Here is a 57,671-nt window from a genome sequence, read left to right as displayed (position 1 = left end):
GAATGCCTTGGGAACAGGGCGTTACGGGACGCGTTCTTCATCCACAACACATGGCCTGGGGAATGGCAGAACGAATGGCTATACTGATGGCGGCCTGTACGGCACCAGCGGAACAGGTCTGGGTGGGAGTGCTTACAGTCCTGGACTTGGTGCAAAAGGAACTTACAACCCGGGCCATGGAATAACAGGTACCGGTAACGGTGCGCTTGGCACAGGACGCAATATGGCTGGCGTCGGCGGAACAGGTGCGGGTGTAGGCGTAAACACTAACCGTGGTTACGGGATGCGAAGCACAGGTACAGGGTCTTACAATGACCGTGGAATAACGGGACTTGGTACTACGAACACAACAACACCAGCCAGAAACACTAAGCTTGAAGAGGATAATGTGACTCAGGCGATCAAGGATAAGATCGCGGCCGAGATTAAAAAGACCTCGCCGAATATCGATGCCGTGTATGTATCCGCCAATCCGGATTTCGTGGAACGCTTTAACGTATATGCTGAAGAGGCGCGCGCCGGACACCCGCTAAAGGGCTTTGCCGACGAATTCCGTACAATGGTAGAGCGCATTTTCCCAACCCGCAGTCACTAACCCTTGGTTAGTATTTCTGGAGAACTCCCGGATTAATCGTCATTTTTAACATGATCGGCACAAAAAAAGCAGCAGCCCCGCCGAAGCGTGGGACTGCTGCTTTCTTCATTTAACTTTGCCGCTGTTGCTTGCGGCCGCGAATCCACACTTCTTGTAGTTGAAGCTTGTCGTCGAGCAACAGGATATCCGCTTGCTTGCCGGCTTCCAGCGAGCCGATTTTCTGTTCGAGGCCCAGCGATACCGCCGGAGTCAAGCTGGCTGCACGGGAGGCTTCTTCCAGACTGATTCCTGCTTGCTGAATCAGGAATTGAAAACCGCGAATCATCGTTAGCGTGCTGCCGGCAAGAGCGCCTGGATTATCACGGAGAGTGGCGATACCATCTTTAACGGTGACTGGTAAATCACCAATTTTATATTCCCCGTCACTGAGTCCGGTCGCTGACATGGCATCCGTGATCAGCAAGAGATTGCCGTCATTCTTCAACTGAGCCAGCAGGGCCACCATGGCGGGATGGACATGAATCCCGTCGGCAATAATCTCTCCGCGTATGCGTTTGTCGGATAATACGGCTCCCACCGTCCCCGGTTTACGATGATGAAGCGGCGTCATCGCATTGAATGTATGCACGGCCTGATTCAAGCCAGCGTCTGCCGCGGCAATGACTTCTTCATAAGTTGCATCGGTATGACCGAGAGCAGCTGTGATGTCATGCTTGCGGAGCCAACGGATCGCTTCCAGCGCACCTTCGCGTTCCGGTGCCAATGTGACCTGACGGATCATTCCAGGATAGGTATGTTCCCATTGCTCCAGCCAGTCAATATTAGCTGGGACAATATGCTCCGGATTCTGGGCACCCGGCCATTTGTGGCTAATGAACGGGCCTTCCAGATGCACTCCCGCTAGCTGTGCATAAGGCATTTCCTTGGAAAGGTAGACATGTACTTCTTCCAGAACACGGTCGATATCAGCTTTGGTGGCCGTCATCGTGGTAGCCAGCATAGTTGTTGTTCCCTGGGTACTGTGGAACTTTGTAATGGCGTCAATAGAATCATTATCACTGTACATAAAATCATATCCTGCTCCGCCATGAACGTGAACATCCACAAAGCCAGGGAGCAACAGGTCATTGTCATGGTGACTTGCTTCCCAGTTAGCATAGGCTGAAGGCAGTTCATGAGCTTCCCCGGCATAGAGAATTCGCTCTCCAGAGATCGCAAGCACGCCTTGCGGAATCAGACCGTTCGGAGTCAGCACTTTACCATACAATAATTCGCCGTTTGTTGCCGTTATTTCAGCCATTTTCCTGCACCTTCATCCAGCAGCACGACTACGTTCGGGTGACTTTGCAGCAAGGAGGCCGGGCATTGAGTGGTGATAGGGCCCTCAATGGCATTGCGGATAGCTTCGGCTTTCTCTTCGCCACGGACCAGAAGGACGATCTGCTTGGCTTTCAGGATGCCGCCGATTCCCATTGTGACCGCCTGACGGGGCACATCCTCCAGCTTATCGAAGAAACGGGCATTGGCCTCCCGTGTACCTTCCAGCAAGTCTACCACATGGGTACCGCTGCTCAGGCTGGCATCCGGTTCGTTGAAGCCGATGTGGCCATTGCTCCCGATGCCGAGAATCTGCAGGTCCACCGGGCCGTTCTCTTCCAGCATCCGGTCATAGGCGGCACATTCTGCGCTAGGATCAGATGCATTGCCATCAGGCACATGGGTCCGCGAGAGATCAATATCAATATGATTGAATAAATGCTCGTTCATGAAGCTGCGGTAGCTCTGCGGATGATCCGCAGGCAAGCCTACGTATTCGTCAAGATTATAAGAGGATGCCTTGGCAAAGCTGACCAGACCCTTTTTGTGCATGTCTACAAGCCGGGCGTAAACACCTACTGGCGAGCTACCGGTAGCCAGGCCGAGCACGGCTTTAGGGTTGCTTTGCAGCAGGGTTGCAATCAGATTGGCACCTGTTTGTACGAAATCCTCTTCACTATGAAATTTTAAAATATTCATTAGGATTGACCTCCTCGTTTATGACGATAATGTTGTACATTCACATAAGATTGCTCCAGCTTAGGAATATAGTCTGTAAATCGCGTACTGACCATTCCGGTGAATAAAATATCAATGATATGCAGTTGTGCAATGCGGGAAGCCATATCACCCCGCCGCATCCCCTTCTCCAGTGAGGAAGAGAAGAGCGGGATATCGGCCAGTGAGGCTAGTGTGCTGCTGCCGTAAGAAGTTAGGGCGATGGTGCTGGCTCCACCGGCACCGGCACAGTTCAAGGCGTCAATCGTTTCGGGGGTTTCCCCGGAGTAGGAGACCGCAAAAGCCACATCGCCCTCGCCGAGCGAGGAGGCAGAAGTAATCTGCATATGGGAGTCTGCGAAGGCTGTGCAGTTCACACCGATGCGAATGAGCTTCTGATAGAAGTCTTGTGCCACGATGGAGGAAGTAGCCATCCCATACAGATCAACACGGCGGGCGCGGCACAGCAGATCTACAGCAGCCTCCAGCCGCTCTATATTAAGCAGCGAAGTGGTATCCCGGATCGAAGCGAGATGATTGTTCTGCATCGCTTCAACGATGGTGGAGAGCGGATTGCCAGCGACAATGTCCTGATAGGAAGAGCCGCCTTCCTGTTGTCCCTGATCGCTGCCAGCAATTTCTGCAGCCAGGTTTACTTTAAAGTCCGGAAAGCCCTTGAAATGAAATACCTTACAGAAACGGGTAACTGTCGCCGGGCTGACGCCGCATTGTTCAGCCAGTTCTGTAATACCCATATGGACAATCTCGGCGGGAGAAGCAAGAATCCGCTCTGCGAGCTTGCGTTCCATTTGCGACAGCTTGGTCATCTCATGCTCCAGAGCATGAAGAATTGGGGACATGACCCACCTCCATTCGTAAATTTTGATTTAAAATTATTTTTACAATTAGTTAATATATTCAGAAAATTATTTTCATAAATAGGATAAAACAAAACGATGAGCGTTGCAAGGGCATCTTTATGAATAAAGTGTGGAAATGACAAAAACCCGCTCGCAACCATTGCGAGACGGGTTTCTGCGGATAATATTAGCTGTGTTCGGCTGGTTAAGCTGCGGTAGGAGACTAAGCTTTGGCAGTTTTGCGGCGCAGCATTTCCCACAGGATGAACAGCAGCACGATCAACTGGGGTAGAAGTGTCTCCCACGTCGGGTACAAGCCCAGCCATCCAATAGAAGGAAAGCCTTCCTGCACATGTGAGGGAATCTTTCCGGCCACTTGAAGGGAATGAATGCTTTCTCCAAGAAAGCGGAACACCAGATAATAGATAAGTACGGTAGCCGTTTTGAAAAAAGCTCCGATGGGCAGTTTCGCACTCAATGCGATTATGGAATAGCCCACAATGATCAGGATTAGCAGTGCGCTTCCGATCCCTATCAGCAGTGAGGAGGTCTTAATCGCAGGGGCCATCCCGACATAAAAGATCGTTGTCTCCGCGCCCTCTCGCAGAATAGCCAGCAGTGAGACAAAGAAGAGTGACCATAGATTGCCCTTGGCCAGCGCTCCATCTACTTGTCTGCCTACATAGTTATTCCAGGAGGCCGTATTCGACTTGCTGTGCAGCCATCGTCCAATGGTCAGCATCATGACCACAGCTACAAGTCCGGTCACGCCCTCGATCATTTCACGTGTGCTCCCGGCTGCCGCTTTGGAAATGGCATAGTAGAGCAGCACCGCCAAGATAGCACTTCCGGCAAGACCGGCCACGGCTCCGGACCAGATCCATTTTTGGGCGCCTTGTTGCTTGCCCCGCTTCACATAAGCGAGCAGAGCGGATAGTACGAGAATGGCTTCCAGTCCTTCACGAAGCAGAATCAGAGCAGCATCCCAGGCCGTGTAGTGTGTTTCTCCTGCAAGTGGGGTCAACTCAGCTGTCATCTGCTCCAGAGTGGCGAGTGCCCGTTCCAGCTTTGGCGGATTGGAGAGCAGATATCCGGTTACAGCTGCACTTTCATTTTCGATACTGGTGTAGACCTTAGGAGAAGCAATCTGTACCTGACCTTCGGCCATCGGCCAGACAGTAATGAACTGTTCCATGATCGCTGCGGCCTTGGCACTATCTCCATCGGTAGCTGCCGCCGAGGCCTGCTTAAGATAGGTAATCAATCCTTCAATGGAGGTATCTTCGCCGGTGATGTTCGGCGTCGCAACGGCTTTGCCCTGGCCGTAATCAGCAAGCAGCTGGTACAGCGCCTTGGCTTCGCTGCGGGCCGATTCTTCACGGCGGGGCTCTGCCTGCAGCGCGATCCGCAGCAGGCTCATCTTCGTCTCCAGCATGCCGTAGACGGCAGGATTATCCTTGCGGATGGCGCGCTCCACCGGCTTCCAGCCGCTTGTTAGAGCGCTGTAGGCCTTCTCCGCGGCGGCCCAGTCGGCGCTCTGCGCCGCATCCCGCGCAGTCTTCGCCGCGGGCAGCAGCTTCTCCGCCGCGCTTCGCCCGGCGGCAGCGGAATCACCGCCGCTATCGCTCGCGGCGGTCACATACGCGTCCACGGCTCTGGCGAGCGTGGACAGTGCGCTCTTGGCGGGCTCGCCGCCGCCCGCCTTAAGTGTGGACGCCGCTTCGGCCAGCGCGGCGTCTACAGCAGCAGCCGGACCGGCGAGTGCCGGGTCCGGCGTGCCTGCGTTCGCGGTGCGCCACAGCGCCGCGAACGTCTCCACATCGGCGGCAGCGTCGCTCCAGCGGCTCTGCCCGGCTTCGACGAGCGCGCTGCCGACGGGCGGCAGCAGCTCATCGTGCCGGGCGCTGCCTTCCGCCGCGAAGCCTGCTGCTGCCGGGAGGGTCAGCAGCAGGCAGATCAAGGCCAGCATGGCGGTTGCCTTAAGCGCCCGCCAGGGATGATGAACAAGAGAGAACATCGGGATAATCCCCTTTCAAGTAAGAAGGCATATGAATAGAAGGCAAGTATAGAGGGCATTTGATATAGGCTCAAATATCGCTGCAAATGCAGTTTACTTTTTTTAATGGAACTAGCCCTAATGTGCTCGTGTAGCCGGGCTTCGTAGCTTCCGAGCTTTTAAGTAATCCCCTTTTTAGTAACTCTCAGGTCACCCGAGCAGCGTGTCTCCAATAAATCCACCCTCGCGAACGCCAGGGAAGCAGGCGAAGACCGCGCTGCCGATATGAACCATATATTCATTCAGGCGGTCATTGCGCGACAAGCGCTGCTGAATCGTCACGAACTGTTTGACGAGATCCCGCTGGAAGCTAATGAATAACAGACCAGCATCAAGCTGGCCGGTCTTGGCGTTCAGTCCGCCGGAATAGGAGTAGGAACGGCGCAGCATTTTGACTGTGCCGTCGCCATGCGCCAGGGCGGAATGGGAATCCGCGGGTATCAGCGGTTTGCCGGACGCATCTGCTGCCTTTAGATCAAGTTTGTCGAACTCGTCCCGGGCGCCAATAGGAGCGCCGCTTTGGCGATGCCGCCCGAAGGTCGCCTCCTGGTCGCTCAGGGATGAACGATCCCATACTTCGATGCGGAACCGGACCCGGCGAACCGCCATATAGGTGCCGCCGTTCATCCAGGCAGGCCCGTCGCCGCTGCCCTGCCAGACGACCTTGTTCATCTCGGCTTCATCGGTAACATCGGGATTCCCGGTGCCGTCCTTGAAGCCGAGCAGATTGCGCGGTGTTCCGTTCTTGGGATCGGCCTCGCCCGTCCGCTGGAACCCTTCCTGGGTCCAGCGCAGCACGGCAGTCCCGCGGGCAATCCGCGCCAGATTGCGGATGGCGTGAAACGCCACCTGCAAGTCGTCTGCGCAGGCCTGCACGCAGAGATCTCCGCCGCACCAGGCGGGATCGAGATTGTCGCCGACAAATGGCGGGAGATCGGCGAGCGAGGAAGGTCGTTGCCCGGCCAACCCGAAACGCTCGTCGAAGAAGGACGGGCCCACGCCAAAGGTGAGTGTGCAGCGGGAAGGGGTTAAACCATCTGCCTCTCCGGTATCGGAAGGTGGCAAATTAGGGCTGTCATTGGTATTGCCGACCAAACGGCCTGTGGTTAGTGCAGCCGCAGCGGTGGTCCATTCCTGTAACAGCTTTTTCACATCGGATAGTTTGGTTGTCGTCAAGTCGAAAGCTGCGAAGTACAGGAAGTTTTGTGCAGGTGTAAGAATGCCAGCCTGGTGGTTGGCATAGAAAGGGATGGAGGAATCAGCCTGCACAGGAGCGACAGGTGCCTTGGCAGTTATTCCTCCCCTCGAAAGCAGACTCCCCATGGCCCCGCCGCCCAGCAGGAGGCCTAGCCCGGTGGCGCCAGTAAGCCGCAGCATATCGCGGCGGCTTACTTTTGTATCCAGCAGTTTCTGGCTGGGCTCTGAATTTGTTGTTGGAGTAGATTGCTTATCCTTATCGTGTTTGTTCATGATGATCACACTCCCAGAATAGTCCCCATGTTAGATAGTGGCTCTGCTAGCGCATCGAGGTTCTGGCTTAATTTGCGGACTTCATCTTCCTTCAGTTCTTGATAGGAGACATAGCCGTCACCGGATTTGAACGGTGCCAGCTCTGCTTGCAGTGCTGCAAATCTTTCACCGATCGTTTGCTCAAGCGCGGCATCTTTTTTGGCCAGCTCCGGTTTGAGCAGTTCATATATTTTCTGTGCGCCCTCTACGTTGGCGACAAAATCGTACAAGTCAGTGTGGGAATAGCGTTCTTCCTCACCGGTAACTTTGGAGGAGGAAACTTCATTCAGCAGTTCAACGGCTCCGGTAACGAGCAGATTGGCATCAATCTCTACCGTCTCCACTTTTGCCCGCAGCAGCTGTGCATCCTTCAGCAACTGGTCCGCGGTCTCCTCGAATCCTGCTGTGGTTTTATCTTCCCAAAGGGCCTTCTCCAGCTTGTGGAAGCCGCGCCATTCCGCAGGATCTACATCATTCTCACGGGCGTCAATATGAGGATCCAAATCACCGAGCGCTTCAGCAATAGGCTCAATCCGCTCATAATACATCCGGGTCGGAGCATACAGCTTCTTGGCCTCTTCAATCTGACCTGCCTTCACGGCGCCCGTGAACTTCTCCGTTTCTTTGACGAATAGATCACATTGCTCGATGACAAACGTGCGGTATTGTTCGATGGCTGATGTAAAGTCTGCAGCCTCAGCCGTTTTAGCGGCATCAGCAGTCGCTGCAGGAGCATTGGTTGCCGTGTTGCTACCCGCTCCATTTGTGGATTGGGCCGTGTTTCCATTGGTATTATTACTTGCGCAGCCGGTGAACAGAATAGAAGCCGCAAGCAGGCTTGCCGGTACAGCATAACTAAATTTCAAATGAGCCACTCCTTTATATATGTGTATGTGAATGATAATCGTTATCAATAATGCTGGAACAATCATAAGTCTGTGTACTTGGGCTGTCAATATAAAATGTGATATTTCTCATTGTTTAGCATTACAGCATAAATAAGGCGGACACCAACAGGTGCCCGCCTTTCATTTTGAACAGGGAAATCCCTCCATTTATCCCTTGATTGCGCCGATTAGTACTCCCTCACACAGAGGAGCGCTCTATCAGTTCATAGTCCAGCTTGCGATGGACGGGCTGGCTTCCGCCATCCCCATGGATCTGCTCATGGATCGTCTGAAAAGCAGCCGCGCCCATCTCGAACAGCTTGTTATCAATTGTGGTCAACCCCAGCAGCTTGCCGATGGGCTGGTTATCAAACCCGATTACGGCGAGGTCTTCAGGAATCCGGATGCCCTGTTTTCCGGCTTCAATCATCAGGGCGGCTGCGACATGATCCCCGGCGACGATGATAGCCTCTGGGCGTTCTTCCATCGCGCTCAGACGATGCAGTAACGCTGCACCATGCTCTTCGTTCAGGCAATCAAATATCATCCATTCTTCATGCAGCGGAAGTCCGCTCTCCCGGTGAAAGTCCCGGAACGCAGACTGACGGATGGAGGAGGAGGAGCCATGTTTTCTTCCGTCACAATAGCCAATGGAACGGTAGCCTTTATCGGCCAAGTATTGCAGACCATGGCGGAAGGCGGCGTAATGTTCGATATAGACAGAGGAGAAGCGGCTTTCCCCGCTGTTCTGGCAAGTGACGATAGGTCCATATGCTGTATATTCCTCGATAACCTCCGGCTTCAGGGAGGTGGATACAATAACCACACCATCGATTTCCTTGTTGCGCAGCATTTCCAACACCTTGAGTTCTTCTTCAGGAAGGTAGTTAGTTTGGCACAGGACCAGCCTGTATTGAGCCAGCAGTGCTTCCTGGGCTAGTCCCTCCATAATGATGGAGAAATAATAGATACGGATTAGCGGCATGATTACTGCGACTGATTTGGTACGTCCGGTGATCAGATGAACAGCGTTCATATTCCGGCGATAATTTAACTGTTCTATGGTATTCAGGACCGCATTCCGTTTGTCCTCGCTGACATAAGGATGATTGTTAAGCACACGCGAGACGGTGGTTACGGACACTCCGGAAATTCGGGCGATTTCTTTAATATTGGCCATCCGCAAGAAAGCCTCCTGAAGTGGATATTGTAGTGATGATCTTATTCTACCACATGATTTTTACTCCCCGAAAATAAAAGGCTTGCTCTGGTATCCATTTCATATTTTACACTGAGGATGCAACAGCATTACCGGACTAAATCGGCGTGACCGCAAGGGCGTGACGAACCGGTAAGGTTAATGTTGCTGTTTTTTTGTTTAGCATAAAGCACAACAAAAAACCTCCTCTCACCCGGTTGGGTGAAAGAAGGCTTAAACGCGTCACTTTCGACAGCACGGTAGCTATATTTTCAGCTCCCCAAGCTTAATCAGCTCGACAACCGCTTGCGAACGGCCTTTTACGTTTAATTTTTGCATGACGTTTGAGATGTGATTTCTGACGGTTTTTTCGCTGATAAACAACAGGCCAGCGATGTCGCGCGTAGTTTTATCCTGAACAAGAAGTTCAAAAACTTCGCGCTCGCGATGCGTTAAAAGAAATTTGCTATGATGTTCGTTCCCTTTCAATGGTGTCACCCCTCCTTGCTCGGGTTTGTTTGGTATAACAAGGTAAAGGGATACAGTCAAAACCATACTATGTATGGGAGATGTTAATGGTGACGTACCCGCTCTAAAATAGGCGGTAGCGGATACAGCAAACCATTTGGTACCAAGACATGCACGCATACAAAAACAAACGACGAAATAAAGAGCCGCCAAATCGGAAATGACTTCCGGTTCGAACGGCTCTGAAGATAAGGATTTAATGAAACTTTATAGTCTTGATCCGCGCTTCTTCTTCGTAAGTGAGCGGACTTGGCGATTGTGGATTGTGCATTTGGCGACTCGTTGTAAACTCGATGCTCTGGTAGTCTTCTCCCCCCGAAGGCATCCCCGGTTGCCAAAATTCAAACACCCATTTTTTAAGTTCCTTCAGACCTGTCAGCATATCCATCATCCTCCTTAGGCGATGAGCTCAACGGTACTTTGTATATTATGTTTACGCTTTCATTATAACATAGAATGATGCAATAAAGTGCGATGTCCACTGGATGGACACAATATTAAATGGAGAAATTATAATTAATATGGGTTTGTGTTCAACGAGAAGAAAAGTGTCTCCTACAAGGAGACACTTTTCTGTGTAAGTCAGAATGGATAGTCGGATAATATAACATTGTCTATTGCGCCCCTGTATTTTACGGTAAATCCCAATTAGAGGGCATAAGCTTCCGGCTGTCCTGCTGACCGTTTCAGGCGCTCGAGTTATATTTATAATTACAATGACGGGTTGTTCTGGGATCATGCTACTATTTAAGTATATTAACAAAAGGAGGTCTATCATGAAAAAGATTGGAATGCTGACGCCGTCATCGAACACGGCTGTTGAGCCTGTAACCGCAGCTATGGCGGCTTCCTTAAGCGAGGTTTCTGTCCATTTTACCCGTTTTAAGCTCACTAAGATCATAATTGGTGACAACAAGCGTGGGGAATCCGATACAGATACATTGTTGGAGGCCGCGTCTTTGCTGATGGATGCTGACGTAGATGTTATTGCTTACAATGCTACTTCCGGGGGATGGCTGGGCGAAGAATCGGATCAGGCATTATGTGACGCGATTACCAGACGGACCGCCAAACCTGCCACAACTTCAATACTAGCCCTACTTGAAGCTATGCGTCTTTATAAAATCAAAACCTACTGTTTAGTTACACCCTTGGTTGACGAGGTGACGAAGCAAGTGATCGAACAGTATAAAAATCAGGGATTTGAGTGTACAGGTTACCGCAATTTTAACATTAAGCTAAACAAAATGAGCAGCGCGATTACGGATAAACAAATTATAGAGGCGGTAAAAGAGTCGTTCATTCCTGGAACGGATGCGATTATCCTGTCAGGGACAAATATGCGTGCTGCCCACCTGGCAACCCCGCTGGAAGAAGAATATGGGGTTCCTGTGTTCGATACCGCGGCGGTAACTTTATGGAAGACTCTCCGATTAATTGGGGCCAACAATGCAGGCATTTCGGGATGGGGACGAATTTTAGAGTAACACAGGAATAACAAATTTCGGGTCCGTGAAGGGCGCCCCAGAATGGGGTGCGCCCCTCTCGGACCCGTTTTTTAATAACGCATATTTAGATGATGTTGGATATTTGTTGAATGAATTGAGAATAGGGGGAATCTGATGGAAAGATCATCCGGATCGTCCGGGACGGATAATTTTTGCCTAGGCGGTAGACGGAGAAGGGTACCGTTTCATGCTGCAGTAGAGTGGGCAGCTCTCCGGTTCCATAGAGACTATGGAAAAATTCCATTGTATCGTACAAGAACGAACTGGGACAGATGGTGTACCCCTGTCCGTCGGAAATCATTTTCAGAATGATGCCTGTCTCGTTAATATTGCAAATATCCTTAGGGATATTTCCCATCAGCTTAAGCATGGTTTCATTAATTAAGGACCGCAGCTGTTGATTGGAGAAGAAGAGGTAAAACGTCTTTTCCAGCAGGGTATTCATGCTCTCGGGATTGTGAAGACAGAGTGGTTTTTCGTTTTTGGGGCCAAGGAGCAGCATCTCATCTTGCATAATGGAGATAGATTCGATTCCAGGTAGCTCCTCGAAATAAGGGACGAACCCAAAATCAATATCTCCAAGAAGAATTAATTCGATAATGACTTCGTTGGAGTCCGATAACATATGATACTTCAGGTCCGGATCAAAGCTGCGCAAGTGGTTCATGATAGGCTTGAACATGGTCCATCCCAGCGGGGTAGCAACACCAATCTTAATGTTGCTGCTATTATCGTTGAATGAATCGCTGAAGTCATCTTGCTCCGGATGAAGCAATTTAATCAAATCGATTAAATTGGAATGATCTTGAAGTTTGGACATGGCCTTAATTTGCTGAATGGCTTTGGTGGCGTTATGAATAATTGATGCTCCTTGCTTGGTCAATTTTACCCCGCTCCGAGTACGCTCCAGTAAGACAAACCCTAATTCCTGCTCCAGTTTTTTTATTCTGATCGTTAACGCGGGTTGAGAGATATGAATTACCTTAGAGGCTTTCGATATACTCTTTTCTCGGGCGATTGTAAGCAAAGAATGCAGATCTGTTAAGTCCATAGGTTCACCCTCCCCATAAGTCCATGTCATTAATGTTGATGCGGTTTCCATTAAAATTCAATAGAGAAAGTTTAATGAGATGCTATTATTTATGTTATATATTCTAACATTTTATATAAAAATAATATCACTTTTAATTTTGATATGCTAATAATTTGCGAAATTTAAGTGTTTAGGGTGTTATTTAATTTTTTTATTATTCAGCACTTGATGGATATGCTAATGTTTTGTCAGGAAGTTTAACATTGTTAACGACATTAAACTTCAAAGCTGACATGAGGTTGTAGGGAGGAGATTTATAGAAATGAAGAGATTATATGCACTCACCGGGGTTGAGCAAGCGAAATTGATACGTGAACGCGAAGTATCGCCGGTTGAAATTGTAGAGCAGGTATTTGACAGAATTCATAGATTAAATCCGGTACTGAACGCCTTTTGCCAGTTGGAGGAAGATCATGCCATGGCGGCTGCGAAACAAGCAGAAGAACAAATTATGAACGGAGAAGAGGTTGGACCGCTTCATGGCGTTCCCTTCCATGCCAAAGACTTGGTGCTGACGAAAGGGATTCGCACTGCTTTTGGTTCGAAAGCTTTTGAGAATTATGTTCCGGATGAAGATGACATTAGCATAGAGCGTCTGAATAAGGCCGGGGGCATTATCATTGGGAAGACGAATGTACCAGAGTTTGGTTATCGGGGCATTAATAAGGTTTTTGGAAATATCCGCAATCCTTGGAATACGGAATTAACCCCGGGTGGTTCCAGCGGTGGTTCTGCTGTTGCAGTCGTAACGGGCATGGGTTCACTCACGGTCGGCAGTGACGGCGGCGGTTCTATCCGTAATCCTGCAAGTTTGACTGGTGTTTATGGATTCAAGCCGTCCTTTGGCCGAGTACCCTTATATCCAGGCTGCCGTGATCCGAAATTCCCGGGAGGAAGCAGTTGGGAAACGCTCGAAGTTATCGGACCCTTAACGCGTACGGTTGAAGATAGCGCACTGATGCTTAGCATCATGAGTGGACCGAGTCACATGGACAGACACAGTCTTCCGGGTAAGCTCGACTTTCTGAAGATCATACAGAATAAAGACATCAAGAACCTTCGAATCGCCTGGAGTGTGGATGCCGGTTATGCGACCGTTGATCCGGAGGTGCGCCGCATTACCTTAGAGGCGGTGAAAGTATTTGAAGAACTGGGCTGTCATGTTGAAGAGGTACATCCTGGCATTTCTAATCCATCTCAAATCTTCGCCGGATTGATCGCCAGGGATACCGACTTCGCCGGGTTACGAAAAATGGCGAAAGAGTATGGGGAGTACATGGACCCTAACTTCGTGAACACCATCAACCGGGTGTGGACTGATGAGCAGTTGACCTCAGCGGCGATGGATAGACAAGCCATTAACATTACAATGAGAAGATTTATGGAAAATTATGATTTGTTTATTGTTCCCGCGCTGTTTGCCCCTGCATTCAAGGTCGGCACTTACGGCCCGACAGAAATCGACGGTAAAAGTGTGCCGGACAATCACTGGTCTTCCTTTAATTGTCTGGCTAATATCACCGGCTTCCCGGCGGCTTCACTTCCTGCCGGCTGGACGGATACCGGACTTCCGGTCGGCTTGCAGTTGATCGGCGGGCATCTGGCAGATGATATCGTCCTCCGCGCTTCCAGCGCATTTGAAGAGGCTCGTCCATGGTTGCCTCATCTGAATGCACTGATTGAACGTTACGACAGATAAACAAAATATCGTTAGAAATAAAATGTCTGAATATGCAAAAGGAGGGTGCGTAGATGGCTCTCTATATCCTGCGCAGATTGTTTTATATGATCCCTGTTCTTATCGGGATAGTTTTCATCACGTTTTTTCTCACCAGAATACTGCCGGGGGACCCTGCTTTGATGATTGCGGGTACAGAAGCTCCCGAAGAGGTTTTGAAGAAGCTCCGCGGCGATATGGGTTTGAATGAGCCCTTGTATCAACAATTTTTTCATTATGTTATTCGACTGTTTCACGGGGACTTCGGTTTTGCCTGGCATACGGGCCACAGCGTCTTTTCCGACTTTTATACGCGCCTGCCGGCTACCATTGAACTGACGCTGGCCAGCTTCATCATTGCGCTGGCTGTTGCACTCCCGGTCGGAATTATTGCCGCAACTAAGAAAGAATCAATCGTCGATCATATCTCCCGGGTGTTCTCTCTTATCGGTTCTTGTGTTCCGTCCTTTTGGCTGGCTCTGATTCTGATTTATGTATTTTATTCCAAGTTAAACTGGTCTCCTGCACCCCTGGGGAGATTAGGAGACAGTGTCAGTCCACCGACTCATTTGACCGGTCTGTATGTTATCGACAGCCTGTTGACATGGAACATACCGGTATTGGAGCAAGCATTGGCTCATCTGCTGCTGCCTGCAATTGTGCTAAGTACCGGAATGATGGCCATTATCTCACGTATGGTCCGGTCGAGCATGCTGGAGGTGATCAGCCAAGATTTCATCCGCACAGCCAGAGCTAAAGGGATTTACGAACGCAGTGTTGTGATGAAGCATGCGCTTGTTAATGCGTTGCTTCCAACGCTTACCGTTATCGGAGTGCAGTTTGGTCTATTACTTGGCGGTGCTGTGGTGACAGAGACGATTTTCTCCTGGCCGGGCGTGGGCAGTTATATTACCGAATCCATACTTGCGACGGACTATGCACCAATACAGGCATTCACCTTAATGAGTGCCTTGATAATCAGCTTTACCAATTTGGCGGTAGACGTGATTTACGGATTGATTGATCCGCGTGTCCGCTATGATTGACGATCTTCGGGACAAGGAGATGAACTTATGGAGAAGATAGCAGCAACTGCCCTGGTTTCCCAGTCATCCAGTGAACAGGAACGCAAGTCAGTGGGCATCATCCGGTTGCTTACAAGCAATCGCCTGTCGATGATCGGACTGTTGCTCATTATCGTTTGGATTGCCCTGGCTCTGCTGGCGCCGCTACTATCCCCCTATTCTCCTATCGAACCGGATGTGGCCAATAAACTTACGCCTCCGAGTGTATCGCACTGGTTCGGGACGGACAATTTCGGACGAGATATATTTACTCGTATTGCATACGGGGCCAAGTATACCATCTGGTCCGGGGTGGCAGCTGTAGCGATATCCTTCTGCGTGGGCACCATTCTCGGTGCTATTGCAGGCTACTACGGCGGTGTTCTCGGCAGCATCATCATGCGCGTGATGGATATGTTCCTGGCTTTTCCCGCATTGGTGCTTGCTATGGCGATTGCCGCCTCGATTGGTCCGGGCTTAACCAGCGCAATGATCGCGGTAAGCGTCGTTGGTATTCCTGAATATGTCCGTCTGATGTACGGGCAAACCATGCTTCTGCGGGAGAAGGAGTTCGTTGAAGCGGGGCGGGCCATCGGTTTGAAAAATTCGGTTATTTTGTTTCGCCATATTCTTCCCAATGCGCTCGCTCCGCTTATCGTAAGAGCCACGCTGGGCATTGGTTTTGCTATTCTTATCTCTTCCAGCTTGAACTTCCTCGGACTAGGCGTGAAACCGCCTATTGCGGAGTGGGGGGCCATGATAGCTGAAGGCCGTCAGTACATTGTCTCAGGGGAATGGTGGATTGTTTCATTCCCGGGACTGGCCATTGCAACCTCCATTTTGGGATTCAATTTAATTGGAGACGGCTTGCGGGATGTGCTTGATCCCCGGCTTAGATCCAGTAGCGGCAACAAGAAGAACGATTAGAAATCTGACAATGGATAAGGAGAGAAGACCATGAAGAAGTGTTGGGTAGGATTTATGGCTCTTATATTGGTTTTGGCGCTAGCTGGTTGTGCCTCAAGTCCAAGCGGTGATGCCGCCGCTTCATCAGAGCCAGCCAGCGGAGGCAATAGCGGCGCAGCACCCACAGCGCTTACTGTTGCATGGCAGGCAGTGGCGAGTACACTTGACCCTGTTAACGCTACGTCGGACGTTCTGGCCGTCAACGCTTACGATCGGCTGGTAGGCTATGAAGTTAATCCTGGCGATGGCGATTCCGCCAAGGCATTCAAACTGAAGCCGATGCTAGCGAAGGAATGGACGATCTCCGAAGACGGCTTAACCTATACTTTTAAATTGCAGGATAATGCCAACTTCCAAAGTGGAAATCCCGTTACGGCTAATTCGGTTAAATTTTCACTGGAACGAATGAGAGATTCTGCAACGGGGAGTTTCACTTACAGCTTGACACAAATTGCTAGTATTACAGCCCAAGATGAGAAAACGGTTGTCCTCAAGCTGACCAAGGCGAACCCGAATCTGCTGAAAATGCTTGCGATGTACTGGTTCTCCATCCTTGACGATAAGCTTGTTAAAGAAAAAGGCGACGCCTATGTCAATGATCATGCGGTCGGTTCCGGTGCCTATAGCATTGAGAAATGGGATCCGTCGAGCGAAGTCATTTTCAAAGCTAACAAGAACTATTGGGCAGGAGCTCCTAAGATTGAACAAGTTACGATGAAGTATATCAAAGAAGCCTCCAATCGTCTCATGCTGCTGAAGAACGGTGACATCGACGTCTCGGTTGAACTGCCTCCAAAGGACTTGGCAGACCTTAAGTCTGCTACGAACCTGACGGTTCATTCCAACAGCAGCAATCGGATCTTGTTCTTGGCAATGAACATGAACAAAGAGCCTTTCAACAATCCGAAGGTACGTCAAGCGCTCGCTTATGCCACACCCTATGATCAGTTAATTAAGGACGTCATGTTTAATGAAGCGCGTTCGATGAGAAGCTCCGTTCCAAGCAACACCCCCGGCTACACAGACGACGGGTATGCGTATACTTACGATCTGGACAAGGCGAAGCAACTCTTGACTGAAGCGGGGTATCCGAACGGATTCAGCTTCGATCTGACAATTGGTTCAGGATATCCGGACTGGGACGACGATGCTGTTCTGCTGCAAGCTTCTCTAGCAAAAATAGGCGTTACTGTGAATATTAAAAATGTAGCCCGTCCGCAATTTCTGGAAATGCAAAAACAAAAGTCTATGGATGCTTACATTACCAAATGGACTTCGATGGTATACGACCCGAGCTGGCATTTAGGATTGCTGCTGGACAGCAAGGGAACAGGCAACTTCAATAACTACAGCAACCCTACTGTTGACGGGCTGTTGAAGCAAGCGAGCGATGAACGAGACAATGATAAACGCATGGAACTGTATCACCAGGCTCAGAAGATTATTACGGCCGATACCCCTTGGCTGTATCTGTATCAATACAACCGCATTGTTGGCGTCAGTAACAAGGTGGAAGGATACAAATTCTATCCGGACGAATTTATCCGTTTTGCCGACCTGAGCATGAAGTAACACCAACTCTTAAATCTTCGAGAATTCCACAGGGAGGTTAGCCGATGAGGCCCTTACTTGAAGTAAAGGATTTAAAGACAGAATTTCTTACCGGTAAAGGACCTGTACGTGTCGTTGATGGAGTTGATCTGGTGTTGAATAAGGGAGAAACATTGGGGGTGGTCGGTGAATCCGGGTGCGGAAAGAGCGTGACCTCCATGTCGATTATGGGACTGCTTCCCAAAGGACAAAGTCGAATTGCAGGCGGAGATATTCGCTTTCACGACCAAAGCCTGCTCTCGCTGTCCGTGAAGGAGATGCGGCAAGTCAGAGGCAACCGAATCGCAATGATATTCCAGGAACCGATGACCTCATTGAATCCAGTATTTAAAATCGGCAACCAAATCAGCGAAGCCCTTCGCTTTCATAAAAATCTCAGCAAAAAAGAAGCGTGGAGCGAAGCGGTCGGGATGCTGAAGAAAGTCGGCATCCCCCGTCCAGAACAAATTGCCCGGGAGTATCCCCACCAGTTGTCAGGTGGGATGCGCCAGCGGGTGATGATCTCCATTGCAATGGCCTGTAATCCCGAAGTGCTAATTGCCGATGAACCAACGACAGCACTCGATGTGACGATTCAAGCGCAAATTCTGGAGTTAATGAGGGGGCTGCAGCATGAGCAAGGAACGGCGATTATGCTTATTACCCACGATCTAGGTGTTGTGGCGGAAACCTGTCAACGGGTTGTGGTTATGTATGCCGGACAAGTAGTGGAGGAAGCGGAGGTGGGGATGCTGTTTAAGCAGCCTCTCCATCCGTATACCCAAGGACTTCTTGGTTCTCTCCCGCAATTGGCGGGGCAGAAAAAGCGGCTTGAGCCTATCGTCGGCAGTGTGCCGAGTCCATTGAATATGCCTTCTGGCTGCCGCTTTGCCCCGCGATGCAAATTTCGTACAGATGCATGCCTTGAATATCAACCCTCTCTTCTTGAGGTCGAACAAGGACATAAATGCCGCTGTATCCTATACGGGGAGGGAGAGCAATGAGCGTCTTGCTTGAAGTAAACAATTTAAAGAAGCATTATCCCGTTCGCAAAGGATTCTTCGGCAAGACGGGTGCGGTTGTCAAAGCGGTTGATGGCGTTTCACTGAGTATTAAGCGAGGAGAGACGCTAGCCATTGTAGGTGAATCCGGCTGCGGCAAGTCAACGATGGGCCGCTCGATTCTGCGGTTAATTGAACCGACCGATGGCGAGATCCTGTTCGAGCAGGACGATATCCGAAAACTGAATCCGGATCAAATGCGCCGGTTCCGGACGAAAATGCAGATTGTATTTCAAGATCCATATGCATCCCTTAATCCGCGGTGGACGATAAGGGAAATATTGTCCGAACCTTTTCGCCTGTATGAGAAGCTTTCGGCTTCTGAGCTAAAGGACCGGGTGTCAGAGCTCATGCAGGTGGTCGGCCTCTCTCCCTATCAGGCGGACCGTTTCCCCCATGAATTCTCTGGTGGACAACGGCAGCGGGTCGGCATTGCCCGGGCGCTGGCGCTCAAGCCTCAATTCGTCGTATGCGACGAACCGGTATCTGCGCTGGATGTGTCCATACGTGCCCAGGTTTTGAACCTGATGGAGGATTTACAGGAGCAATATTCGCTTACTTATATGTTTATCTCGCATGATCTATCTGTCGTGAAATTCATCAGTGACCGCGTCGGCGTGATGTATTTGGGCCGGCTGGTTGAGATGGCGCCTACGGACGACTTATTTAAAAATCCGCTTCATCCGTATACGAAGGCGTTGATCTCAGCCCTTCCGCTTCCGGATACAGAAGTCAAAAGAGAGCGGATTATTCTGAGCGGGGATGTACCCAATCCACAGCATCCCCCTGCTGGCTGTGCTTTCCATACACGCTGTCCATCGGCCAGACCGGAATGTAAATCGGTGACGCCGGAGTGGAAAGAAGTGTCTCCAGGCCGGAGTGTAGCTTGTCTACTATATTGAATTTATCCCGAAGGAGAAATGAAAATGAGCACTTACCAACTTGTCGTAAGAGGATGCCTGGTGCTTGAAGACGGCGTGGTAGCGGGCGAGCTCGGCATTAATAACGGCGTCATTGAGACGTTCTCGCCAGAACAGGCAGCTCTGAACGGAGAACGGACACTCGACTTTGAAGATTGCTATATCTTCCCGGGATTAATTGATGCTCATGTACATTGTTATACGAATCCTGAAGAAGGCTTCATTAACAATACAGCCTCGGCAGCCGTAGGCGGATTCACTACTATTCTTGACATGCCTTATGATTCGCCTGATCCCATCACTAGCGTAGAACGCTTCAAGGACAAAGTGGCACTGCTGGAGCAAGAAGCTATTGTGGATGTAGGATTGTGGGCTACCGTAGCGAAAGGAGGCACCTGGCAGATTGGCCCGTTGGCTGAAGCCGGTGCTATCGCGTTCAAGCTGTCCACTTTTGAAGCGGACCCTTACCGCTTTCCGCGCATTCCGGATCATGAAGTGCTTCAGTCGCTGCAGCTTGCGGGGAAGATAGGACTTCCGGTGGCATTCCATGCGGAGAACGGTGAGATCATCGGGCATTTGATCGAGGAATACTCGGAAAAAGGCAACGTGGCACCCCGGGCGCATATGGAGACCCGGCCTGCAGTCAGCGAATCGGTTGAGGTGCTCAAGTTGCTGGAAATGGCCTATTGGACACAGGCGAAACTTCACATCGTCCATGTTAGCCATCCTCGTACCATAGAGCTTATCCAAGCATTTCAGCGGCAGGGCGTGCGGGTGACAGCTGAAACGTGCTACCCGTATTTTTTGAAGGACGTCGGCGATCTTGAACGTCTTGGCACGAAGGCGAAGATGAACCCTCCGCTGCGTCAACCGGAAGATGCAATGAAGATGTGGGAGTATGTCAAGGCAGGCGCGTTTAACATGATTACGTCGGATCACGTCCCATGGGATAAGAGTAAGAAGGATGCGGGTAAGGAGAACATTTTCAAAGCGGCGCCGGGACTTCCCGGTCTGGAAATAATGGCTTCGCTGATCTTTGATCGTGGTGTAGCTAAAGGGCAGATGACGCCGGTGCAATATGCACAGCTGTTGTCGCAGCATCCCGCCGAAGTCTTCCAGATCGAAGGCAAAGGTCGGATCGCTCCGGGTTATGATGCCGATTTTACAGTCATTGATCCCCACGCACATTGGGTGATTGACGAGCAGAAGTTTCGGACAAATGCCAAAATCACACCTTTTCACGGTCAAAAGGTACAGGGGAAGATCATTCATACGATAGTCCGAGGGTGTACCGTTTATGACGGAGATGAAGTGGTTCAAAAGCCAGGCTTCGGGAAATTCGTAGCTAATAAAGTGGGGGGTTCCAAATGAGCGATTTGCAAGGTCTTTGTGTCATTACGCTGACTCCTTTCCACGACGATGGCAGTCTGGATGAAGAGAGTCTGCGAAAACTGACAGAGTTCTATATTCATTCCGGTGTTCACGGAATGACAATACTAGGCATTATGGGAGAGGCTCACAAGCTGTCCGAGTCCGAGCGTTACCGGGTTATGAACATCGTCTTGCACCAGACGAACGGGCGTGTGCCTGTGATCGTCGGCTGCTCGGCGCCAGGCAGTGAGTTGGCCGGTGAGTTGGCCAAGAGAGCGGAGGAAGCCGGAGCAGCGGCCGTCATGGTTGCATCTCCTGCCAATTTGAACAATGAAGATATGCTGCTTCGTTATTTTGCAAATGTGGCTGAGAAAATCTCGATTCCGATCGTACTGCAGGACGAACCGGTAACGACAGGCGTTCGTCTGAGCGCGCCATTTATCGCGAAGCTGGCGGAGTGCGTGCCTCAGATCAAGTACGTCAAGCTGGAAGAAGCGCCGACCACAATCAAGATCACTAGCATTCTAAAACAGGCCAATCTTCGTATTTTCGGTGGTCTCGGGGGAATGTATTTCTACGAAGAACTTGAACGAGGTGCGGTGGGGATCATGACGGGCTTCGCTTATCCGGAAATCCTTGTGGAGACCTATAATCTGTTCAAAGCGGGTAAGAAGCAGGAGGCGAGAGCGTACTTCTACCGTTATTTGCCGTTAATTCGCTTCGAAGCGCAGCTTGGAATCGGCGGCGTAACTATCCGTAAAGAGACCTTCAAGCTGCGTCAGGCGATTGCAAGCTCACATGTGCGTTTCCCGGGAGCTTCCATTGATCCACAAACCATGCAGGAGCTTCAGGAGATAATCGCTTTTCTTGGATTGGAACTAGAGTAGAAGCACCAACTGATGGTGCTGCTGTAAGATACGATTTTCGGCAGGGGGATGAGCATGGACTTGAATTTAACAAGCAAAACGGTATTTATAGCGGCCTCAAGCAGAGGACTTGGCAAAGCCAGTGCGCTGGAGTTAGCAAAGGAAGGCGCCAACGTGATGCTTTCCGGGCGGAACGAGGAAGAACTGAAGCTTGCCAAGGAAGAACTGCAGCAGGTGGCAGCGGGTCAGGTCGAATATGTGTTATGTGACATTACTAAACCGGAGCAGTTGAAGGCAGCGGTTCTTAGAACGGTTGACCTGTTCGGTACGATAGACATTTTGATTAATAATGCCGGTGGTCCGCCGGCGGGGACGTTCGAAAAGTTCACGGATGAAGACTGGACCCAAGCGTTCGAATTAACGCTGCTGAGCTATGTCCGTCTTATTCGCGAGGTACTACCTTATATGAAAAATAGTCGTGCAGGCCGGATTATCAACCTGACGTCCTCTTCGGTGAAGCAGCCAATCCCAGGTCTCTTAATCTCCAATACATTTCGGTTGGGCGTTATGGGAATGGCGAAGACGCTATCCATGGAACTAGCTCCCTATAATATTCTGGTCCACACAGTAGCACCAGGACGAATTGCTACGGATCGTGTAAGAACGCTGGATGAAATCAAGGCGAATCAGACGGGTGTTCCAATTGAACAAGTGGAGGCCGACTCCCGCAAGACCATTCCGCTTGGACGTTATGGCAAACCGGAAGAGTTCGGCAAAGTGGTCGCTTTTCTGGCTTCGGAAGCCTCATCCTATATGACTGGCAGCACGGTGCTGGTGGATGGCGGTATGATCAAAAGCATGTAAAAAAGAAGTTTACGGAAAGTAGGGAGATTATTTGCAACTTAGCCCTCATGAGAGAGACAAGCTGTTGATTACTGTAGTCGCCGATTTGGCACGGAGAAGGCTTGCGCGCGGGTTGAAATTAAATTATCCAGAAAGCATTGCGCTCCTCACATCGGAGATTATGGAGGGAGCTCGTGATGGGAAAACGGTATCCCAGCTCATGGAGCTCGGAACACAAATTTTGAAGCGAGAACAGGTTATGGAGGGTGTACCTGAGATGATTCAAGAGGTACAGGTCGAAGCGACGTTCCCTGATGGCACAAAACTTGTAACCGTACACGAGCCTATTAACGGAACCTAACGTAGATCAGTATAATCACGTCCTTTTATCAAGTACGAATAGAAGGAGGAATAAGATGATTCCGGGTGAATATCGGACACAAGCAGGATGGATTGAACTTAATGCAGGCAGAGCCACTGAGAAACTGATTGTCGTAAATTTAGGTGATCGTCCAATTCAGATTGGATCACATTTTCATTTTTTCGAAGTCAACCGGGCTTTATTATTTGATAGGGAACTTGCATTTGGAATGAGACTGAATATCCCTGCCGGAACGGCTGTGCGCTTTGAACCCGGAGAAGAGAAGCCGGTAGAGCTTGTGACTCTGGGAGGCAATAAGTGCTCTTACGGTCTGAGTGCCATCACTAATGGTCCTGCTGAAAAAGGAGATTTAGGCATTGAAGTTAAGGACCGTCTCCAGGCATGGAAAGGAGTCTGTCATGCACAAGATAGACCGTAAAAGTTATGCAGGTATGTTTGGTCCGACAACCGGGGACGCCATACGCCTTGCAGATACAGAGCTTTGGGCAGAGATTGAACATGATTATACGGTATACGGTGATGAGTGCAAATTTGGCGGTGGTAAAGTCATTCGTGACGGGATGGGCCAGTCCAGCAGCGCCATACGCAGTGAGGGTGTGCTCGATACACTTATAACAAATGCGGTGATCATCGACCATTGGGGGATTGTGAAGGGAGATATCGGAATCCGGGATGGGGTAATCACAGCTATTGGAAAAGCAGGCAATCCTGACATCATGGATGGCGTGACGCCAGGTATGGTTGTTGGTGCAAGCACGGAAATTATTGCAGGAGAAGGTAAGATTGTTACAGCCGGGGGCATTGATGCACATGTGCATTTTATTTGTCCCCAGCAGATTGAAGTTGCATTATCCTCTGGAGTTACAACTATGATTGGGGGAGGGACAGGGCCTGCAACAGGGACAAAGGCAACAACCTGTACGCCGGGTGCCTGGCATATGATGCGCATGCTGGAGGCGGTAGAGGCATTTCCAATGAACATCGGGCTTACCGGAAAAGGAAACTCCTCATTCGTAGAACCTCTCATTGAGCAGATTGAGGCGGGTGCAATTGGTCTCAAGCTGCATGAGGATTGGGGCAGTACTCCGGCAGCCATTGATGCATGTCTGAAAGCCGCAGATCAATACGATGTTCAGGTTGCCATCCACACGGATACACTCAATGAATCCGGTTTCCTGGAGGATACATTGGAGGCTATAGGCGGAAGAACGATCCATACTTATCATACGGAGGGAGCCGGTGGCGGTCATGCTCCCGATATCATCCGGGCTGCAGCTGAGCAGAATGTTCTGCCTTCATCAACCAATCCCACCCGGCCCTTCACCGTCAATACCATTGAGGAGCATCTGGATATGCTGATGGTATGTCACCACCTGGACAGCCGTATTCCAGAAGATGTAGCGTTCGCTGATTCACGCATTCGTCCTGAAACTATAGCCGCAGAGGATATTTTACACGATATGGGTGTCTTCAGCATGATCAGTTCGGATTCCCAAGCGATGGGGCGTGTCGGTGAGGTGATCATCCGTACATGGCAAACAGCGGATAAAATGAAACGCCAGCGCGGTCCGCTTGAGTCGGATACAGAAGCACGGGACAACGTACGCATCAAGCGTTATATCGCCAAATATACGATTAATCCGGCGATCACGCACGGCGTCTCGCATCTTGTCGGTTCAGTTGAAGTCGGAAAATTCGCGGATCTGGTGCTGTGGAGCCCCATGTTCTTTGGAGTCAGGCCGGATCTGGTGCTCAAAGGCGGCAGTATTGCTTACGCACAAATGGGTGATCCGAACGCCTCGATTCCGACACCGCAGCCTGTATTCGGACGTCCGATGTTCGCCGCATACGGCAAATCGTTGACTGAAAGCTCAATTACGTTCGTATCGCAGGCCGCTTACGACAGTGGAATAAAGGAACGGCTGGGACTTATGAAGCGGGTGGAGCCGATTAGGAACTGCCGCAATGTATCCAAGAAGGATATGATTCATAACGGTTTTACGCCTAAAATTGAAGTTGATCCGGAAACGTACAAAGTGACGGTCGATGGTATACACATTACTTGCGAGCCTTCTGAAGTTGTTCCGATGGCTCAGCGATACTTTTTGTTTTGAATATGGAGAACGATAAGAGCATTTACACAACGGGCGTAGATTCACCGGCCTCTTGGTTGGCTTACCAACAGCTTCTTGACTCGGCTCTGCCAATCGGCGGATTTTCCCATTCTTTCGGTCTGGAAACGATGGTTCAGGAGATGCGAATTAACAATACGATACAGCTTCGTTCTTATGTGGAGAACATGGTCATCCACAATTGGGCATGTGGAGATGCTCTTGTGATCAAAGCGGTATACCGTGACGTTCCTGCTCAAGGCTGGGAGCGGCTATGGGCAGTGGAGCGTCAAATTCATATGCAGCGCCTGGCTATGGAGAGCCGAAAGGCAGCCGAAAAAATGGGGCGCCGTCTGTTGGCGTTGGCAATAGAAATCTTCCCTTCAATAGAGTGGCAGCCTCTTTCAGACGCTTGCAAACAGGGTGATGCCTTGGGCACACATGCACTTGTTCACGGATTTGCTAGTTATCAATTGGGAATTCCAATGAGAAAAGCAGTAGAAGGTTATTTATATACTTGTATCGTGAACAGCATGAATAGTGCGCTGCGTCTGATGTCCATGGGACAGACTGAAGCTCAGAAGCTTATAGCGGCGATAATACCTGTAACTGAAAAAGCAGTATGGATCGTGGAGCAAACAGAGCCTGAAGAAGCATGGAACAGCATGCCTATGGCTGAACTGGCAATGGTTCGTCACGAGACGTTATATTCACGACTGTTTATGTCTTAATGCGAAATATTACGATAACGAAAAGGAGGCATTATTATGTGTCAAGGACAAGGTCATGATCACCGGGAATGGGAGAAACCAGGTCTCCCAACCAACCGTCCAATTCGAATTGGGATCGGTGGCCCCGTCGGTTCCGGTAAAACAGCGTTAGTTGAGCGTTTAAGCCGTGAAATCAGCGAGGAATTCAGTATTGCCGTCATCACAAATGATATTTATACCAAGGAAGATGCACGCATTCTGGTGAGTACAGGCGTTCTTCCGGAAGAACGGATTCTTGGAGTAGAAACGGGAGGGTGCCCACATACGGCTATCCGTGAAGATGCCTCCATGAATTTTGAAGCTGTAGAAGAGCTTGAGGGGCGATTTAAAGAGCTTGACCTTATTTTCATCGAGAGCGGCGGCGATAACTTGGCAGCGGCCTTCAGTCCTGAACTGGTGGATCGGTTCATTTATATCATTGATGTAGCGCAAGGAGAAAAAATCCCCCGGAAGGGCGGACCCGGCATTATGCGCTCTGATCTTCTGGTCATTAACAAAATTGACTTAGCTCCGTATGTGGGCGCTTCGCTTGACGTAATGAGGGAGGACTCGACCCGGATGAGAGGTGAACGGCCTTTCGTTTTCTCCAATTTATTCGGTGGTGAAGGAGTTGCGGACATTGTCTCTTGGCTAAAGCATGAGATTGCCCACGCAAAAGGGGTAATGCATAGCCATGATTCTGAATGAAAGGGAACCCTGCTACTGCTGAGTTGAGGGCGTACTTTCATCAAAGCGATGATCGGACTTTCTTGAAGGGGAAGTATCATACGGCCCCGATTAAAATTGCAAAATCCTTTCAGCTGGATCAGGAGCTTGGTATCATCGTCATGGATGTTTCGCCTGGTATGCTTGAAGGAGACAGCTATTCCATGGAGTGGTTTGCCGGACAAAATACAAGTCTTTATGTGACAAACCAGTCCTTCACGAAAGTTCATCCCTGTCCCAATGGTGGAAGAGCTGAGATGCGCCAGCTGTTTCAATTGGAGCAGAGCGCGTTTGTTCAATATATGCCCCAGCCAAGCATGCTTTATCAGGATGCGGAGTATATGAATACTACGGTTGTGAGGCTCGCTCCCGGAGCCGTGTGGATGCAGGCTGAGGTACTGTGCCCAGGCCGGACGCATCTCGGAGAGCGATTTAAATATCGGCAATACCAAAGTGCATTGTCTGTCTATTATCAAGACGAAATGATTTTTAATCAGCGGCAGAGAATAGTGCCTTCCTCTCAAAATCTTCAGGAAAAAGGGGCATGGGAGGAACAAACACATTGGGGAACTTTTTATGTGTTCTCTGACCGCATTAATTCCTCTCATGTAGACGCGATCCGTGAGAAACTTCAAAGCTTGCCGCGAACGCCTAAAAGTGAGGTTCTGTTTGGGGTTACGCTTACTTACCGTCACGGATTGGTCGTTACAGCGTCGGCACAGGCGGCCTGGCCTTTGCAGGAAACTCTGGAATGTGCATTTCAATTCGTCCGAAAAACGGTGTTCGGAAAGGGTATGATCAATTAAACGGGGGCACAGCTTATGAACATGAAGACTGGATTTACCACTTCATCCTGGTTTAGATACATCGCGATCATCGTGTTGTTGCATATTATTGGCATTGGCGGACTGATCTATGCCGCAACTACTGCCAGCTCAGCGTATTGGGGGCTCGGTATTCTCGCCTACACATACGGCCTTCGCCACGCTTTCGATGCGGATCATATTGCTGCTATAGACAATACGGTTCGCAAGCTCAGCGAGCAGAAGCAAAATCCGGGAGGGGTAGGTTTTTTCTTCTCGCTTGGCCATTCATCCGTTGTATTTATTCTCGTTCTTCTGGTGGTCTTCTCCGTCAAATGGATTCAGACAAGCATGCCCGCTATGCAGGAAATAGGCGGAATTATCGGGATGAGCGTCTCGGGATTTTTTCTCCTCCTCATCGGAATTATGAACCTCTATATTTTGCTTCAACTACTGCAGGCTTTCCGAAAAATGCGCTCCGGCCAAATAGAGCCTGAGGCAATCAACCACCTGTTAGAATCCCGCGGTCTGCTTGCACGGCTGTTTCGTCCTTTGTTTCGGTTTGTAAACCGAAGCTGGCATGTTTATCCGCTTGGTTTTCTGTTTGGTCTTGGTTTTGACACGGCCACTGAGATTGGCCTGCTGGCTCTTTCCGCTTCAGCTGTACACTCCGCATACTCCATTCCGGGGATTCTGTCCCTTCCGGTCTTATTTGCAGCGGGCATGAGCCTCATGGATACGGCGGATGGCATGGTGATGTCCAAAGCGTACCAGTGGGCATTTATCACTCCAGCAAGGAAAATGTATTATAACATTCTCATCACGACAGTATCCGTCGCAGCTGCACTTACCATCGGGTTTGTGGAAATCACCCAGGTGCTGACTGAAGGACTTCATTGGAGTTCACCCTTCCTGATGTGGATCAGCCGCTTGGAGTTTGGTGATTTGGGATATGCGATGGTTGCATTATTTATCAGTGCCTGGATCATATCTATCATAATTTGGAAAAAAACAAACACAGCTCTTCAATAACACATACTAATGCAATGAATCATGCAAGCCTTCCTTTGCCAGACGGCGGGGGAGGCTATTTTTGTATGGTCAGTTATGGCGTGCGTTCTAGAACTATTTAAATTTATAAATATACAAAATACAACAATAGGTGTAAAATGGCATTGTTTGAAACTGCCGGAATGACATAAAGGGATGTTCACAGAGTTGTTTGTGAAAAAAAGAGCAAAGATTTGACTGCGGCTGTGCAGGCTGCTGACAATAGCATTTCTGATGGAAAGGAGGAAGCCTTGTTCCTTTATGCAGGGCGTACCGGGCATTTGGCAAGTGCTGGCGGAACTGAAAGGGCCGGATAACGGCTGTAACGGAGTTACATAGAAAACACATGGGAGATGGAACTAACGATGAAGAATAGAGCGACTGTGAAAAAAATGACGATGCTGCTAGCACTGGTGCTAACAGTCAGTATAGTAGGCGTGGCGTGCGGTAATAAGGCTAACAATGCCACTACAAATAATGCTGCGGGAAATACTGCAACTGCTGATACAGCTAAGGACACTCCGGCAGAGACTCCTGAGTTATCGCTTGGACTTCTGCCTTCGATCGATGCTATTCCGTTCATTATTGCCCACGAGCAGGGCTTTGACCAGAAGCGCGGGGTGAACCTGAACATTCAGACGTTCAAGAGCGCCAAGGACCGCGATGTAGCTTTTCAAGCGGGGAAAGTGGACGGGCTTAGTGCCGATCTGGTGGCAATCTCCATCTACAATCAAGCCGGGCTGGATGTGAAGATTACCAGTACTACCTTCGGCGAATTTGACTTGCTGACCGGGAACGATGAGATCAAGGATGTGAAGGACCTGAAAGGCAAAACCGTAATTTTGTCCAAAAATACTTCCACACAATACACAGTAGCTACGATCCTGAAGCAGGCCGGTCTGACAGAAGAGGATATCAAGGTAACTGAAGTGCCACAAATTCCAACTCGTCTGGAGCTGCTCAAGAATAACAAAGCTGACGCAGCTATTTTGCCGGAGCCTTTCGTAACGATGGGGAAAGCTGCTGGTCTGCGCGTGTTAAGCTCCACTATTCAGGCCAATGTGAATCCATTCGTGCTGGCTTTCCCGCAAACCGCAATTGATGCCAAGCCGGACGCGATCCGGGCTATGTATGCCGCTTATGACGATGCAGTAGAGTATATGAAAACGCATGACCAAAGTGATTATATCGATCTCGTGATCAAAGAAGTAGGCTACCCGGACACATTAAAGAACGAAATTAAGGTTCCGGCTTACGTCCCAGCCAATCAGGTGGATGTGAAAGAGGTTGAAGCTGCGTTTGCCTGGGCACATGAAAAAGGTCTGCTGACTAAGGATATTAAGCCTGAAGAAGTGATCTCCGATGTCCAGTTTAAGAAATAGCGGCTTGTGTGTAAAGGACCTGGAAGTTGAATATAAAAGCGGGCAGCTGGCGCTGGGACGGATGAATTTCACCTTGCCGGAGCACGGCATCTATACGGTCATAGGGTCTTCCGGCAGTGGGAAATCCACGCTGCTGCGTGCCATTGCCGGCCTGTTGCCTTCCTACCAGGGCGAACTGCTGTTCAATGGAAAATCGCTGCGCGATAAAGAAACACTAGTTGGCCTTGTGCCACAGAATTACGGCCTGCTGCCCTGGAAGACGGTGCAGGCCAACATTAGAATGGCGATGAAGATTGCCCATCGGTCCACGGAGAGTAAAGCGGAGCAGGAAGAGGGGATCACCCGCTGGCTGACCGCCATGGGGATCCCGGAGCTGGCGGAACGTTACCCGCTGTCTCTTAGCGGAGGGCAGCAGCAGCGGGTAGCGATTGCGCGGGCGTTCGCTATTTTACCTACCATTCTTTTGCTGGACGAGCCATTCTCAGCCTTGGATGCCATTACGCGAGAAGCGCTGCAGCAGCTATTCCTGGACAGTTGGCTCGCGAACCCGGCCACAGCATTATTCGTTACGCATGACGTGGAGGAGGCGATTCTGCTGGGTCAGAAGATTATTATTATGCCGTCCAGCAAGCAGGATTCTCCGGTCTTTGTGGACAATGAGACAGTGTTTGGCATGCAGCATGGGAAGAAACGGGACAGTGATGAATTTTTTGAGCAAATGAAGAGAATCAGAAAGGTAATGCAGGAGAAATGGTGAAAAAAAGGAAGCTCCATCAAGTATTCAGGTTGTTATTGGTCTTCTTCTGTATGAATGTAGTCTGGTATATCGCTTATTTGCTGATGAATCACCCGATTCTGCCGAGTCCGCTGGTAGTCTATCAGGCTATGGGCGAACTCGGAGGACGGGATCTTGCGCTGAATGTCGGCTACAGTCTGATGCGGATTTTTGCGGGAGTACTGCTGGCGTTGCTCATCGGGCTAATGATTGGCTTGTTAATGGGTCGCTCGGCCACATGGAATAAGTTACTTGATCCGGTGGTGTACCTGACCTATCCGGTGCCGAAAATTGCCTTGCTGCCGGTGGTGATGCTGTTCTTCGGGCTTGGCGAGACCTCCAAGATTCTGATGATCATGCTGATCCTGCTCTTCCAGATTATTATCTCCGTGCGGGACGGCGTGAAATCTATCCCGGATAATACGTATGATGTGCTGACGAGTCTCGGTGCAGGCTCTGCGCAGAAATTCTGGAATGTTACGCTGCCTGGTGCACTATCTGTCATCCTCAGCACGATTCGAATTTCTCTTGGAACAGCCATCTCGGTATTGTTCTTCACTGAAATTTATGGCACAGACCATGGCATGGGCTTCTTCATCATGGACGCTTGGCTAAGGCTTGATTATCCGGAAATGTACGCAGGCATCATGCTGTTCAGCCTTGTGGGCTTTGTACTGTTCCTGCTGGTTGACCTTCTGGACTACAAGTTCATGAAGTGGCGGAATTAGGGGAGCTAGAGGATATTGAGGATATAGGCCAAGGATGACAAATGGTAGGCGATCTCTAATTAAGAGCATTTTTGTACTCTATTTCACCTTTTTTAAGGATAATAAGTAAAATAAGAGCATTATTGTACCTTAATTCCTGAAAAAGTGCGCTGAAAGGGCTATTGTGGAAAAATTAAGGTACAATATTGTCCTTAATTTCCACTACCCTTTAGCTGCAGGATATTTAGGGTACAAAAATGCCCTTATTTGCATTTTGGGGATTTTTCTGTCGTGCTTTTAATAGAAGGCCTCTAACAGCGGCACAGCGAGCGGAAGTCCAAACATTCCATCGTAGTGCCCACAGACTGTTTAAACCTGTTTTATTGCTCAATCAAGTTACCTGATTTCTCAACTTCTTTCGCTCTATGTCTGAGAAACAAAGATCGATTCTCTGTAGATGAGATGATCTTTCTTTGAGGGTCCGTTCTATCCCAGTATTTTAGAGCTGTTCACCATTCAGAAGTGGTACTACCAACTGCCGGAAGACATCTACAGGCTTCCGTTTTCTGCCGTATTTATCGTTAGTAACAACTACGACTAACTCGAAGCTGGGGACAACCACGATATATTGGCCGCCGTAGCCAAGTGCATAGTAGTAGCTTGTCTCGCCGAGGTCTTCCTCAGCGTTAGGGAAGCTTGAGACCCACCAATGCCAGCCGTAAAATCCCTTGCGGGGCAGTGTTGCCTCATACAGTGGCTGCGTGGATAAATGTACGGTGGATGGGGAAATGAGTTGCTGTCCTTCCCACCGTCCCTCTTGCAAAAACAATTGGCCGAATTTAGCCATGTCCTTCGGCTGCATATACAACCCGAAACCGCCGGTATGATTACCCTGCGGGTCGGTATCCCAGCGGTACTCCTCGATGCCGAGCGGACCGAACAGGTGCTGCTCGGCGAACTCCGCCACTGTCTGTCCTGCGGCCTGCCGCAGGATGGCCGACAGGAGCTGGGAGCCGCCGGAGTTATACTCCATGCGTGTCCCAGGCTCATCCTCCAGTGGCAAGGACAACACATACTGGACCCAGTCGTCCGTCTTCGTCATGGTCGGAAAGGAATTCCGTCCGCCAAATTCTGTCCAGCCAAAACCTGCTGTCATCGTTAGCAGATGGGCCAAGGTGATCTCGTGCTTGCGGGGATCGGGGTCCAGCAGTAGAGAAGGATAGAACCTTGTAATAGGGGTATCCTGGTGTGGCAGAATTCCCCGGTCTATGGCAATGCTGACCAAAGCAGAGAGAATGCTTTTGGTGCAGGAATTTATTCTATTAAGTTGTGCAGCAACCTCTGGTTCCCGGTAATGCTCCAGTACAGGGGAATCTTTGTGGAGAATCAGAGTGCTGCGGATTTCTAATTCCTCCAGCCCTTGAACCAGCGTTGTGAAGTTAAAGTCGTGTATGCGAATCATCTCCTAGGTAGTTAGTGCGCTTGTATGATGAATACGGTTCTGGAAAGTCTACCAGATCATCTGCCCAAGTTCAAACCCTTCAACTTCATTCGCATCTCTATCTCCTTAATAAAGCTCGTAATTTGCAGTCCATAAGGCTGTTTATTGTATTCGTAGTGGTATTTATTTATACTCCTATTGGAGAAGGTTATCGGAACATGAAAGGGGAACCAACCATTGATTGAGGAACTGCGCAAAATAGGATTATCGGATCTGGAAGCAAGATGTTATCTGACGCTGCATGAAGAGGGCAATCTGTCCGGCTATGAAGTGGCCAAAAGAGTGTCGGTGTCCCGTACAAATGTGTACGCGGCCCTCCGATCGCTGACGGACAAAGGCGTGTGCAGGGCTATCGAGGCCGAGCCTGTCCTGTACGATGCTGTTCCGATTGGACAGCTGATCAGACTCCTCAAGGTAGACTTTGAGCAGACGGCAGCGAATCTGCTGGAGCAGATGCAGAATCCGGTACGGACATCCACCTTTTTTTATAACTGGCAGGGTGAGCGGGCGCTGGAGACGGCTATCCGGCGATTGATAGCGAATGCAGACAAGAGCATCGTGGTTGATTTGTGGTCAGAAGATATTCATTGGGTCGAAGAAGCACTGCTGGAGGCGGAGAATCGGGGCGTGGAAGTGGTGCTGATTACGATTGGCGAAAGCCACACACCACTCAAGAAGGTTATCGTCCACGAACGGCAGGAGGCATGGAACGGGGCGGAGAGCCGGCGTTTCTCGATCCTCTGCGATAACCGTTCTGCCTTGATTGGCAGTTTTGGTAAAACACTGCGGCTGACGGCTCTGGAAAGTGATCACCCCTCGGTGATCGAATTGCTGCAGAACGGCTTTTATCATGATGTAGTGATGGAAAGAATCGGGCAGGACTTCGCCGAGGAGCTGACAGCGAAATACGGCAGTCACTATGAGGCGATTATTGGTCCATATAAAGGATTGCTTGAGTAGTTTTTTTAAAAATCGGGGACAGCATTTGGCACTTTAGTGGCCTGTGTTGTCCCTTTTTGTCGTCAGCAATGAATGATTTGGAGAGTTTAAAAATTTCCTGTCGTAAATAAATAATGGGAAATTAATGAAGCGGATGGTATAATTGCTAGATCATGTGTAGAGGAGGATGAACACTTTTGAAAAGCAACAACACTACTTTTATCCAGCAGAAGACTAGAACAGCACTAGTGGCAACCGTCGCACTCTCTCTGTTATTGCCCGCAGGCCTCGCCGGAGCGGCGAGCTCCGGTACTGTCAGCTCGTCAACCGTCGTTGTCTCAGCAAGTGCAGTTAGCGATTCTGCTGCAAACACGGAGGTCGTGGCCGCTGACCCTTCCAAGGTGAAATTCTCGAAGGAAGCTGCCATTGCCAAATTAAAGGAATTATTTCCGATACTTAAAGAGGCTAAAGTTAATTCCACGGAGTTGGGGTCAACCAATAGATATCCAGTTCCCTCGAATCAAATGGTCTGGAATATTCAGTGGCAATATCAAATTGGAAATTCAGGATACGGATTCAGTAGTGAAGTAGACGCCTTGAATGGTGATCTGATCAATACCTATCTCTATTTCCCTAATCAAATTAATGAAAGTTACTACCCGCCCAAGGTAACAGAGGCCCAGGCGCTAGAAAAAGCACGGGCGTTTATTTCCAAAGCTGCCGCCAGCATTAAGAGCAGTGATTTGAAATTGCAGGACAACCCTAACTATAATTATGGCAATGCACTTTTTGGACCGGTTCGCTACAATTTTACTTTCAATCTCTTGAAGAATGGACTTCCTTCTACAGGTGATAATCTGAATATTACAGTGGATGGCAATGGTGAAGTGGTCTCCTTTCATAAATCTTCAGAGAATCTCGTCTACCCTTCCGCAGTGCCAAAAGTAACCCTGGCCCAGGCGGAGAAGAGCATTCGGGACAGTTTTGATGTGGCATTGTATTATAATCCGATTTATAAAAATGGAGTACCGGACAGCTGGATTCTGAGCTGGTCTCCAGTGGAGCAGGCGCTCTATGCTGTTGACGCAGCAACCGGCAAGAAATTGACAGATGAAGGTGTTCCGGTGCCTTCCAGTCCAGTAACCTACACTGCTGTACCGCAGGCTAAGGAAGTCTTCAAGTCGCAGGGTAGTGCTGAACTTACTGCCGAGCAGGCGGCCAAGCTGGTAGAAAAGGTGGGGTATATTCCTACTGGGCGCAAGCTGACAAGCAAAACGCTCGGGGATAGCTACCAGAGTCCAGACCGCAAGGTATGGAGACTCTCCTGGGATGAAGGACAGCGGAGCTTTGGACCGGGATTTCCGTCCCAATCCTCTGCTGAGATCGATGCGTCTAGCGGAGAAATCATAAACTTCCAGTCAGAGCAGTACAACTTTGCTGAAGATGGAAAAACGAAGACTCCGGCTGCGCCAGCAGGTGCTAAGAAGCTGACAGCCGCAGAAGCCGCGCAGAAAGCTACTGCGCTAATCAATGCACTTTACCCGCAAGCCAGCAGTACATTGAAGCAGATTGAATATGGCACTGAATGGAGTACGCTTCCGGATGGCGCAGGCTACAGATACCAGTACATTCTCCAGCACAATGGAATTCCTGTAAGCGGAAGCACCATCAGTTTGAATCTGGATGTGTACGGAAGATTGGTGGCTTACTACGGTAATCGTTTGAACACCGACAAGATTACCCAGGAGCCGGTAGCCAAGATTACCAAGCAGGATGCGTTGGAAAAGTACGCAAAGCAATATAAGGTGGAGCTTCAGTATAAACAAACTGGAGGCTATACTTTCAATAATACTTATGCGGAACCAAAGGTGACCCTGGTGTACGCATTGGTGCCGACCGAAGAGAAGAACTCGTACGAAACTTTGAACGCTGTCACTGGTCAGTGGACGACCATCTACACCAATCCTGTGCAGAAGGGTGCTGATGCCAGTGATATTAAGGGTCATGCTGCTGAACAGCAGCTTACCGAACTTCTGAAATACGGAGTATTCGAGGTGGATGGGAGCGGCAAATTAAATCCTGATCAGGAAGTTACTGCTGGGGATTTGATTACCTATTTGGCGAAAGCTACTCAGCCTTACTACGCCGAATATTATAATAATGGTAGTGAGCGTAAAGCAACAGCTGGTACCAGTGTGGATAGCCCGTATTATGATGCTGTAAGTTTTGCCGTGCAAAGCGGCTGGATCAGCAAGGATACAGCGTTCCAAGCTGATAAGAAACTGACTCGTGAACAGTTGGCTGTTCTGCTAACCTCTTTTGTGAAATACAGCAAAATCTCGGCCTATCTCGATAAGGATGCTGTGGTAGAACAGTTCAGTGATGCATCCGCTATCGTTAATAAGGGTGCGGTAGCTCTCACTGTGAAGCTGGGGCTTCTGAAGGATGAAGGTGGCAAGTTCAACCCAGGGCAGAATGTAACAAAGGCGCAAGTTGCCACTATTATAATGAAGCTGGTAGAACTGCAAGGTAAAACGGATCAGATTATTGGCAGCAACAACAGATACTAGTCCAATTATAAGCTTGTACCAAAAGAACAGCCTGCTCTCCGCCATATGGCGGGGCAGGCTGTTTGTTTTATTACAGTTCGCTATTACTTGCTAGGCTGTTTATTCGCTTCCTTGAGCGGGTTGTCATGAGGCTGCTCTTCCTCTTTCTTACTGCTCATGAACCATCCGATTACAGCAATAAGCACTAATACTACGTAGAAGGTTAATTTCCACCAGGTGCTGTGAGCGAAGTCCTCAGACAGCACGCCGAGTGAAGGATGCGCCATGGTGATGATCGCTAGCTTGACGCCGACCCAGCCGACGATGAAGAAGGCTGCAATCTCAAGTCCAGGGCGGGAATGGAGCAGCTTGACGAAGAAGGTAGCTGCAAAACGCATAATGACCAGTCCGATGAATCCGCCAGCGAAGATGACCAGGAATTGTCCACCGTCGAGGCCTCCAATTTTAGGCAAGCCACTTGCAGGGAGCGCTACAGCCAAAGCTACTGCTGCCAGGATGGAATCGACGGCAAAAGCGATATCAGCGATCTCGACTTTAAGTACGGTAAACCAGAAACTCGATTTCTTTTTAGCCTCAGGGGTCTCGCCCTCATTAGTTTCTTCGGTAGAGGGTTTCTTGACCAATAGTTTTCGGAAAATGTGGTTACCCGCAATAAATAACAGATAAATTGCACCAATAGCTTGTACCTGCCATATATCTACCAGATAAGAGATGACAAATAGTGAACCGAAACGGAATATAAATGCCCCGGCCAATCCGTAGAACAGTGCTTTCTTCCTCTCTGCATCCGGCAGGTGCTTGACCATAATAGCCAGAACCAGCGCATTATCTGCCGCCAGTAGCCCCTCCAGTGCTACGAGGACAAGCAGTACCCATCCATACTCTAATAATAATCCCCAATCCATTGTTGTTTCCTCCTCTTTGACTGTAAGTATCCCGTAAAGAGACACTTGTTATACCATAAAATGGTAATTTTAATATATAAAAAAGACCTTTACCAAACAGATTAGCCTTTGGAATAAAGGTCTAACCTGATTGGTAAAGGTCTCGCTAACAATGTATATTGCCAATAAAGCCGGAGAACATCCTCACGTTCTCGTACTGACGACTTTACTTAACAGCTACTCCCCTTTACGGGATATATGAAATTTTGAAGTTTCAGTAATGATTCTAGGTAGATCATATATTAGTTGAATCCCTATGTCAATGGTTGTGTGAGTGATCGCGGGGCACGATAATTTTACTTTTGCATGTTGTAGGGTTAGGATGTGCATATGAGGTCTATATAATTGATAGGGCACTAAATTTACGTGAAAGAGAGCGTGATCCATGATGAGAAAGCCAAGGTTTATGTTCCTGACCGCTGCGTTACTGCTCATCTTGGCAGCATGTAGCAGTATAGCACCGGCACCCGAAGGGGTCAAAGATAACAACAATGAGGAATACCCGCCTGTTCAGGCAGAAATTCCGTTTCTCGTCTACCGTGCGGGGAATGGAGACAGCGGAACGGCGAAGCTTGGAACCTGGGATCTCTCCCGATCAGAGCTAGCCTACGGAGATGATCTTTATTCCTATAAGGGTGACCATGCTTCACCGCTGTATTGGAGCGGAACCACATTGATTCTGGATCGGCAAATTGCCGTGCCTGTGAGCGGATCTGATCATGGTTATACGCTTCAGTTAACCGATGTGAAGCAGAAGCCAGAGGAGCAGAAGGATGTCTTTAAAGGGTTCGAGGTGACGGGCCCTGAAGATGAAGAGAACCCTGTGTACACGATACAGGACCAAGAAGGCAGTTATAAGCTTACACTGAACGATTTTCAGGGGTTTACGGACAAACGCTTTTATCTGGCTAACGCAGCCGCTACAAAGGATAATAGTGGCTTCAGACTTGTCTTTACGGCAGCGCCCAAAATCTTTAAGCCGGGCGAGGGCTGGATCGTCGTTGTTGATTACAGCAAGAATTCGTCCGCATTCGCGGTAAAGGAATTTCCTGCTACAGGCCTCCCTTTTGGCGATATGATTGTGAGTCCTGGTAATTCGATCTTGGATGGCGATCATCTGTACGTATGGAGAAGCAGAGATTTCGGATATTTTGATCTGAAGAAGGAGACCTTTGTTACGCAAAGTGCGATTTATAAGGACATTCAGGATTTCCTGCCAGACCGGAAGCCGAACCCGAATGTGGACCCGCAGATCATTCCTGTTGGCCTTGTGGGCAATCTGCTCCTGCTCTATGATCCAACGCTGTACTTTGACGAGAGCACCAGTGGAGCGGTTGTATACGCCTATAATGGTGAGACGCCTGCTGGTAAGCTGCTAATCAAGGGCGGTCAGCTAACCGTTTACGACAGCAATAACAAGCAGGTTGGTGAGCCACAGACTTTTGATTACACCCTCACAGGTGGGGAGCGTTTTTCTTTTCCGAAAGTAACGGGTGATGAATAAGGATACGTGTAAGGAACGGATACGGACAAGGAATAGGTACGGAAAAAACAAAAGCATGGAGACTCTCATTCTGCGAGAGTTCCCATGCTTTTCTTATGCCTAGAAGCTTAGCCTTTTACCGCTCCGGCTGTGATTCCTTTGGTCATTTGCTCGGTGAAGAGCAAGTAGATCAGGATCGTCGGGATGGCGATAATCGTCATAACCGCGAACTGTGCGCCGTAGTTGGATGAGTATTCACCAGCGAATTTCATGATGGAGAAGGGGATGGTTTTCAAATCCTCCGAGGTGAGGAAGGTATTCGCCATAATGAATTCATTCCAGGTACTGATGAAATTGAGTACGCAGACCGTAGCCAGTGCAGGCTTGGTAATCGGAAAAATGATTTTGAAAATGACGCCGTAAATGCTGGCCCCGTCGATCACTGCAGACTCTTCAATTGCGCGTGGAATGGTCTCCAGGAACCCGGTCATAATCAGCACACTCATCGGGATCACAATAGCTGAGTAAGGCAGAATCAGGGTGTACATATTGTTGAGCATGCCCAGCTTGTTGAACAGAATGAAGTTCGGCAACAGGGTGGCATGAATCGGAATAATCATCCCCATCATGATCAGGGAGAGGACAACTCCGCTCAGCTTCCATTTCATGCGGGTGAACGCATAGCCCATCATCAGGGAGACCAGGGCAGACAGTATCACCGTAATGACTGTAATGATAAGGCTGTTGGCAAAATAGCGCGGGACCCGCCCGTAGGTAAAGGCATTAACGTAATTCTGCCATTGTGGCGGGGACGGCCATTTCAGGAATGAGCTTCCGAAGAATTCACCGCTCTTTAGCAGGGAGTAGTCTACCAGCCAGATCAGCGGAAAGAGCTGAAACAAGGCAATCAGGATTAGGAAAGCCATCATCAGGATTTTACCGCCGGATACCTTGCGGCGTTCCTCTTTATGCGGCTTCGTGCTTGGCAGCGGAGCTGCCGGCGATAAGGAATTGGTCATATGGGTTCCTCCGGTTAAAGTCTTTTCTTAGCGTTATGGAAATGCCGGCGGTATTCCGGCCCTAGAATTCACCGATATCTTTTTTGAGTACTTTGTTCAGCACAACCGTCAGCACCAGACAGAAGATGATGAACAAGATCGAAATCGCATTCCCGTAACCGTACAGCGACGAGGAGAAGGCGGTTTTGTACAAGTAGTTGCCAAGGAACTGTGTGCTGTTCGCCGGACCGCCATTCGTCATCAGGAATACGGTCTCCATCTGCTTGAGACAAGTCGTTACGGCGATGATGATAGCTACCCGCATCATAGGGGAGAGCAATGGAATGATGATACGCGTGTAGAGCGTGAAGTTATTCGCTCCGTCGATCTTGGCGGCTTCGCTCAGATCACTTGGAATACCTTGCAAGCCTGAGTAATAGAGAAGTAGCGCATACCCGAAACCTTGCCACATAACGACGATGATAATACACCAGATGGCCGTATTGGGATCACCGAGCCAGTCATGCTTCAGGGCCTCCAGGCCAATGCCGTCCAGCAGCTTGTTGAGCAGGCCGTAATTGGGATGGAAAATGCTGCTCCAAAGCTTGGCAGTTACAACAATGGAGATAACTGCAGGAATGAAGAAGATGGTCCGGAATACCTTCTCGTATTTACCCGAATGCGTCAGGAAGATCGCCAGTAGAATGGCGAAGGGATGCTGCAGGAATACAGTCGCTGCCGTCAGCAGCAGTGCGTTGCCCAGCGAGGTCCAGAATACTTTGTCGTGAAACAGGATCTCACGGTAATTGTCCAAGCCGATAAAGTTGTATTTGCCGATTCCGCCCCAGTCTGTCGAGCCGTAATAGGCGCTCATAAAGATAGGAATGCAGATCATAAAGGCAAACAGGAACAGACCGGGCGCGATCAGCAGGGCAATTGCTTTTTTGTCGCTTAATACTCTGTGCATGGAATCTCCGTCCTTTTAAAAGGGTAATCTATCTACTTCCATCGTACCGGGAAGCCACCCGGCGGAACATGCCGTAAATTTCAGATCGTTGTATGTATTTTTTAAAAAGAAAACCCCCGGCTCTGGAATAAGCCGGGGGTCTTAAGGATAGGGGGATGTGCAAGCCTATGACTTACTTGCCGGCGAATTTATCCGAAGCGGCATCCAGCGCTTTGGCGAAATCTTCGGCAGACATTTTATCGGACAGCAAGCTTTGGTGAGCCTCCATAACCTTCTGCTTGAACTCATCGTCACCGATATCCTGCAGCGGCGTGCCGCTGGAAGATGTCATAGTGCTGAAGACGTCGATAAGTTCTTTTTGGAGATTGGTTTCAGAGCCAGTCAGGAATTGGTCAAACTGCTGCGCAGGTGTACCCGCGCCGGCTTGCCAGAGCAATTTGGACCAGTTCTCTGGAGTGAAGAAGTATTTCAGGAAATCTACTGCAGCCTCTGGATGCTTGGAGTTCTTGCTGACAGCATAACCGCCGCCGTACCATGCAGCGACATCTGTAGTCTTGCCTTTGTCAGAAGCAGGGAAGGCGAATGCGCCGACATTGTTGCGGAAGTCTTCCGAGAAGTTCTCGTCAGTAGCTAGACCGGATTCCCAGGCACCCATAAAGAACATCGCAGCCTGACCTTGACCGAACAGGTTGCGCGCTGCGCCGTAGTCAGCTGTTAGCCAGCCGTCAGCGAAGGCTTTGGCATCCGCGAATGCCTTCATGTCTTTGGCAGCAGTAACGAGATCAGCGTCAGTGAAGGAGATTTTGCGGGCAACCGCTTCATCCATTTTGTTGAAATCACCGTTCACACGCTGAGCGGCAAATTCATACCAGATTGGCAGAGTCCAGGCATCCATACCGTTCATAGCAATCGGGTTGATCTTCTTGTCGCGAAGCTTTTTAACAACATCCATCAGCTCGGCAGTAGTCTTAGGTACTTCAATGCCATTGTCGGCGAAGATTTTTTTGTTATAGTACATGACCATATAGTCGGCTCCGCGTGGCAAACCGTACAGCTTGTCGTCTTTGCTGAATCCGTCCATGGAACCGGCTACAAACTGATCGCCTTCAAAGTCAGACTTGTTCAGTTCAAGCAGCAGATCGTTATCCAGCAGCGGGCTCAGGAAAGACGGTTGACCCCAGGCCTGGATGATGTCCGGCAGCTGGTTACTGGAAGCATAGACTTTGATTTTGGATTTGTAGGGCTCATCTTGAAGCGCTTCCACTTCTATTTTTACGTTGGGATGCTCTTTCATGTATGCATCAATAATATCCTGTTCCACTTTGCCGGAGCCGTTGGCGCGATCCGCGAGTGCGGTGAAGAACTTTAGTGTAACTTTCTCTTCGGGAGCATTTCCGCCTGAGTTAGTGGCAGCAGTATCCGTGGACTTCGGTGCATCTGTAGGCGTATTCGCAGCTGGTGCATTATTGCCGCCGCCGCAGCCTGCCAGTCCGACTGACACCATCAGACTTGCCAGCACAAGCTTTATTCCTTTTCCGTTCATCATAAACCCACCTTTTTTTGGAGATGTCATATTTTCGTTGCATTCTCATCTTAAAAGGTTCTAGCCCGCTTAAACATGGTCCAAAATTAAGAAATATGTACTCATTTTTCAGTTCTTGTAAAAAGCGTGACCGGCCATTTCGGTTTTACGCTATAATTGTTTTACCAATAAACTCCTATTTATAAAAGAAGGTGGTTCCCATGGTCCATAAATTCCGCCTTGTGAGCCGTTACCGCCATCTTCCGCTCCAGTTCAAGCTGCTTCTGTGGTTTGTGCCCTTGCTCCTCGTAACGATATTCGCGATGGGCTGGAATTCCTACAGAATATCCTCCCAGCAGGTCGTGGAGAAGATGAGGCAATCCCAGGACCATTTGACCAAGAAGACGACAGAGCAGATCGACGAGATGGTGAAAGGTATGGTTTCCTTTTCCAACACAATGTTTCTGGATGAAGGCGTGCAGCGGCTTCTGAATGCGTCAACGGAGGCGCAGCATGACCGCAATTCTGTCTTCAAGACAGTAACGAACCTGATGATTGCCAGCAATTCTATCCAGTCGTTGATCTTGTACACGCTTCAGGACCAGAACCAGGCGGCGGAGCCCTTTGCCACCAATCAGGCTGGATTGACGACCGCTATGAAGTTCTCTGATTTCGTACATACCTCATATTATGCTGAGGCGGTTGCCGCAGCGGGTAGTCCGACCTTTGGTTTGACTAGACCTTCCGACGGGATCTTCGTCGGGGATCATTATCATAAGATTGTCCTATCTCGAATCATCAAGAATGTATATACCCTGCAACCGGCAGGCTTAGCCGTGATCGGGGTGGATGCAGGGAGGATTGGCAGCCAATATCTCGATAATTCCAAGGATGATGTGGATATGTTCGTCATCGACCGGCAGGGTATGGTCATTACGGCCTCGAACCGGAGCTGGATCGGTAAGCAGGATATTGAACTTCCGTATTTAGCGGACAGCAATCCTGCTTTGACGGTGAAGGAAAGGCTGGATCAAGCTGTCGGTCATGACCAATGGATTGTGTCGCATCTTCAGTCCGAGCTGACCGGCTGGTATGTTGTCGTTGTTCACTCCAAGCGGCAGCTTGTGAAGGAACTGGGACAGATCTCCCAGGTGACGTTCACCATTGCCTGCCTGTGCCTGATCATGAGTTTGATGGTGACCTGGTTTGCGGCAGCGGCCATTACAAAGCCCCTTAAGAAGCTGTCACGCTCGATGCGGAGATTGCAGACCGGGGATTTCTCGCAGCGCGTATTTTTCGAAGGTAACGACGAGATTGGACTGCTGGGCCATGGCTATAATCTCATGGTACAGCGCATCAAATCATTGATCAACGATGTTTATGCCTCCACGCTCAAGCAGCGCGAAGCAGAATTGAAAACGCTTCAAGCACAGATTCGCCCGCATTTTCTCTACAACACTTTGAATACAATTTGTTGGGAGGCCGAGAAGAAGGGCGACAAGGAGATTGCTGACATGGTCTACTCTCTCTCCCAAGTCTTCCGGCTTAGCCTGAATGACGGCCGGGATACGTTTACGCTGGAGCAGGAGATGGAGCTTGTCACCAATTATTTGTTTCTGCAGAAGAACCGTTTTCGTGACCGCTTCCAATTCGAGATCTTCCTGGACGACAGCCTGAAAGATTTCATCGTGCCTAAGCTGCTGCTGCAGCCGCTGGCCGAGAACGCTGTCATTCATGGCATTGAGCCGTTGTCTGGCAGTGGGCTCATTGCTATCCGCGCGTACCGCAACGAGCGGATGATTGTGTTGGAGGTGCAGGACAACGGAGTAGGCATTACGCCGGAAGGACTGAAGGAACTGCGCCAGCGTCTGGAGCTGCGCAAGCCGCTAGTGGAGCCTGAGAACGGGAGCCGTACCGGGTTTGCCCTTGCCAATGTACAAGAACGGCTGGAGCTATTCTTTACAGGAACCCAGTTGGAAATTGAGAGCATTGAAGGAATGGGAACCCGCATTATTATTCAGATCGCTGTGGAGGGGCCATGATGATGAAGCTGAGGCTGCTGATTGCCGAAGATGAAGATACCATTCGTGAAGGTATTGTAAACATGATTGACTGGAGGTCACATCAAATTGAAGTGGTTGGCGAAGCGGGTAACGGCACCGAGGCCCTGGCGCTAATGGAGAATCATCCACCGGATCTCCTGCTGACGGATATTCGGATGCCGCAGATGAACGGGCTGGAATTGATTGAAGCTGCTCAGCGTAAGGGCTATGGCTTTCGCTCGATTATTCTATCCGGCTACAATGAATTCTCCTATGCCAAGCAAGCAATCTCTCTGGGCGTTGTGGATTATGTGCTGAAGCCCTGCCGCCCCGAAGAGATTCTGAAGACAGTGCTGAAAGCCAAGAATGCTATCGAAGCCCAACGTAGTCAGGAGAATGTGCTGTTCGAGAAGGAGCGTTCCTGGCATAAGAATGCTCCATTGGTCAAAAGCCAGGTGCTGTCACAGTGGATTCATCATCCCCCCGTTCCGCTGGAACGCCGCGAGGAATTGATTGAAGAACTGTCCATGGCAATTGCGCCCGAAGGACCTCAGATCGGTCTCATCAGCTTTGACATCGAGCCGCTTTCCGCGAGAAGTAAAGGGCAGGATTTTGTCTTGCTGCGATATGCAGCGCTCAATATTATCAGAGAGACGCTGGGGCCAATCTATAAAGGCCGTATCGAGACCTTTCATGACGGGAATCACCTGCTGTGGATCGGTAGTGGCCTTGCGGCAGGTGATCAGCGGAAGGTTTATCGGGCGCCTGCGAATCTGAAGGATGACATTGGAAAGCTGCAGGACAATCTGGAGAAATATCTCAAGCTGTCGATCAGTATTGCTGTCGGCTCCTGTCGCACACATCTTTCGGAAGCGCATCTGTCCTACATGGAAGCGAACCAGGCGATGGAATTGCGTTTTCTGAACGGCAAGGGCGGGGTCTATTTTTACTCCGAAGGAACCGCGGGACAATCCGGTCCTTCTGCCGAATTGGTCAGTATTTTGGATGATGAAGGGCTTAACGCTCTGGAGGATGAGATGTTGTCTGCCGTAACGGCGGGCAGCTATGAAGTCGCTCTGGACTTGCTGGAGCGATGGCTGGAGCGCTTTCGTAGCAATCCGGGCAGTCTTAAGCAGGAAGTCAATATCCGGGCGACGGCGCTGGTGGTACGTCTGAAGCGGCTGACCCAAGAGAAGCAGGTAGCCGGATTTGAATGGAAGCAGCATCTGGTGAACTGGATGGAACAGGCCCCGCAGGTGGAGACGCTGGAAGAGCTGTCGGCGATCCTGAACATGGTGATGCAAAGTGTCGTCGAAGCATTCTCCAACCATCGTCCGCTGCACCGCACCGTGGTAACGGCGCTGGAGATTATCAGGCAAAAATACAACACGAACCTGACGCTGGAGTATGTAGCCAAGGAAGCTTACGTGTCTAATACGTATTTAAGCTCATTGTTCAGACAAGAGTTGGGTGTGAACTTTCTGGATTATCTGCACCAATATCGGGTGGAGGAAGCGAAGAAGCTGCTCCGGCAGAACCTGAAGATGTATGCAGTGGCGAAGCTGGTCGGATACGGAGAGGAACGCCATTTCAGCGCGACATTCAAGAAATGGACGGGACTCACGCCTTCACAATACCAGAAGGGTCTGGAGAAATAGTCTGAGAACAAAACAAAATGAACCCTTGGTTCTGGGCTATCTGGAGTAACACTCCGTAGCCGATCATTTATAAGTTCAGCGACTAGAGATCCTTGAACCTGGAAGAACACTTCACCGTAATATTCACTATCCGAGCCCCTCATTCTAGGTTAAGAGGGGCTTGGATAGCGGGAAAATGTACCGTTAATCGTTCGTTTTTGCTTCATTTTCATTTAATAACTGGAATTTCTCCTGTTAAATACCTCTATTTATTCATAACGGTCTAAATATGAGGGGATTAGCGGGAGTTTTTCCAGTTATTTTTAGAAAAGCAGGAGTTTTAATTAAAATAACAGGAGTTATTCCCGTTATTCCCAAGCCCTGTAGATTGAGGCTGCTTGCTTGATTACACGGGAGGATTCGGAAGAATTATAGCAAGATGTTATCTCCTTCTGCCCCAGTGGTTAAAATATATTTACGTGTTCGTGCAGCCTGGTCCTTGTCTAGTCGAGCTGTACTCATGCGGACGCTGCACAGAAGGAGGATCTCATCATGAACCCCAAATGGTGGAAAGAAAGTGTGGTATACCAGATTTATCCGATCAGCTTCAAGGACAGCAATGGCGATGGCATTGGGGATTTGCGCGGCGTCATCTCGAAGCTGGATTATTTGCAGGAGCTGGGCGTGGATATGATCTGGATCTGCCCGATTTATAAATCGCCGAACCATGATAATGGTTATGATATCAGTGATTATTGCGACATTATGAAGGAATTCGGTACGATGGATGATTTTGACACGATGCTGCGTGAAATCCATGCCCGAGGCATGAAGCTGATGATGGATCTTGTGCTGAATCATACTTCCCATGAGCATCCTTGGTTCATAGAATCCAGAGCCTCGAAGGATAATCCCAAGCGAGACTATTATATATGGAGAAAAGGGAAGAATGGCGGTCCGCCGAACAATTGGGAGTCCTACTTTAGCGGTTCGGTATGGGAGCTTGATCCCCAGACGGATGAATATTATCTTCATCTGTACTCCAAGTACCAGCCGGACTTGAACTGGGAGAATCCTGTGGTGATCGACAAGCTGCATGAAATGGTGCAGTGGTGGCTGAAGAAGGGTGTCGATGGCTTTCGTTTCGATGCGATTGCGCATATTGCTAAGACCCACGGTTACCCGGATGCCCTGAATCCTGCAGGGACGCCAACCGTAAGGGCATATGAGATGTTCTCCAACCTGGAAAATGTGCACACCCTGCTGCAGAACCTGCATGACCAGGTGCTGTATTACTACGACATCATGACGGTGGGCGAGACATCAGGACTGGGTCCGGAGCAGGCGCTGGATTATGTCGGTGACGGACGGCGGGAGCTGAATATGACCTTCCAGTTCGAGCATATGTTCATCGATGCGGCTTCCCCGGGCAGTGGAAAATGGGATGTCGTGCCGTGGAGTCTGCTGGACCTCAAGCAGATTATCACGAACTGGCAGACGGTTCTACATGACCAGGGCTGGAACGCTAATTACCTTTGCAACCATGACCAGCCACGCTCGGTGTCACGGTTCGGGAATGATCTCTATTATCGTGTCCCGTCGGCTAAAATGCTGGCGACCTTCATCCACATGCTGGAGGGCACGCCTTATATCTATCAGGGCGAGGAGATCGGGATGACGAATGTCGCCTTTGAATCCATCGATAATTACCGGGATGTAGAGACACTGAATTATTATGAAGAGAGACGTCGTGCGGGGGTACCTGAAGAGAAGATCATGGCTGCGATTCATGCTAAAAGCCGTGATAACGCCCGCACACCCATGCAATGGGATGACAGTCACGAAGGTGGCTTCACGACCGGTGTTCCGTGGCTTAAGGTGAACTCCAATGCGCTGGAGATCAACGCCATGAACGCAATTAAGGACCCTGACTCTATCTATCACTACTATAGGCAATTGATTGCGCTAAGAAAGCAGCATAAGGTAATCGTCTATGGTAAATATGATTTGCTGTTACCGGGTGATAATGAAATTTATGTCTACAGCCGGACCCTTGAGGATCAGCAGTTGCTGGTTATCCTGAACTTTTTTGACCGGGAGCCTGTATGTCAGCTACCATCCGGGGTCGTATCGGAGAAGAGTCAACTGCTGATATCCAACTATCCTCTGGAAAAAGGGGAGGACTTGGCTCATCTAAAGCTTCGTCCATATGAAGCCAGGGTCTACTTGCAGAGTCTGAAAGACGGCGCCGCGAACGGAGCTTAAGAACAATGAATGGCCAGGACGCATTCAATACAGAAGACAGGCGGGGAGTTGCTCCCGGCCTGTTGTTTTTTTACCACGGCTGCGACTTTGCTTTAAATGGAAAAGGCGTTACAATAAACGGTAATATACATAAGGCATGAATGGGAAGCAGTTTGGAGAGGAGAGACATAATGGCTGAGTGGTATGAGAAGAGCTTCGGTGAGGATTATCTGATCGTCTATAGGCACCGTGACTTCGGAGGCGCGCGGCGAGAGGTAGAGCAGATGATCAATTGGCTGGATCTGCCGGCGGGTTCGAACGTACTGGATCTGTGCTGCGGGATGGGCCGTCATTCGCTGGCCTTGGCGGAAGCCGGTTTCAATGTCACTGGTGTGGACCTATCAGAAGCGCTGCTGCGTGAGGCACGGTCACAAGAAGGAGCGGAGCAGGTAACCTGGATTCGCTCGGATATGCGGGAGCTTCCCCTGGAAGGCGGCTTTGATGCGGTGGTGAACCTGTTCACTTCATTCGGCTACTTCGAAGAGGATGGGGAGCAGGTAAAGGTACTTCGGGAGATCTACCGTATGCTGAAGCCCGGGGGCAGATTCATTATTGATTTTCTGAACCCTGCTTATGTTATCCATCATCTGGTTCCCCATTCTACACGTGAAGACGGCTTAAATCATATTGAAGAGCATAGAGTGATTGAGGACGGCTATGTGAAAAAAGATATTATTCTGACTGCAGGGACAGACGGGGAACCCCGTCGTTATCATGAACGGGTAAAGCTGTATTCACTGGAGAAATTTCGTGAGATGCTGGAGCAGGCGGGGCTGCGGATTCAGTCTGTTCATGGGAGCTATGACGAAGCTGATTATGATGCGGAGACTTCCAAGCGGATGATTTTCCGGGGCGTACGGCCGTAGATGGTATCGGGCAAAAGAATTTCCGAAGACGAAGGCTTCCCGCGGAAAGCCGACATCACTTCTTGGGACAATGGCGCGATTCTGCAGATATCGGTACCGATGGATCCGCCACTGCGCCGGGTGAACAGCTATCTATTGCCGGGGGCGGACGGAACGGTCACGGTAATAGACCCTGGTCCGCATAAAGAGGAAAGTGTGCTGGCTTGGCAGGGTGTAATGAAGGAGCTGGACTTGCGATGGGAACAGGTGCGGGATATCGTTGTTACGCATCATCACCCCGACCATTATGGATTGGCCGGATGGATGCAGGAACGCAGCGGCGGCAAGGTGTGGATGACGAAGCGTGCCCATGCCGAGGCGTCACTAATGTGGGGCGAGAAGTCCATAATGAATGAGGCATTGCCTCTGTTCTTTGCCAGACATGGCATGCCGGAGGCCCTGACGGCGGAAATCCGGGTTCACCTGGAGAGCTTCACGCCGCAGGTCACCCCGCAGCCGGAGATTACCGCCCTTGATCACGCGGCGCCCTTTACGATGGGCGGCCGGGTGTGGCAGCCGGTGGTGACGGGAGGACATGCCCCGGGGCATGTCTCCTTCTACCACGCCGGCAGCGGGGCTATGATCTGCGGCGATGCCGTGCTGCCGCAGATTTCCCCCAACATCGGCCTGCATCCTGGCGGCGATGATAGGCCGCTGCTCACGTTCCTGCAGGGACTAGAGCAGCTTGGGCGTTACCCGGTGAGCTTCGCGTATCCGGGTCACCGGGAGCCGTTCAGTGGCTTTACGGAGCGGACCCAGAGTCTGCTCCGTCACCACGAGGAACGGCTGGACACCGCCGAGGCGCTGCTGCAAGGCGGCCCGCTCAGCGGCTTCGCAATCTGCGAAGCCTTGTTCCGGGGCCGGGTGACAACGGCGCATCAGATGCGCTTCGCCATGAGCGAAGCGCTGGCCCACCTCGCCGAGCTGGTGCGGCGGGGCCGAATTGTGGAGTCCGGTACGGAGGACGCCATTTTGTTTGCACTGGCGAAGTCGGGATGACGCAATCCCACGATAAGCTGCTTTTATCATTATCAAGCATAGTACAAGATTACGCTTATTGAATGATTCCACGAGGTTACCGGTGATTGTGCGATTCCTGTATCATAATAAAGCCTCCATACCACTTTACGAGTGGGAATGGAGGCTTCTTTGTCCTATAGAGCATGTCCGGGGACTTTTTGGTCCATCCAAGAGAGACTTTGCGCGAACTTTGATGCGGATAATCTACATCATTTCGGGCTTAGGAATTATTCTGGCTGTTCCCGATCCTGAGGTGCCGTCTTATTGGCGGCAGGTTCGCTGTCCTCCGGAGTATGTGCCAGCCCATAATCTTTTTCCCGCTCGGCCTGCTTACGGTGGGCAATTCTGCTGCTTGCCGCTGCGGCCACAGCACCTACAATATCATCGAGATAGGTATGAACCTGTCCTGTGCTCTTATCATTCAAGCGCTCCAGTACCCCTGGCTTCAGCTTATCTACATAACCGTAGTTGGTGAAGCCGATACTGCCGTACACATTGACAATGGAGAAGGCGAGAATCTCGTCCACCCCGTATAAACCCTCATCATTTTCAATCATATCCTGAAGCGGCGGGAATAGCTTGCCTTCCTCGGCCAGAATATCCAGCTGAATACCAGTCAGCACCGCATTCTGTACTTCCCGCTTGCTCAGCACCATCTCGACGTTGTGAACGCACTCGTCCATCGTTAGGCCCGGATAATATTTTTGCTGTAGCAGCATTACCAGCTCTGCAATTTCCAGCAGTGTTACTCCACGTTTGTGCAGCCAGGCATAGGTTGCGTCTGCGACCGCCTTGCTGTTCAGACTGTAAGGCATTTTTGCATCAGCCATGCTCAGTCACCCCGTTAATGAGTCGTTGGTTATCAGCGGTGGTTCAGGTCGATATAATCTTTCCGCTGTACTTGGAATTTTACTTTTATGAGACAGATTTGTCCAGAAAGGCGAAATTAGGATAAGCTCTTGTTATTTTTTGGACAGAGGGCTCGTATACATAGCAGTATTAAATGCTTATCCAACCTTGAAAGGGGCAATTCATTATGAATCGAAAGCAATATATCCGCGGCTTGTCCGCAGCCTGCCTGCTGGCCGTTCCGCTCACGCTCTCCGGCTGCAACTGGTTTGGTTCGGAATCTGCCGCAGTTGATCCGCCGCCAAGTGAGGTCGAAGCGCAGATGCTTCAGATCAGCGGGGATTCTACACTGGATTCTGGTGTGATGGGGCGAGTGACGGAAGAAGATACAGGTAACGGTGCAAGCAAGGATAAGAAGGCATCGACGGCCAAAGCCGATGGTCCGCGCACCACGGTATATCTGGAGGATGAACACGGCCTTCTCGCACCGATCTCGCTCGCGCTGCCCAAGGGTGATAAGAGTGCTACGCTGAAGAACTCACTTACCGCATTGGTAAGCCAAGGCCCACTGGCAGCTTCGCTTCCAGGCGGGTTTCAAGGCGTACTGCCTGCCGGAACAGCTGTGAAAGATGTCACCGTGGATGCTGCAACGGGACTTGCCGTAGTTGAGTTCAATGATTCCTTCGGTTCCTATGAAGCTAAGGATGAGCGGAAGCTGCTGGAGGCGGTCACCTGGACGCTGACCGGACAGGACGATATCAAAGGCGTTCAGTTATGGGTAGACGGCAAAAAACTGACCGAAATGCCGCTCAAGGGTACACCGCTGGATCGCCCCCTCTCCCGCACTATGGGCATTAACCTGCCGAAACACAGCACGAACGTTATGAATTCCAGTGCGGTTACGGTTTATTTTTCCGCAGAATCGCCTGATGGTACTCAATATTATGTTCCGGTCACCCGTTTTGTAGACCCAGCGCAAGAGCCGCTCAAGGCAGCGCTGAATGAATTGATTACAGGTCCGGAATCAGATAACGGTCTGCAGATGGTGATGACGGAGGGGACGAAGCTGGATTCTGTGGATGCGGGGCAGAACGGTGTGGTTACTGTATCGCTGAGTGACGATATGTTCGCTGATGCCAAGGACGTACCGGCGGAAATGCTGGAATCTGTCGTACTTACGGTCGCTCAGAATGCAGAGGATTCCCTTGTACAGATTGTGATGAACGGAAAGACTGCGGTGACTGGAACGGATCATGTGGATTACGGTAAGCCGGTTTCGGCCCCGGAATATGTGAACGACTTGCCGCTCTAATCACTGATTGTGGCGGTCAAAAAGATGCTTTTGTGCCTGCTCTTTGGTAGAATAAAGGTTGCGCAAAAAACGTGCGCTTACGCTCGCGGTTCAAACTGCGGGCAGGCGTATGGGGAAACGGCCAGGACAAACTTTTAGCTATTCGATGTAGGAGGCAGAAAAGATGAGATCAAACGGGCGAAACGTCGACGAATTGCGTCACGTGAAGATAACGACCCAAGTAAATAAATATGCCGAGGGCTCTGTACTTATAGAGATGGGCGATACCAAGGTGATCTGTACAGCGACAGTGGAAGAGAAGGTTCCGCCCTTTCTGAAGGGACAAGGCAAAGGCTGGGTAACCGCAGAGTATTCCATGCTCCCACGGGCTACCCAGACTCGTAACCAGCGGGAAGCCGCTCGGGGCAAGCTGACGGGCCGGACGATGGAGATCCAGCGGCTGATTGGCCGGGCACTGCGTTCCGTTGTGAATCTGCAGGCTTTAGGCGAGCGGAGCATCACCCTGGACTGTGATGTAATTCAGGCGGACGGGGGAACCCGGACCGCTTCGATCACAGGTGCTTTTGTAGCCATGGTGTTCGCCATCAACAAGCTGGCACACGACCGCAAATTGAGTCAATTCCCAGTCACAGATTACCTCGCAGCCATCAGTGTCGGAGTTGTGGGTGATAAAGCTCTGCTTGACTTGAACTATGAAGAGGATTCCAAAGCGAAAGTCGATATGAATGTCGTTATGACCGGCGCTGGTGCATTTGTGGAACTGCAAGGCACTGGTGAAGACAGACCCTTCACACGTCAGGAGCTGGATCAGCTGTTAGGACTTGGCGAGAAGGGGGTTTACGAGCTGATTGCCGCACAGAAAGAAGTTCTGGGCGAGGTCGCTCTGAAAATCCAATCGGGTCAGCCAGGTCAGGAGGTCTAGTATGAGCTCCGCAGGTGATATTCTTATTGTAGCTACGAAGAACAAAGGGAAACTGCGAGAATTCCAGCATGCCTTTGAGCCTCTGGGACTGACAGTCAAGAGCATGTATGATTATCCTGAGCTGCCTGATGTGGTAGAGGATGGCGAGACTTTTGCTGCGAATGCGTTCAAGAAGTCGAAGGCAGTGGGTGATGCCCTCGGGCTGCCTGTGCTTGCCGATGATTCAGGACTATGCGTAGATGCGCTTGATGGCAGACCAGGCGTCTATTCTGCCCGTTATGCTGGTGAAGGCGCCACAGATTCGGACAATAACTTGAAGCTGCTCGGCGAACTGGAAGGGTTGAAGCAGGGGGAGGACACTGACCAACCGCTCTTGAGCACAGCCCGGTTCGTGTGCACCTTGTCGCTCTATGATCCGTCCACGGGACAGGAGCTCACGGCAGAAGGATCAGTGGACGGCTGGATTACTTCTGAGCCTTCCGGGGCTGGGGGCTTTGGCTATGATCCGCTGTTCTACCTGCCAGGGTATGAGAAGACGATGGCGGAACTGACTCTGACCGAGAAGCAAGGTATTAGCCACCGGGGCGCAGCACTTCGGGCGCTGACCGAGAAGCTCGCGGCGCAAGGCGGCGTGCGGCCATAAAGGCTGATCGCTTCGTGTCAGCGTAAGCCAGACGATAGCAGGATTTACAGCCTCCCCTTTTAGCGGGAGCTACGGGTACATAAATAAGCTTGCAGGACAAGGTTTGGACCTTGGTTCTGCAAGCTTATTTTGCTTTATGAAAATCTTCAGTAATAAAGCGCATTTTAGAACGCCACGTTGATTCGAAAATGACGTCCTCGTCTTAATAAGGTCCGTTTTGTCGTCTAATACAAGAAAATGCACCCTTTGAGTTTCCTTTGAATCTACTTTGAATCATTCATACACAAAAGGTTAGCTCTTCAGGTAAGACATGTGCTAAAAGATCAATTTCGCTCGATAGGGCACGGGAATAACGGGAATAGTTCCTGTTATTTTGGCTAAGGTCTTTACTTTTTTAAAAAATAACTGGAAAAACTCCCGTTAATTTCTTCTGATTTACGCGTTTTACGGATAAAAGAGGTTTTTAACGGGAGAAAATCCAGTTATTTGCGATAAATAAGATAAACGAAAGCATTTAACGGTATATTTTCCTGCTATCCAATCGTCAAAATCACTTTATGCTCAAACGCGGGCTTAGACCAATATTCAGGCGAAGTGTGAAGTGTGGACTCCCAAATGTGGACTCTGGTCGCTGTGACTCGTCTATCCCCCGGGTTCAACCGTCTCTGCTCGCCAGACTTAGGAATGCCCGGCTACAGATGTTTTACTCAGATGCGCCAATTACCCAAGCCACACTAAGCCAGTTCAAGCTACTCAATCTACTCCAAGGCACACTAAGCCACTTTAAGCTACACAATCTACTCGACTGAAGCCTGCTAGAGCAGCTTCCAAAGTGCAGGGGTAGTAGCAGGCTCCCAGCCTGTTAAGGAGGTGTGGGGCTGGAGACAGGCATACGTCTTGCCGCTGTAGCTGACGGTATCGCCTGCTTTGTAAGCAATCCCTACTGCCCAGGCTGTGCCAGCCGGTGAAGGCGTCGGTGTCGGCGTAGTCGCTGGTGTCGGTGTCACCGTTGCAGTTGGCGCAGCTGTCGGTGAAGGGGTTGCAGTGGCAGCAGGTGTAGCTGTCGGCGTTCCGCAAGCACTAATGAATTTCCAGACGCCATCCGGACCGCTGAGATCAGGACGGTCGCCCTGAGTCCACCATTTCGCTTCATACAGCGAGCCGTTGTAGGATGCACGCTGGCCTTGCGTGTAGATTGAGGATGCATTCCAGGCTGCAGCCGTACACGACCCCGGCGTTGGAGTAGCGCTAGGTGTTGGCGTTGCGGTTGGTGCAGTCGACGGTGCTGGCGTCGGTGTTGGTGTTGATGTTGGTGTTGATGTTGGTGTAGCTGTCGGTGTGGCTGAAGGTGTCACTGTTGCTGTAGCCGATGGTGTTGCTGTCGGAGCAGTAGTTGGTTTAGCTGTCGGCGTAGGTGACGGTGTAGGTGTTGTTGACGCAGAAGGCGTCGGTGTCGGCGTGACACCTCCGTACAGTTTGTCATACTCCTGCTGGGATGAGCTTCCGTTAAGCGTGACCCGTTGCGGACCGCCGGAAAAATTCAGCTTCATCATCCCTGGAATGTCCAGGGTTGTTCCATTCGCGAGAGTCTGGCTGGCCGTACCGGTAATACGGTAGCGGTTGAAGTCCCAGGCTGTAGCGATTTGCTCCACAGTGCCTGCTCCCCAGGCGGAAGTCAGGGTGGTAGTGGTAGGCAAATCAAATTCCAGCTTCCAGCCGCCCGGAATATCGGCGCCGGTGTTGTTTGTAATCTTCAGAGAGTAGGTATAGTTCGGATGGTCATAGGCTCCGCTGAAGTTGATGCTGAAGTTCTTCGGTGCTGGAAGCTGCGGCTTGGGAGGTCCGCCCGGCAGTGTAGCATTCTTGAGTTGATTATAGGCGTAATCGGTTAGTGATGTGCCGTACGTGTAAGTGCCGTCCGCTTGTTGGGAGTAGTCGCCGGTCAGCTCCCAGAACATCATGCCGCCGAGGCCCTTTTGCTTGATGTAATCGAGCTTGTAGCCAAGAGATTCCTGGTCTTCATAGGTCAAGAATATTTTCTTATCTGCATTGAAGAGGTAAGGGGTTTTAGTTACAGGATCGAAGTAGCGCTTGTTCGCCGGGTCCTTGAGCAGATTGAGGATGTGCCAGATCGGATTTGCTCCGGCAGGCTGCTCCGGCGCTGGATCATTCCAAATCCCATAATCGCCGTCCGCGCCGCCTCCGGTGGTCGGTGCCGTGCCGTAGAGGCCGGTGTTGTTGATACCGCCGCTTACATTCTTCCAGCCTCTTGAATAATAGGGAACGCCAATCACGATTTTCTCCGGGGGCAGAGTGCCCAGATAGTAGCGGACGGCCCAATCGGTGTTCAGGACGGGCGTCCCCAGAGCGGTGGTCTCCGTATCCCGGGAGTCTGGGTACAGGGCAGAATGCGGTCCGACATAACCGTTCCACGCTCCGTGAAAATCATAGGTCATGAGATTGGCCCAATCCAGATATTGATTAGCCTCTCCCAGCTTCATGCCGCCGAGAATCCAGGAGGAAGCCGTGGCAGCGACAGTGAGATCATACTTTTGGTTGTCCTGTGCGCCAGCTTGATCCAGCTTCTCCCGCAGCTTCTTCATAAGCAAAACGTAGTTGTTATAATTCACGCCGCGCAGCGGCTCCGCTGCCCCAAAATCATTAGGGTTTCCGGACTGTGCCGTTCCAGACGGATACTCCCAGTCGATATCCACGCCGTTGAATTGGTAGGTGCGCAGGAAGCTGATAACACTGTTCGCGAACGTTTCCCGTCCGGCTTCTGAATTGGCCATGTTGTAGAATCCACCGGAGCCTGCCCAGCCACCCACCGATATCAGGGTGCGGACATCCGGATAGAGCTGCTTGAATTTGATAAGCTGGTTGAAATGACCTTTAAACGGAAGAGTGGTCAATTGTCCGGGGTAATCCTTCTCAATGGCCGCTGTGCGGTCCATGAGTTCAATTGTATTCTGAGCGTTCACCTGGGCGAAGGCATAATTAATATGGGTGATTTTGCTCCACGGAATTTTATCAACAGTGTAAAAGCCTTTGTTCGCCTGGTCTCCCCATTCCGGGAAATAGGCGACAATCTTGCGGGGATGATCTGGAGCAGGCGGGACTGCGGCAGCATTCGCTCCCTCAGCCTGGGCAACACTTTGTGATCCGGCACCAGCACCCGCATACAGCGGAATAAGCAGAATCAGGCTCAGCATAGCGGCGAGAAAACGGGCGGGGAACGGATGCCTTGAACGTGCATTTGTTTTCATCGGGCATTCCTCCTTTGAACTCGATCGTGTACTAAGATTAGTTCAGTTTCCACAGGGCCGGTGTATTAGCTGGCTCCCAGCTTACAATGGAAGTGTGGGGCTGGAGGCAAGTATAGGATTTGCCGCTATAGCTGACCACATCACCGACTTTGTACGCTACACCTGCCGCCCAGGCGGAACCGCCCGGCGATACTGTTGGGCTTGGTGTAGGTGTAGCTGTCGGAGCTACTGTTGCGGTTGGCGTCGGCGTTGGTGTAGGTGTTGGAGCCACCGTTGCTGTCGGCGTTGGCGCTACAGTGGCTGTTGGGCTAGCTGTCGGAGCGCCGCATGCGCTGATGAATTTCCATACACCATCAGGGCCGCTAAGATCGGGACGGTCACCTTGGGTCCACCATTTGGCCTCATAGAGCGATCCGTTGTAGGATGCACGCTGACCCTGGGTATAAATGGATGTGGCACTCCAGGCTGCAGCGCATTGTCCCGGTGTAGTAGTCGG

At 50.3% G+C, this 57,671-nt stretch carries 50 protein-coding genes (2 of these 50 running past the window's edge); 32 read left to right on the top strand and 18 right to left on the bottom strand.

Annotated features, from left to right (window positions below):
- Positions 1-595, top strand: the 3' portion of a protein-coding gene (locus ACFVU8_RS22355; protein WP_387430283.1) for a YhcN/YlaJ family sporulation lipoprotein. The gene continues 314 nt to the left of window position 1, outside the view; only the last 595 of its 909 coding nucleotides appear in the window; its start codon lies beyond the left edge, outside the window; the stop codon is at positions 593-595.
- Positions 596-704: 109 nt separating this feature from the next.
- Here ACFVU8_RS22355 and nagA read toward each other — a convergent pair whose 3' ends face one another.
- From nagA to ACFVU8_RS22310, 9 genes are all read right to left on the bottom strand, one after another.
- Positions 705-1,895 (bottom strand): N-acetylglucosamine-6-phosphate deacetylase, encoded by a 1,191-nt coding sequence (nagA, locus tag ACFVU8_RS22350; RefSeq protein WP_387430281.1) that lies wholly within the window; start codon positions 1,893-1,895, stop codon positions 705-707.
- Positions 1,883-2,611 (bottom strand): glucosamine-6-phosphate deaminase, encoded by a 729-nt coding sequence (gene nagB, locus ACFVU8_RS22345; protein WP_379469317.1) that lies wholly within the window; start codon positions 2,609-2,611, stop codon positions 1,883-1,885. The genes nagA and nagB overlap by 13 nt, the downstream gene beginning before the upstream one ends.
- Positions 2,611-3,489: a MurR/RpiR family transcriptional regulator gene (locus ACFVU8_RS22340; protein ID WP_175370930.1), complete on the bottom strand. Its 879-nt coding sequence runs from the start codon at positions 3,487-3,489 to the stop codon at positions 2,611-2,613. Before ACFVU8_RS22340 ends, nagB begins: the two co-directional genes overlap by 1 nt.
- A gap of 223 nt (positions 3,490-3,712) precedes the next feature.
- Positions 3,713-5,506: an FTR1 family iron permease gene (locus ACFVU8_RS22335; protein WP_387430279.1), complete on the bottom strand. Its 1,794-nt coding sequence runs from the start codon at positions 5,504-5,506 to the stop codon at positions 3,713-3,715.
- 189 nt (positions 5,507-5,695) lie between these two features.
- Positions 5,696-7,015 carry an iron uptake transporter deferrochelatase/peroxidase subunit gene (gene efeB / locus ACFVU8_RS22330; RefSeq protein WP_387430277.1) on the bottom strand — a complete coding sequence of 440 codons (1,320 nt, stop codon included), beginning with the start codon at positions 7,013-7,015 and terminating at the stop codon, positions 5,696-5,698.
- Between the two features lie 5 nt (positions 7,016-7,020).
- Positions 7,021-7,920 (bottom strand): iron uptake system protein EfeO, encoded by a 900-nt coding sequence (gene efeO / locus ACFVU8_RS22325; RefSeq protein ID WP_379469310.1) that lies wholly within the window; start codon positions 7,918-7,920, stop codon positions 7,021-7,023.
- A gap of 220 nt (positions 7,921-8,140) precedes the next feature.
- Positions 8,141-9,121, bottom strand: a complete 981-nt coding sequence (locus tag ACFVU8_RS22320; RefSeq protein ID WP_387430275.1) for a LacI family DNA-binding transcriptional regulator — start codon at positions 9,119-9,121, stop codon at positions 8,141-8,143.
- Positions 9,122-9,403: 282 nt separating this feature from the next.
- The gene (locus ACFVU8_RS22315; RefSeq protein ID WP_019908812.1) at positions 9,404-9,628 is read right to left on the bottom strand and encodes a helix-turn-helix domain-containing protein; all 225 of its coding nucleotides are present in this window, start codon (positions 9,626-9,628) and stop codon (positions 9,404-9,406) included.
- 235 nt (positions 9,629-9,863) lie between these two features.
- Positions 9,864-10,049 carry a hypothetical protein gene (locus ACFVU8_RS22310; RefSeq protein ID WP_175370935.1) on the bottom strand — a complete coding sequence of 62 codons (186 nt, stop codon included), beginning with the start codon at positions 10,047-10,049 and terminating at the stop codon, positions 9,864-9,866.
- A 394-nt stretch (positions 10,050-10,443) separates the two neighbouring features.
- Between ACFVU8_RS22310 and ACFVU8_RS22305 the strand changes: the two genes are divergently transcribed.
- Positions 10,444-11,154, top strand: coding sequence for a maleate cis-trans isomerase family protein (locus ACFVU8_RS22305; RefSeq protein WP_387430273.1), 711 nt, complete (start codon positions 10,444-10,446; stop codon positions 11,152-11,154).
- 85 nt (positions 11,155-11,239) lie between these two features.
- Here the strand turns inward: ACFVU8_RS22305 and ACFVU8_RS22300 are convergent, their stop codons facing one another.
- A complete protein-coding gene (locus tag ACFVU8_RS22300) occupies positions 11,240-12,226 on the bottom strand; it encodes a LysR family transcriptional regulator (RefSeq protein WP_387430271.1) in 987 nt (328 codons plus the stop codon).
- A 304-nt stretch (positions 12,227-12,530) separates the two neighbouring features.
- Between ACFVU8_RS22300 and ACFVU8_RS22295 the strand changes: the two genes are divergently transcribed.
- From ACFVU8_RS22295 to ACFVU8_RS22205, 19 genes are all read left to right on the top strand, one after another.
- Positions 12,531-13,967 (top strand): amidase, encoded by a 1,437-nt coding sequence (locus ACFVU8_RS22295; RefSeq protein WP_379469299.1) that lies wholly within the window; start codon positions 12,531-12,533, stop codon positions 13,965-13,967.
- Positions 13,968-14,020: 53 nt separating this feature from the next.
- Positions 14,021-15,031, top strand: coding sequence for an ABC transporter permease (locus ACFVU8_RS22290; RefSeq protein WP_175370939.1), 1,011 nt, complete (start codon positions 14,021-14,023; stop codon positions 15,029-15,031).
- 27 nt (positions 15,032-15,058) lie between these two features.
- A complete protein-coding gene (locus ACFVU8_RS22285; RefSeq protein WP_175370940.1) occupies positions 15,059-15,976 on the top strand; it encodes an ABC transporter permease in 918 nt (305 codons plus the stop codon).
- Between the two features lie 30 nt (positions 15,977-16,006).
- Positions 16,007-17,587 carry an ABC transporter substrate-binding protein gene (locus tag ACFVU8_RS22280; RefSeq protein ID WP_387430269.1) on the top strand — a complete coding sequence of 527 codons (1,581 nt, stop codon included), beginning with the start codon at positions 16,007-16,009 and terminating at the stop codon, positions 17,585-17,587.
- Between the two features lie 44 nt (positions 17,588-17,631).
- Complete coding sequence (locus tag ACFVU8_RS22275) at positions 17,632-18,609, top strand: ABC transporter ATP-binding protein (RefSeq protein WP_387430267.1); 978 nt, start codon at positions 17,632-17,634, stop codon at positions 18,607-18,609.
- Positions 18,606-19,568, top strand: coding sequence for an ABC transporter ATP-binding protein (locus ACFVU8_RS22270; protein ID WP_379469290.1), 963 nt, complete (start codon positions 18,606-18,608; stop codon positions 19,566-19,568). Before ACFVU8_RS22275 ends, ACFVU8_RS22270 begins: the two co-directional genes overlap by 4 nt.
- A 24-nt stretch (positions 19,569-19,592) precedes the next feature.
- A complete protein-coding gene (locus ACFVU8_RS22265) occupies positions 19,593-20,957 on the top strand; it encodes a dihydroorotase (RefSeq protein WP_387430265.1) in 1,365 nt (454 codons plus the stop codon).
- The gene (locus tag ACFVU8_RS22260) at positions 20,954-21,844 is read left to right on the top strand and encodes a dihydrodipicolinate synthase family protein (RefSeq protein WP_387430263.1); all 891 of its coding nucleotides are present in this window, start codon (positions 20,954-20,956) and stop codon (positions 21,842-21,844) included. Before ACFVU8_RS22265 ends, ACFVU8_RS22260 begins: the two co-directional genes overlap by 4 nt.
- Before the next feature lie 54 nt (positions 21,845-21,898).
- Positions 21,899-22,687, top strand: a complete 789-nt coding sequence (locus tag ACFVU8_RS22255) for an SDR family oxidoreductase (protein WP_387430261.1) — start codon at positions 21,899-21,901, stop codon at positions 22,685-22,687.
- A gap of 31 nt (positions 22,688-22,718) precedes the next feature.
- Positions 22,719-23,027 (top strand): urease subunit gamma, encoded by a 309-nt coding sequence (locus ACFVU8_RS22250; protein WP_387430259.1) that lies wholly within the window; start codon positions 22,719-22,721, stop codon positions 23,025-23,027.
- 55 nt (positions 23,028-23,082) lie between these two features.
- Complete coding sequence (gene ureB / locus ACFVU8_RS22245) at positions 23,083-23,466, top strand: urease subunit beta (protein WP_387430257.1); 384 nt, start codon at positions 23,083-23,085, stop codon at positions 23,464-23,466.
- On the top strand, positions 23,447-25,162 hold the full coding sequence (ureC, locus tag ACFVU8_RS22240) for an urease subunit alpha (RefSeq protein WP_387430255.1): 1,716 nt from the start codon (positions 23,447-23,449) through the stop codon (positions 25,160-25,162). Before ureB ends, ureC begins: the two co-directional genes overlap by 20 nt.
- A gap of 2 nt (positions 25,163-25,164) precedes the next feature.
- Positions 25,165-25,890 carry an urease accessory protein UreF gene (locus ACFVU8_RS22235; RefSeq protein WP_387430533.1) on the top strand — a complete coding sequence of 242 codons (726 nt, stop codon included), beginning with the start codon at positions 25,165-25,167 and terminating at the stop codon, positions 25,888-25,890.
- A 36-nt stretch (positions 25,891-25,926) separates the two neighbouring features.
- On the top strand, positions 25,927-26,616 hold the full coding sequence (ureG, locus tag ACFVU8_RS22230; RefSeq protein WP_175370948.1) for an urease accessory protein UreG: 690 nt from the start codon (positions 25,927-25,929) through the stop codon (positions 26,614-26,616).
- 62 nt (positions 26,617-26,678) lie between these two features.
- Positions 26,679-27,440, top strand: a complete 762-nt coding sequence (locus ACFVU8_RS22225) for an urease accessory protein UreD (RefSeq protein WP_387430253.1) — start codon at positions 26,679-26,681, stop codon at positions 27,438-27,440.
- Between the two features lie 21 nt (positions 27,441-27,461).
- Entirely contained in the window at positions 27,462-28,469 is a 1,008-nt protein-coding gene (locus tag ACFVU8_RS22220; protein ID WP_387430531.1) for a HoxN/HupN/NixA family nickel/cobalt transporter, read from the top strand.
- Positions 28,470-28,852: 383 nt separating this feature from the next.
- Entirely contained in the window at positions 28,853-29,869 is a 1,017-nt protein-coding gene (locus ACFVU8_RS22215) for an ABC transporter substrate-binding protein (RefSeq protein ID WP_379469274.1), read from the top strand.
- Positions 29,850-30,626: an ABC transporter ATP-binding protein gene (locus ACFVU8_RS22210; RefSeq protein WP_387430252.1), complete on the top strand. Its 777-nt coding sequence runs from the start codon at positions 29,850-29,852 to the stop codon at positions 30,624-30,626. The genes ACFVU8_RS22215 and ACFVU8_RS22210 overlap by 20 nt, the downstream gene beginning before the upstream one ends.
- Positions 30,620-31,372 carry an ABC transporter permease gene (locus ACFVU8_RS22205; RefSeq protein ID WP_066376720.1) on the top strand — a complete coding sequence of 251 codons (753 nt, stop codon included), beginning with the start codon at positions 30,620-30,622 and terminating at the stop codon, positions 31,370-31,372. The genes ACFVU8_RS22210 and ACFVU8_RS22205 overlap by 7 nt, the downstream gene beginning before the upstream one ends.
- A gap of 478 nt (positions 31,373-31,850) precedes the next feature.
- Here the strand turns inward: ACFVU8_RS22205 and ACFVU8_RS22200 are convergent, their stop codons facing one another.
- Positions 31,851-32,813, bottom strand: coding sequence for a serine hydrolase domain-containing protein (locus ACFVU8_RS22200; RefSeq protein WP_379469267.1), 963 nt, complete (start codon positions 32,811-32,813; stop codon positions 31,851-31,853).
- A 216-nt stretch (positions 32,814-33,029) separates the two neighbouring features.
- Between ACFVU8_RS22200 and ACFVU8_RS22195 the strand changes: the two genes are divergently transcribed.
- Together ACFVU8_RS22195 and ACFVU8_RS22190 are read left to right on the top strand one after the other, a co-directional pair.
- Positions 33,030-33,812: a TrmB family transcriptional regulator gene (locus tag ACFVU8_RS22195; protein ID WP_387430250.1), complete on the top strand. Its 783-nt coding sequence runs from the start codon at positions 33,030-33,032 to the stop codon at positions 33,810-33,812.
- Positions 33,813-33,988: 176 nt separating this feature from the next.
- Positions 33,989-36,361 (top strand): YcdB/YcdC domain-containing protein, encoded by a 2,373-nt coding sequence (locus ACFVU8_RS22190; protein ID WP_387430248.1) that lies wholly within the window; start codon positions 33,989-33,991, stop codon positions 36,359-36,361.
- Positions 36,362-36,444: 83 nt separating this feature from the next.
- Here the strand turns inward: ACFVU8_RS22190 and ACFVU8_RS22185 are convergent, their stop codons facing one another.
- Complete coding sequence (locus ACFVU8_RS22185; protein ID WP_379469261.1) at positions 36,445-37,266, bottom strand: TerC family protein; 822 nt, start codon at positions 37,264-37,266, stop codon at positions 36,445-36,447.
- A gap of 424 nt (positions 37,267-37,690) precedes the next feature.
- On the opposite strand from ACFVU8_RS22185, the gene ACFVU8_RS22180 reads away from it, so the two are divergent.
- Positions 37,691-38,809 (top strand): hypothetical protein, encoded by a 1,119-nt coding sequence (locus ACFVU8_RS22180; protein ID WP_387430246.1) that lies wholly within the window; start codon positions 37,691-37,693, stop codon positions 38,807-38,809.
- Positions 38,810-38,916: 107 nt separating this feature from the next.
- On the opposite strand, the gene ACFVU8_RS22175 is transcribed toward ACFVU8_RS22180, so the two are convergent.
- The 3 genes from ACFVU8_RS22175 to ACFVU8_RS22165 all read right to left on the bottom strand — a co-directional run bounded on the left by ACFVU8_RS22175 (position 38,917) and on the right by ACFVU8_RS22165 (position 42,299).
- The gene (locus ACFVU8_RS22175; protein WP_379469257.1) at positions 38,917-39,807 is read right to left on the bottom strand and encodes a carbohydrate ABC transporter permease; all 891 of its coding nucleotides are present in this window, start codon (positions 39,805-39,807) and stop codon (positions 38,917-38,919) included.
- Between the two features lie 61 nt (positions 39,808-39,868).
- A complete protein-coding gene (locus tag ACFVU8_RS22170) occupies positions 39,869-40,753 on the bottom strand; it encodes a carbohydrate ABC transporter permease (protein ID WP_175370957.1) in 885 nt (294 codons plus the stop codon).
- A gap of 172 nt (positions 40,754-40,925) precedes the next feature.
- Positions 40,926-42,299, bottom strand: a complete 1,374-nt coding sequence (locus tag ACFVU8_RS22165; RefSeq protein ID WP_387430244.1) for an ABC transporter substrate-binding protein — start codon at positions 42,297-42,299, stop codon at positions 40,926-40,928.
- 197 nt (positions 42,300-42,496) lie between these two features.
- On the opposite strand from ACFVU8_RS22165, the gene ACFVU8_RS22160 reads away from it, so the two are divergent.
- The 5 genes from ACFVU8_RS22160 to ACFVU8_RS22140 all read left to right on the top strand — a co-directional run bounded on the left by ACFVU8_RS22160 (position 42,497) and on the right by ACFVU8_RS22140 (position 50,162).
- On the top strand, positions 42,497-44,317 hold the full coding sequence (locus ACFVU8_RS22160; protein ID WP_379469253.1) for a cache domain-containing sensor histidine kinase: 1,821 nt from the start codon (positions 42,497-42,499) through the stop codon (positions 44,315-44,317).
- Positions 44,314-45,975, top strand: coding sequence for a response regulator (locus ACFVU8_RS22155; RefSeq protein WP_379469251.1), 1,662 nt, complete (start codon positions 44,314-44,316; stop codon positions 45,973-45,975). The genes ACFVU8_RS22160 and ACFVU8_RS22155 overlap by 4 nt, the downstream gene beginning before the upstream one ends.
- 531 nt (positions 45,976-46,506) lie before the next feature.
- The gene (locus ACFVU8_RS22150) at positions 46,507-48,219 is read left to right on the top strand and encodes a glycoside hydrolase family 13 protein (RefSeq protein WP_387430242.1); all 1,713 of its coding nucleotides are present in this window, start codon (positions 46,507-46,509) and stop codon (positions 48,217-48,219) included.
- Between the two features lie 170 nt (positions 48,220-48,389).
- Positions 48,390-49,124, top strand: coding sequence for a class I SAM-dependent methyltransferase (locus tag ACFVU8_RS22145; RefSeq protein WP_379469247.1), 735 nt, complete (start codon positions 48,390-48,392; stop codon positions 49,122-49,124).
- Complete coding sequence (locus ACFVU8_RS22140; RefSeq protein WP_387430240.1) at positions 49,125-50,162, top strand: MBL fold metallo-hydrolase; 1,038 nt, start codon at positions 49,125-49,127, stop codon at positions 50,160-50,162.
- A gap of 248 nt (positions 50,163-50,410) precedes the next feature.
- Here the strand turns inward: ACFVU8_RS22140 and ACFVU8_RS22135 are convergent, their stop codons facing one another.
- Positions 50,411-51,013, bottom strand: a complete 603-nt coding sequence (locus tag ACFVU8_RS22135; protein WP_387430238.1) for a phosphatidylglycerophosphatase A family protein — start codon at positions 51,011-51,013, stop codon at positions 50,411-50,413.
- 206 nt (positions 51,014-51,219) lie between these two features.
- Between ACFVU8_RS22135 and ACFVU8_RS22130 the strand changes: the two genes are divergently transcribed.
- The 3 genes from ACFVU8_RS22130 (at position 51,220) to ACFVU8_RS22120 (ending at position 53,909) form a co-directional block, all read left to right on the top strand.
- On the top strand, positions 51,220-52,344 hold the full coding sequence (locus ACFVU8_RS22130; protein WP_387430236.1) for a GerMN domain-containing protein: 1,125 nt from the start codon (positions 51,220-51,222) through the stop codon (positions 52,342-52,344).
- Between the two features lie 163 nt (positions 52,345-52,507).
- Positions 52,508-53,266: a ribonuclease PH gene (gene rph / locus ACFVU8_RS22125; protein WP_066376752.1), complete on the top strand. Its 759-nt coding sequence runs from the start codon at positions 52,508-52,510 to the stop codon at positions 53,264-53,266.
- A gap of 1 nt (position 53,267) precedes the next feature.
- A complete protein-coding gene (locus ACFVU8_RS22120; RefSeq protein WP_379469239.1) occupies positions 53,268-53,909 on the top strand; it encodes an XTP/dITP diphosphatase in 642 nt (213 codons plus the stop codon).
- Positions 53,910-54,724: 815 nt separating this feature from the next.
- Here ACFVU8_RS22120 and ACFVU8_RS22115 read toward each other — a convergent pair.
- Both ACFVU8_RS22115 and ACFVU8_RS22110 read right to left on the bottom strand, forming a co-directional pair.
- The gene (locus ACFVU8_RS22115) at positions 54,725-57,175 is read right to left on the bottom strand and encodes a glycosyl hydrolase family 18 protein (RefSeq protein ID WP_387430235.1); all 2,451 of its coding nucleotides are present in this window, start codon (positions 57,173-57,175) and stop codon (positions 54,725-54,727) included.
- Between the two features lie 37 nt (positions 57,176-57,212).
- Positions 57,213-57,671: the end of a glycosyl hydrolase family 18 protein gene (locus ACFVU8_RS22110; RefSeq protein WP_387430233.1), read on the bottom strand. Its footprint extends 1,485 nt past the window's final position; the window shows 459 of its 1,944 coding nt (coding positions 1,486-1,944); its start codon lies off the right edge, out of view; the stop codon is at positions 57,213-57,215.

The organism is Paenibacillus sp. NPDC058177, assembly GCF_042883835.1.
GTDB lineage: Bacteria > Bacillota > Bacilli > Paenibacillales > Paenibacillaceae > Paenibacillus_AQ > Paenibacillus_AQ agri.
The sequence above is the reverse complement of the archived record's forward strand: the minus strand, read 5'-3'. Positions and strand labels throughout refer to the sequence as shown.

Bases quoted from the DNA above. Each gene is read 5' to 3' on its own strand.
- ACFVU8_RS22275 (WP_387430267.1), top strand. From the start codon at position 17,632: ATGAGGCCCTTACTTGAAGTAAAGGATTTAAAGACAGAATTTCTTACC.
- ACFVU8_RS22170 (WP_175370957.1), bottom strand. From the start codon at position 40,753: ATGCACAGAGTATTAAGCGACAAAAAAGCAATTGCCCTGCTGATCGCG.
- ACFVU8_RS22185 (WP_379469261.1), bottom strand. From the start codon at position 37,266: ATGGATTGGGGATTATTATTAGAGTATGGATGGGTACTGCTTGTCCTC.
- ACFVU8_RS22295 (WP_379469299.1), top strand. From the start codon at position 12,531: ATGAAGAGATTATATGCACTCACCGGGGTTGAGCAAGCGAAATTGATA.
- ACFVU8_RS22115 (WP_387430235.1), bottom strand. From the start codon at position 57,175: ATGAAAACAAATGCACGTTCAAGGCATCCGTTCCCCGCCCGTTTTCTC.
- ACFVU8_RS22265 (WP_387430265.1), top strand. From the start codon at position 19,593: ATGAGCACTTACCAACTTGTCGTAAGAGGATGCCTGGTGCTTGAAGAC.
- efeB (WP_387430277.1), bottom strand. From the start codon at position 7,015: ATGAACAAACACGATAAGGATAAGCAATCTACTCCAACAACAAATTCA.
- ACFVU8_RS22320 (WP_387430275.1), bottom strand. From the start codon at position 9,121: ATGGCCAATATTAAAGAAATCGCCCGAATTTCCGGAGTGTCCGTAACC.
- ACFVU8_RS22160 (WP_379469253.1), top strand. From the start codon at position 42,497: ATGGTCCATAAATTCCGCCTTGTGAGCCGTTACCGCCATCTTCCGCTC.
- ACFVU8_RS22140 (WP_387430240.1), top strand. From the start codon at position 49,125: ATGGTATCGGGCAAAAGAATTTCCGAAGACGAAGGCTTCCCGCGGAAA.
- ACFVU8_RS22220 (WP_387430531.1), top strand. From the start codon at position 27,462: ATGAAGACTGGATTTACCACTTCATCCTGGTTTAGATACATCGCGATC.
- ureC (WP_387430255.1), top strand. From the start codon at position 23,447: ATGCACAAGATAGACCGTAAAAGTTATGCAGGTATGTTTGGTCCGACA.
- ACFVU8_RS22235 (WP_387430533.1), top strand. From the start codon at position 25,165: ATGGAGAACGATAAGAGCATTTACACAACGGGCGTAGATTCACCGGCC.
- ACFVU8_RS22165 (WP_387430244.1), bottom strand. From the start codon at position 42,299: ATGATGAACGGAAAAGGAATAAAGCTTGTGCTGGCAAGTCTGATGGTG.
- ACFVU8_RS22340 (WP_175370930.1), bottom strand. From the start codon at position 3,489: ATGTCCCCAATTCTTCATGCTCTGGAGCATGAGATGACCAAGCTGTCG.
- ACFVU8_RS22215 (WP_379469274.1), top strand. From the start codon at position 28,853: ATGAAGAATAGAGCGACTGTGAAAAAAATGACGATGCTGCTAGCACTG.
- ACFVU8_RS22305 (WP_387430273.1), top strand. From the start codon at position 10,444: ATGAAAAAGATTGGAATGCTGACGCCGTCATCGAACACGGCTGTTGAG.
- ACFVU8_RS22270 (WP_379469290.1), top strand. From the start codon at position 18,606: ATGAGCGTCTTGCTTGAAGTAAACAATTTAAAGAAGCATTATCCCGTT.
- ureB (WP_387430257.1), top strand. From the start codon at position 23,083: ATGATTCCGGGTGAATATCGGACACAAGCAGGATGGATTGAACTTAAT.
- rph (WP_066376752.1), top strand. From the start codon at position 52,508: ATGAGATCAAACGGGCGAAACGTCGACGAATTGCGTCACGTGAAGATA.
- ACFVU8_RS22280 (WP_387430269.1), top strand. From the start codon at position 16,007: ATGAAGAAGTGTTGGGTAGGATTTATGGCTCTTATATTGGTTTTGGCG.
- ACFVU8_RS22205 (WP_066376720.1), top strand. From the start codon at position 30,620: ATGGTGAAAAAAAGGAAGCTCCATCAAGTATTCAGGTTGTTATTGGTC.
- ACFVU8_RS22335 (WP_387430279.1), bottom strand. From the start codon at position 5,506: ATGTTCTCTCTTGTTCATCATCCCTGGCGGGCGCTTAAGGCAACCGCC.
- ACFVU8_RS22180 (WP_387430246.1), top strand. From the start codon at position 37,691: ATGATGAGAAAGCCAAGGTTTATGTTCCTGACCGCTGCGTTACTGCTC.
- ACFVU8_RS22145 (WP_379469247.1), top strand. From the start codon at position 48,390: ATGGCTGAGTGGTATGAGAAGAGCTTCGGTGAGGATTATCTGATCGTC.
- ACFVU8_RS22200 (WP_379469267.1), bottom strand. From the start codon at position 32,813: ATGATTCGCATACACGACTTTAACTTCACAACGCTGGTTCAAGGGCTG.
- ACFVU8_RS22285 (WP_175370940.1), top strand. From the start codon at position 15,059: ATGGAGAAGATAGCAGCAACTGCCCTGGTTTCCCAGTCATCCAGTGAA.
- ACFVU8_RS22130 (WP_387430236.1), top strand. From the start codon at position 51,220: ATGAATCGAAAGCAATATATCCGCGGCTTGTCCGCAGCCTGCCTGCTG.
- ACFVU8_RS22255 (WP_387430261.1), top strand. From the start codon at position 21,899: ATGGACTTGAATTTAACAAGCAAAACGGTATTTATAGCGGCCTCAAGC.
- ACFVU8_RS22175 (WP_379469257.1), bottom strand. From the start codon at position 39,807: ATGACCAATTCCTTATCGCCGGCAGCTCCGCTGCCAAGCACGAAGCCG.
- nagB (WP_379469317.1), bottom strand. From the start codon at position 2,611: ATGAATATTTTAAAATTTCATAGTGAAGAGGATTTCGTACAAACAGGT.
- nagA (WP_387430281.1), bottom strand. From the start codon at position 1,895: ATGGCTGAAATAACGGCAACAAACGGCGAATTATTGTATGGTAAAGTG.
- ACFVU8_RS22260 (WP_387430263.1), top strand. From the start codon at position 20,954: ATGAGCGATTTGCAAGGTCTTTGTGTCATTACGCTGACTCCTTTCCAC.
- ACFVU8_RS22290 (WP_175370939.1), top strand. From the start codon at position 14,021: ATGGCTCTCTATATCCTGCGCAGATTGTTTTATATGATCCCTGTTCTT.
- ureG (WP_175370948.1), top strand. From the start codon at position 25,927: ATGTGTCAAGGACAAGGTCATGATCACCGGGAATGGGAGAAACCAGGT.
- ACFVU8_RS22300 (WP_387430271.1), bottom strand. From the start codon at position 12,226: ATGGACTTAACAGATCTGCATTCTTTGCTTACAATCGCCCGAGAAAAG.
- ACFVU8_RS22155 (WP_379469251.1), top strand. From the start codon at position 44,314: ATGATGATGAAGCTGAGGCTGCTGATTGCCGAAGATGAAGATACCATT.
- ACFVU8_RS22210 (WP_387430252.1), top strand. From the start codon at position 29,850: ATGTCCAGTTTAAGAAATAGCGGCTTGTGTGTAAAGGACCTGGAAGTT.
- ACFVU8_RS22120 (WP_379469239.1), top strand. From the start codon at position 53,268: ATGAGCTCCGCAGGTGATATTCTTATTGTAGCTACGAAGAACAAAGGG.
- ACFVU8_RS22135 (WP_387430238.1), bottom strand. From the start codon at position 51,013: ATGGCTGATGCAAAAATGCCTTACAGTCTGAACAGCAAGGCGGTCGCA.
- ACFVU8_RS22310 (WP_175370935.1), bottom strand. From the start codon at position 10,049: ATGCTGACAGGTCTGAAGGAACTTAAAAAATGGGTGTTTGAATTTTGG.
- ACFVU8_RS22150 (WP_387430242.1), top strand. From the start codon at position 46,507: ATGAACCCCAAATGGTGGAAAGAAAGTGTGGTATACCAGATTTATCCG.